General features: G+C 69.5%; 57 protein-coding genes (2 of these 57 running past the window's edge). 15 read left to right on the forward strand and 42 right to left on the reverse strand.

The features are described 5' to 3' along the window. Both MA875_RS13940 and MA875_RS13945 read left to right on the forward strand, forming a co-directional pair. On the forward strand, positions 1 to 770 hold the end of the coding sequence (locus MA875_RS13940; RefSeq protein ID WP_248242867.1) for a sodium-dependent transporter. 823 nt of this gene lie to the left of the window's left edge; 770 of the gene's 1,593 nt are visible here — the last part of the coding sequence; its start codon lies off the left edge, out of view; it ends in the stop codon at positions 768 to 770. Beyond that, on the forward strand, positions 767 to 934 hold the full coding sequence (locus tag MA875_RS13945) for a methionine/alanine import family NSS transporter small subunit (protein ID WP_248242868.1): 168 nt from the start codon (positions 767 to 769) through the stop codon (positions 932 to 934). Before MA875_RS13940 ends, MA875_RS13945 begins: the two co-directional genes overlap by 4 nt. Here MA875_RS13945 and MA875_RS13950 read toward each other — a convergent pair. From MA875_RS13950 to MA875_RS13965, 4 genes are read right to left on the reverse strand one after another with little or no spacing between them, the layout of a single operon-like run. Then, positions 895 to 2,175: a DUF6716 putative glycosyltransferase gene (locus MA875_RS13950; protein WP_248242869.1), complete on the reverse strand. Its 1,281-nt coding sequence runs from the start codon at positions 2,173 to 2,175 to the stop codon at positions 895 to 897. The two genes, MA875_RS13945 and MA875_RS13950, sit on opposite strands and share 40 nt — an antisense overlap. Positions 2,176 to 2,182: 7 nt before the next feature. Next, positions 2,183 to 3,055, reverse strand: coding sequence for an N-acetylneuraminate synthase family protein (locus tag MA875_RS13955; RefSeq protein ID WP_248242870.1), 873 nt, complete (start codon positions 3,053 to 3,055; stop codon positions 2,183 to 2,185). Next, entirely contained in the window at positions 3,052 to 4,251 is a 1,200-nt protein-coding gene (locus MA875_RS13960) for an acylneuraminate cytidylyltransferase (RefSeq protein ID WP_248242871.1), read from the reverse strand. The genes MA875_RS13955 and MA875_RS13960 overlap by 4 nt, the downstream gene beginning before the upstream one ends. Then, on the reverse strand, positions 4,248 to 5,177 hold the full coding sequence (locus MA875_RS13965) for a hypothetical protein (RefSeq protein ID WP_248242872.1): 930 nt from the start codon (positions 5,175 to 5,177) through the stop codon (positions 4,248 to 4,250). Before MA875_RS13965 ends, MA875_RS13960 begins: the two co-directional genes overlap by 4 nt. Positions 5,178 to 5,332: 155 nt before the next feature. Here MA875_RS13965 and MA875_RS13970 point away from each other — a divergent pair, with 155 nt between their 5' ends. From MA875_RS13970 to MA875_RS13980, 3 genes are all read left to right on the forward strand, one after another. Next, on the forward strand, positions 5,333 to 5,890 hold the full coding sequence (locus tag MA875_RS13970; protein ID WP_248242873.1) for a hypothetical protein: 558 nt from the start codon (positions 5,333 to 5,335) through the stop codon (positions 5,888 to 5,890). A 92-nt stretch (positions 5,891 to 5,982) separates the two neighbouring features. Further along, positions 5,983 to 6,645, forward strand: coding sequence for a hypothetical protein (locus MA875_RS13975; protein ID WP_248242874.1), 663 nt, complete (start codon positions 5,983 to 5,985; stop codon positions 6,643 to 6,645). Positions 6,646 to 6,676: 31 nt separating this feature from the next. Further along, positions 6,677 to 7,606: a 5'-3' exonuclease gene (locus MA875_RS13980; protein WP_248242875.1), complete on the forward strand. Its 930-nt coding sequence runs from the start codon at positions 6,677 to 6,679 to the stop codon at positions 7,604 to 7,606. On the opposite strand, the gene MA875_RS13985 is transcribed toward MA875_RS13980, so the two are convergent. From MA875_RS13985 to trpD, 7 genes are all read right to left on the reverse strand, one after another. Beyond that, complete coding sequence (locus tag MA875_RS13985; RefSeq protein ID WP_248242876.1) at positions 7,603 to 7,968, reverse strand: DUF6226 family protein; 366 nt, start codon at positions 7,966 to 7,968, stop codon at positions 7,603 to 7,605. The two genes, MA875_RS13980 and MA875_RS13985, sit on opposite strands and share 4 nt — an antisense overlap. Beyond that, positions 7,904 to 8,338, reverse strand: coding sequence for a hypothetical protein (locus tag MA875_RS13990; protein WP_248242877.1), 435 nt, complete (start codon positions 8,336 to 8,338; stop codon positions 7,904 to 7,906). Before MA875_RS13990 ends, MA875_RS13985 begins: the two co-directional genes overlap by 65 nt. 28 nt (positions 8,339 to 8,366) lie before the next feature. After that, positions 8,367 to 9,770, reverse strand: a complete 1,404-nt coding sequence (locus MA875_RS13995) for a DUF222 domain-containing protein (protein WP_248242878.1) — start codon at positions 9,768 to 9,770, stop codon at positions 8,367 to 8,369. A gap of 123 nt (positions 9,771 to 9,893) precedes the next feature. Beyond that, the gene (locus MA875_RS14000; RefSeq protein WP_248242879.1) at positions 9,894 to 10,418 is read right to left on the reverse strand and encodes a hypothetical protein; all 525 of its coding nucleotides are present in this window, start codon (positions 10,416 to 10,418) and stop codon (positions 9,894 to 9,896) included. Beyond that, a complete protein-coding gene (locus MA875_RS14005) occupies positions 10,415 to 11,752 on the reverse strand; it encodes an MFS transporter (RefSeq protein ID WP_248242880.1) in 1,338 nt (445 codons plus the stop codon). Before MA875_RS14005 ends, MA875_RS14000 begins: the two co-directional genes overlap by 4 nt. Next, a complete protein-coding gene (locus MA875_RS14010) occupies positions 11,707 to 12,702 on the reverse strand; it encodes a PHP domain-containing protein (protein ID WP_248242950.1) in 996 nt (331 codons plus the stop codon). Before MA875_RS14010 ends, MA875_RS14005 begins: the two co-directional genes overlap by 46 nt. Beyond that, positions 12,699 to 13,763: an anthranilate phosphoribosyltransferase gene (trpD, locus tag MA875_RS14015; protein WP_248242881.1), complete on the reverse strand. Its 1,065-nt coding sequence runs from the start codon at positions 13,761 to 13,763 to the stop codon at positions 12,699 to 12,701. The genes MA875_RS14010 and trpD overlap by 4 nt, the downstream gene beginning before the upstream one ends. Before the next feature lie 146 nt (positions 13,764 to 13,909). Here trpD and ctaE point away from each other — a divergent pair, with 146 nt between their 5' ends. The 5 genes from ctaE (at position 13,910) to MA875_RS14040 (ending at position 18,891) form a co-directional block, all read left to right on the forward strand. After that, positions 13,910 to 14,554 (forward strand): aa3-type cytochrome oxidase subunit III, encoded by a 645-nt coding sequence (gene ctaE, locus MA875_RS14020; protein ID WP_248242882.1) that lies wholly within the window; start codon positions 13,910 to 13,912, stop codon positions 14,552 to 14,554. A gap of 20 nt (positions 14,555 to 14,574) precedes the next feature. Further along, positions 14,575 to 15,375 carry a cytochrome bc1 complex diheme cytochrome c subunit gene (gene qcrC, locus MA875_RS14025; protein WP_248242951.1) on the forward strand — a complete coding sequence of 267 codons (801 nt, stop codon included), beginning with the start codon at positions 14,575 to 14,577 and terminating at the stop codon, positions 15,373 to 15,375. A gap of 29 nt (positions 15,376 to 15,404) precedes the next feature. After that, positions 15,405 to 16,484, forward strand: coding sequence for a cytochrome bc1 complex Rieske iron-sulfur subunit (qcrA, locus tag MA875_RS14030; RefSeq protein ID WP_179559394.1), 1,080 nt, complete (start codon positions 15,405 to 15,407; stop codon positions 16,482 to 16,484). A gap of 44 nt (positions 16,485 to 16,528) precedes the next feature. Further along, the gene (gene qcrB / locus MA875_RS14035; protein ID WP_248242952.1) at positions 16,529 to 18,325 is read left to right on the forward strand and encodes a cytochrome bc1 complex cytochrome b subunit; all 1,797 of its coding nucleotides are present in this window, start codon (positions 16,529 to 16,531) and stop codon (positions 18,323 to 18,325) included. A 140-nt stretch (positions 18,326 to 18,465) separates the two neighbouring features. Beyond that, on the forward strand, positions 18,466 to 18,891 hold the full coding sequence (locus MA875_RS14040; protein ID WP_248242883.1) for a rhodanese-like domain-containing protein: 426 nt from the start codon (positions 18,466 to 18,468) through the stop codon (positions 18,889 to 18,891). A gap of 27 nt (positions 18,892 to 18,918) precedes the next feature. On the opposite strand, the gene MA875_RS14045 is transcribed toward MA875_RS14040, so the two are convergent. The 6 genes from MA875_RS14045 to MA875_RS14070 form a co-directional block, all read right to left on the reverse strand. Then, entirely contained in the window at positions 18,919 to 19,719 is an 801-nt protein-coding gene (locus MA875_RS14045) for a PP2C family protein-serine/threonine phosphatase (RefSeq protein WP_248242884.1), read from the reverse strand. A 2-nt stretch (positions 19,720 to 19,721) separates the two neighbouring features. Beyond that, a complete protein-coding gene (gene ctaF / locus MA875_RS14050; RefSeq protein WP_248242885.1) occupies positions 19,722 to 20,162 on the reverse strand; it encodes an aa3-type cytochrome oxidase subunit IV in 441 nt (146 codons plus the stop codon). After that, a complete protein-coding gene (gene ctaD / locus MA875_RS14055) occupies positions 20,163 to 21,926 on the reverse strand; it encodes an aa3-type cytochrome oxidase subunit I (RefSeq protein ID WP_248242886.1) in 1,764 nt (587 codons plus the stop codon). It abuts the gene before it with no gap. Positions 21,927 to 21,928: 2 nt separating this feature from the next. Continuing rightward, positions 21,929 to 22,858 (reverse strand): aa3-type cytochrome oxidase subunit II, encoded by a 930-nt coding sequence (ctaC, locus tag MA875_RS14060; RefSeq protein ID WP_248242887.1) that lies wholly within the window; start codon positions 22,856 to 22,858, stop codon positions 21,929 to 21,931. A 156-nt stretch (positions 22,859 to 23,014) separates the two neighbouring features. Beyond that, positions 23,015 to 23,377 carry an iron-sulfur cluster insertion protein ErpA gene (gene erpA / locus MA875_RS14065; RefSeq protein ID WP_124293033.1) on the reverse strand — a complete coding sequence of 121 codons (363 nt, stop codon included), beginning with the start codon at positions 23,375 to 23,377 and terminating at the stop codon, positions 23,015 to 23,017. Positions 23,378 to 23,468: 91 nt separating this feature from the next. Next, complete coding sequence (locus tag MA875_RS14070) at positions 23,469 to 24,863, reverse strand: dipeptidase (RefSeq protein WP_248242888.1); 1,395 nt, start codon at positions 24,861 to 24,863, stop codon at positions 23,469 to 23,471. Positions 24,864 to 24,912: 49 nt separating this feature from the next. Between MA875_RS14070 and MA875_RS14075 the strand changes: the two genes are divergently transcribed. After that, complete coding sequence (locus MA875_RS14075; RefSeq protein ID WP_248242889.1) at positions 24,913 to 25,509, forward strand: DUF3043 domain-containing protein; 597 nt, start codon at positions 24,913 to 24,915, stop codon at positions 25,507 to 25,509. A 1-nt stretch (position 25,510) separates the two neighbouring features. On the opposite strand, the gene MA875_RS14080 is transcribed toward MA875_RS14075, so the two are convergent. The 5 genes from MA875_RS14080 to dnaE form a co-directional block, all read right to left on the reverse strand. Then, entirely contained in the window at positions 25,511 to 26,554 is a 1,044-nt protein-coding gene (locus MA875_RS14080; RefSeq protein ID WP_248242890.1) for a quinone-dependent dihydroorotate dehydrogenase, read from the reverse strand. 10 nt (positions 26,555 to 26,564) lie between these two features. Beyond that, positions 26,565 to 27,050: a transcriptional regulator NrdR gene (nrdR, locus tag MA875_RS14085; protein ID WP_248242891.1), complete on the reverse strand. Its 486-nt coding sequence runs from the start codon at positions 27,048 to 27,050 to the stop codon at positions 26,565 to 26,567. Positions 27,051 to 27,062: 12 nt separating this feature from the next. Then, complete coding sequence (hisD, locus tag MA875_RS14090) at positions 27,063 to 28,361, reverse strand: histidinol dehydrogenase (RefSeq protein ID WP_248242892.1); 1,299 nt, start codon at positions 28,359 to 28,361, stop codon at positions 27,063 to 27,065. A 16-nt stretch (positions 28,362 to 28,377) separates the two neighbouring features. Further along, positions 28,378 to 29,619, reverse strand: a complete 1,242-nt coding sequence (locus MA875_RS14095) for a hypothetical protein (protein ID WP_372492588.1) — start codon at positions 29,617 to 29,619, stop codon at positions 28,378 to 28,380. A gap of 186 nt (positions 29,620 to 29,805) precedes the next feature. Beyond that, the gene (gene dnaE, locus MA875_RS14100) at positions 29,806 to 33,270 is read right to left on the reverse strand and encodes a DNA polymerase III subunit alpha (protein WP_248242953.1); all 3,465 of its coding nucleotides are present in this window, start codon (positions 33,268 to 33,270) and stop codon (positions 29,806 to 29,808) included. A gap of 123 nt (positions 33,271 to 33,393) precedes the next feature. On the opposite strand from dnaE, the gene MA875_RS14105 reads away from it, so the two are divergent. Continuing rightward, positions 33,394 to 33,867: an NUDIX hydrolase gene (locus MA875_RS14105; RefSeq protein WP_248242894.1), complete on the forward strand. Its 474-nt coding sequence runs from the start codon at positions 33,394 to 33,396 to the stop codon at positions 33,865 to 33,867. A 186-nt stretch (positions 33,868 to 34,053) separates the two neighbouring features. On the opposite strand, the gene MA875_RS14110 is transcribed toward MA875_RS14105, so the two are convergent. The 19 genes from MA875_RS14110 to MA875_RS14200 all read right to left on the reverse strand — a co-directional run bounded on the left by MA875_RS14110 (position 34,054) and on the right by MA875_RS14200 (position 52,553). Next, entirely contained in the window at positions 34,054 to 34,974 is a 921-nt protein-coding gene (locus MA875_RS14110) for an RluA family pseudouridine synthase (RefSeq protein ID WP_248242895.1), read from the reverse strand. A gap of 1 nt (position 34,975) precedes the next feature. Continuing rightward, on the reverse strand, positions 34,976 to 35,557 hold the full coding sequence (gene lspA, locus MA875_RS14115; RefSeq protein ID WP_248242896.1) for a signal peptidase II: 582 nt from the start codon (positions 35,555 to 35,557) through the stop codon (positions 34,976 to 34,978). A 3-nt stretch (positions 35,558 to 35,560) separates the two neighbouring features. Then, positions 35,561 to 36,154 carry a DivIVA domain-containing protein gene (locus MA875_RS14120; RefSeq protein WP_248242897.1) on the reverse strand — a complete coding sequence of 198 codons (594 nt, stop codon included), beginning with the start codon at positions 36,152 to 36,154 and terminating at the stop codon, positions 35,561 to 35,563. Positions 36,155 to 36,274: 120 nt separating this feature from the next. Then, positions 36,275 to 36,577: a YggT family protein gene (locus tag MA875_RS14125; protein ID WP_124293021.1), complete on the reverse strand. Its 303-nt coding sequence runs from the start codon at positions 36,575 to 36,577 to the stop codon at positions 36,275 to 36,277. A gap of 9 nt (positions 36,578 to 36,586) precedes the next feature. Further along, the gene (locus MA875_RS14130) at positions 36,587 to 37,042 is read right to left on the reverse strand and encodes a cell division protein SepF (RefSeq protein ID WP_179559412.1); all 456 of its coding nucleotides are present in this window, start codon (positions 37,040 to 37,042) and stop codon (positions 36,587 to 36,589) included. 33 nt (positions 37,043 to 37,075) lie between these two features. Then, positions 37,076 to 37,798, reverse strand: a complete 723-nt coding sequence (locus MA875_RS14135; RefSeq protein ID WP_248242898.1) for a YggS family pyridoxal phosphate-dependent enzyme — start codon at positions 37,796 to 37,798, stop codon at positions 37,076 to 37,078. 16 nt (positions 37,799 to 37,814) lie between these two features. Next, positions 37,815 to 38,975 (reverse strand): cell division protein FtsZ, encoded by a 1,161-nt coding sequence (ftsZ, locus tag MA875_RS14140; protein ID WP_248242899.1) that lies wholly within the window; start codon positions 38,973 to 38,975, stop codon positions 37,815 to 37,817. A gap of 152 nt (positions 38,976 to 39,127) precedes the next feature. Then, complete coding sequence (locus tag MA875_RS14145) at positions 39,128 to 40,018, reverse strand: cell division protein FtsQ/DivIB (protein ID WP_248242900.1); 891 nt, start codon at positions 40,016 to 40,018, stop codon at positions 39,128 to 39,130. A 102-nt stretch (positions 40,019 to 40,120) separates the two neighbouring features. Continuing rightward, positions 40,121 to 41,539 (reverse strand): UDP-N-acetylmuramate--L-alanine ligase, encoded by a 1,419-nt coding sequence (gene murC, locus MA875_RS14150; protein WP_248242901.1) that lies wholly within the window; start codon positions 41,537 to 41,539, stop codon positions 40,121 to 40,123. A 54-nt stretch (positions 41,540 to 41,593) separates the two neighbouring features. Then, the gene (locus MA875_RS14155) at positions 41,594 to 42,685 is read right to left on the reverse strand and encodes a UDP-N-acetylglucosamine--N-acetylmuramyl-(pentapeptide) pyrophosphoryl-undecaprenol N-acetylglucosamine transferase (protein WP_248242902.1); all 1,092 of its coding nucleotides are present in this window, start codon (positions 42,683 to 42,685) and stop codon (positions 41,594 to 41,596) included. Then, on the reverse strand, positions 42,682 to 43,911 hold the full coding sequence (gene ftsW / locus MA875_RS14160; protein ID WP_248242903.1) for a putative lipid II flippase FtsW: 1,230 nt from the start codon (positions 43,909 to 43,911) through the stop codon (positions 42,682 to 42,684). The genes MA875_RS14155 and ftsW overlap by 4 nt, the downstream gene beginning before the upstream one ends. After that, positions 43,856 to 45,418: a UDP-N-acetylmuramoyl-L-alanine--D-glutamate ligase gene (murD, locus tag MA875_RS14165; RefSeq protein WP_248242904.1), complete on the reverse strand. Its 1,563-nt coding sequence runs from the start codon at positions 45,416 to 45,418 to the stop codon at positions 43,856 to 43,858. The genes ftsW and murD overlap by 56 nt, the downstream gene beginning before the upstream one ends. Beyond that, entirely contained in the window at positions 45,400 to 46,512 is a 1,113-nt protein-coding gene (mraY, locus tag MA875_RS14170; protein ID WP_248242905.1) for a phospho-N-acetylmuramoyl-pentapeptide-transferase, read from the reverse strand. The genes murD and mraY overlap by 19 nt, the downstream gene beginning before the upstream one ends. Continuing rightward, a complete protein-coding gene (locus MA875_RS14175) occupies positions 46,509 to 47,921 on the reverse strand; it encodes a UDP-N-acetylmuramoyl-tripeptide--D-alanyl-D-alanine ligase (protein ID WP_248242906.1) in 1,413 nt (470 codons plus the stop codon). Before MA875_RS14175 ends, mraY begins: the two co-directional genes overlap by 4 nt. Positions 47,922 to 47,937: 16 nt before the next feature. Next, entirely contained in the window at positions 47,938 to 49,725 is a 1,788-nt protein-coding gene (locus MA875_RS14180) for a peptidoglycan D,D-transpeptidase FtsI family protein (protein ID WP_248242907.1), read from the reverse strand. Between the two features lie 5 nt (positions 49,726 to 49,730). Further along, positions 49,731 to 50,339 carry a cell division protein FtsL gene (ftsL, locus tag MA875_RS14185; protein ID WP_248242908.1) on the reverse strand — a complete coding sequence of 203 codons (609 nt, stop codon included), beginning with the start codon at positions 50,337 to 50,339 and terminating at the stop codon, positions 49,731 to 49,733. Then, positions 50,336 to 51,292 (reverse strand): 16S rRNA (cytosine(1402)-N(4))-methyltransferase RsmH, encoded by a 957-nt coding sequence (gene rsmH / locus MA875_RS14190; protein WP_248242909.1) that lies wholly within the window; start codon positions 51,290 to 51,292, stop codon positions 50,336 to 50,338. The genes ftsL and rsmH overlap by 4 nt, the downstream gene beginning before the upstream one ends. A gap of 99 nt (positions 51,293 to 51,391) precedes the next feature. Beyond that, positions 51,392 to 51,823: a division/cell wall cluster transcriptional repressor MraZ gene (gene mraZ, locus MA875_RS14195; protein ID WP_248242910.1), complete on the reverse strand. Its 432-nt coding sequence runs from the start codon at positions 51,821 to 51,823 to the stop codon at positions 51,392 to 51,394. A 361-nt stretch (positions 51,824 to 52,184) separates the two neighbouring features. Further along, positions 52,185 to 52,553 (reverse strand): SCO2097 family morphological protein, encoded by a 369-nt coding sequence (locus MA875_RS14200; protein WP_248242911.1) that lies wholly within the window; start codon positions 52,551 to 52,553, stop codon positions 52,185 to 52,187. 62 nt (positions 52,554 to 52,615) lie between these two features. On the opposite strand from MA875_RS14200, the gene MA875_RS14205 reads away from it, so the two are divergent. Next, the gene (locus MA875_RS14205) at positions 52,616 to 53,719 is read left to right on the forward strand and encodes a polyprenyl synthetase family protein (RefSeq protein ID WP_248242912.1); all 1,104 of its coding nucleotides are present in this window, start codon (positions 52,616 to 52,618) and stop codon (positions 53,717 to 53,719) included. Positions 53,720 to 53,731: 12 nt separating this feature from the next. Here the strand turns inward: MA875_RS14205 and MA875_RS14210 are convergent, their stop codons facing one another. Next, on the reverse strand, positions 53,732 to 54,079 hold the full coding sequence (locus tag MA875_RS14210; RefSeq protein WP_248242913.1) for an Rv2175c family DNA-binding protein: 348 nt from the start codon (positions 54,077 to 54,079) through the stop codon (positions 53,732 to 53,734). 162 nt (positions 54,080 to 54,241) lie between these two features. Here MA875_RS14210 and MA875_RS14215 point away from each other — a divergent pair, with 162 nt between their 5' ends. Continuing rightward, complete coding sequence (locus MA875_RS14215) at positions 54,242 to 55,267, forward strand: lytic transglycosylase (RefSeq protein WP_248242914.1); 1,026 nt, start codon at positions 54,242 to 54,244, stop codon at positions 55,265 to 55,267. Between the two features lie 64 nt (positions 55,268 to 55,331). After that, a protein-coding gene (gene pknB, locus MA875_RS14220) for a Stk1 family PASTA domain-containing Ser/Thr kinase (RefSeq protein ID WP_248242915.1) crosses the window boundary here: on the forward strand, positions 55,332 to 56,067 show its start. It continues 1,205 nt past the right edge of the window; only the first 736 of its 1,941 coding nucleotides appear in the window; its start codon is at positions 55,332 to 55,334; its stop codon lies beyond the right edge, outside the window.

Consider the following 56,067-nt stretch of genomic DNA (forward strand, 5'->3'; position numbering starts at 1 on the left):
TCGCCAACTCGTCGTTCGAGATCCTCGCCGGGATCGGCGTCTTCGCCACGCTCGGGTTCTTCGCCTTCCAGCAGGGCATCCAGGTCGCCGAACTCGAGGGCTTGACCGGCGTGGGACTGTCGTTCATCACGTTCCCGGCGATCGTGTCGCAGATGCCCGGCGGACCGCTGTTCGGAGCTCTGTTCTTCGGCTCGCTCACGCTTGCGGGCTTCACCTCTCTCATCTCTGTGCTCCAGGTGGTGTCGGCGGCGTTCCAGGAGAAGTTCCGGCTGACCCCGCGCGTGGCGGCCGCGATCGTCGGCTCGGTCTCGGCCGTGCTGTCGATCCTGCTGTTCTCGACCACGACCGGGCTCCTCGCCCTCGACGTCACCGACCAGTACGCCAACAACGTCGGGATCGTCGCCTCGGCGGTGCTGACCACCATCGTGGTCATCTGGGTGCTGCGCGGGGGTCCCGAACTGCGGTACCACCTGAACGCCGTTTCCACCTTCCAGGTCGGGCGCGTCTGGGTGGTGCTCGTGGGCGTACTGGCGCCGATCGTCCTCGCCTACATGCTCATCCAGCGCATCGTGGTGCTGATCGTCGAGGGGTACGGCGGGCTCCCGGAGTGGTACCTGCTGGTGTTCGGCTGGGGCACCATCGCCTTCATCGTCGTCGCCGCCGTGGTGATGTCGGCGCTGAAGTGGCGAGACTCGCCGGATGATTTCCGGGCATGGCCGCCGTTCCCGCCGGAAGGTGCGTCCGCGACGCGGAAGGAGGATGCGCGATGACCGGTCTCGCCATCACGTTCCTGATCCTGTCGATCGTGATCGTCTGGGGCGGGCTGCTCGTGAGCATCCTGTTCCTGCGCGCGCGGCCCGAGCCGGCCGACTACCCGCCGGGCGGGACCGACGATCACCGCGAGGACGACGCGCTGGCCGAGCGCGACACCTGACGCCGGCCGCGGACACGCTGCGCGGCGCGGACCACGGTGCGCGCGGGCACCCCGACGGCCAGCGCCCACCAACCGGCCCGTGAGCGGTCGAGGGGGCCGAGCACGGTCTTCCGCTCCCACGCCATCCTCAGGCGACCCCCGCGTCCGGTCGGCAGCGCGGGCTTGACCAACAGCCCCCGCCGGCGAAGGCCCATCGATCGCTCGACGGCCGCGGTCCAGTCATCCTCCTCGGGGTCGTGAAGGTAGTTCTCCCGCCGCCAGGATTCGTGAGGGAGCCGGAACCGACCCGCGAGCAGGTCATCCTCCCCGCCGAGGACGCCGCTTCCTTCAAAGACGACGTTGATGAGCGCGGGTGACACGCCGAACGTGTCGAGGGCGAGGACCGGGATGCCGCGGGCGATGGCCTCGATCGCCGCCGTCGAGCTGATGGTGACCAGGCCCGCAGCCCGGTCCAGAGCGGCCTGCATGGGCTCGGTCGAGAGCACGAGGTTCTCCGGCAGCCGACCGAGCGCGTGCAGGAGTTCGGGATAGGAGTCGCGCTCGAGGTGGGTCTGATGCTCGCCCGCGGCGGCGCGGAGCTTCACCACGACGCGTCGCTCGGGGTCGACGAGCGCCAGGCGACGGAGGATGCCGGCCACCCGCGCGCGTTCGACCCGTTCGCGGGGGACGACGGCCTGGGCGGCGAAGACGATGTCGCTCGCGCCGGGCGCGGGACCGCGATGACCCGTCCGCGCGGCAGCCGCCGCGAACGGAAGGCTGGCCAGGGCGAAGCGGTGACCGATGCCGGTGGCCGCCGCGAGCGCGGCGAAGTCCGCACGCTCACGATGGGAATGCACGACGAAGAGGTCGGCGCCCTGGCGGTAGAACAGTGCCTTCCGGGTGGCGGGGATCGAGATGCCGGGAAGGCCCGTTACGATCACCGGCCGATCCCGCAGACCCGCGAGCTGCCTGATGAGCACCCGGGCCAGCGGACCGCGCGCGCCGACGACCACGACGTCGGGTGGATCGTCGCTGAGGCTCCGGCCCAGTTCGGAGAGCGTGACCCGGGCGACCGCCCGCTCCGGGAGACCACTTGTCGCCAGGGCCGCGCCCAGCTGCTCATCCGACACCGCCAGGGGTGTCTGAAGGACCCGCATCGCGCGATCCCACGCGGTCGGAGCGGTTCCCACGAGCGCCGCGGTCCACTTCACGTACGAATCGGTGTCGGCGATGCCGACGATCCGGATGGTCCTCGCCGTCACGGCGCCGTCACGTCGTGACGCGGCGGAGCTTGGCCAGTGGCCCCTGCTCGCTGTCGTAGACGCGCTTGACGCCGTCGCCGAGGGCGGCCTCGATGATCCGGATGTCGCGCACGAGGTGCTGCAGACCCGCGGGTTCGAGCGAGGCGGCGTGGTCGGAGCCCCACATGGTGCGGTCGAGCGTGATGTGGCGTTCGACCGCGACGGCGCCGAGGGCGACCGCGGCGAGGGAGACCTGAAGGCCCCGTTCGTGGCCGGAGTAGCCCACCGGGACCCCCGGGAAGCGATCGCGCAGAGCGGGGATCATCCGCAGGTTGGCCTCCTCGGGTTCCATCGGGTACGTCGAAGTGGCATGCAGCAGAACGAGGTCGTCCGTGCCGAGGATCTCGACGGCGGAGGTGATCTGCGCCATCGTCGACATCCCCGTTGAGAGGATCACCGGCTTGCCGGTGTCGCGGAGCGCCCCGAGCAGTGCTCGGTCGGTCAGGCACGCCGAGGCGACCTTGTGCGCGGCGACGCCGAGGTCTTCCAGGAACGCCACGCTCGGCACGTCCCAGGGCGAGGCGAACCACTCCAGCCCCCGCAGGATGGCGTGGTCGGAGATCTCGATGTACTGGTCTCGGTCGAACTCGACGCGGCGGCGGTAGTCGAGGTAGCTCATGGTGCCCCAGGGCGTTTCGCGCGGGATGTCGCGCATGTGCTCGGGAGTGGAGATCTCGGGCGTGCGCTTCTGGAACTTCACCGCGTCGACGCCCGCATCCGCGGCGACGTCGATGAGGCGCTTGGCGATCTCGACGTCGCCGTTGTGGTTCAGACCGATCTCGCCGATGAGGTAGGCGGGGTGTCCGCCGCCGATGACGCGGGAGCCGATGGTGACGGTCATGGGGTGGTCCTGTTCTCGTGGAGGGAGGGAAGCGGTCTCGGACCGCGACGTGCGCGGAGCACGCGCTCAGCCAGTTCGCGCACGGCCCCGTCGCCGCCGTGGCGATCCAGGACGACACGTGCGGCGCTCAGGACGACCGGGTCGGCGTCGCCGACGGCGACTGGCCAGCCCACGATGTCCATCGCCGCGACGTCGTTGACGTCGTTGCCGAGATAGGCGATCCGCGACAGGGAAATGCACGCGGCATCCGCCCACGCCCGAAGCGTCGCGGCCTTGTCGTCGACCCCCTGGAGGACCTCGACGCGGAGCTTCTGCCCCCGGACGCCCACCACCGGATTCCGCTCCGTCGAGAGGATCAGGACGGGGATGTCGGCGGCGCGCAGACGTGCGACACCCATGCCGTCGGAGCGGCTCACCCGGACGGCTTCCACTCCGGTCTCGGTGACGGTGACGGTGTCGTCGGTGTGCACCCCGTCGAAGTCGGTGACGACGGCGTCGACGTCGATCGGCTCGGGAACGTCGATGAGCGGAGCGAGCGCGCGGGCGACCTCGAGTTCGGCGAACGAGTCGATCTCGATGGCGGTGCGCTCGGGGACCGCGGCGATACCGATGCTGCCGAAGAATCGGTGCCCGAGGGCGCGGAAGCCGGTGGCGCGGAGCACGTAGAACGCGCCTGTTTCGAGGTAGTGCGGTTCGCGGTCCTGCCGCCGCGGGCGGTGGTCTGCGCGATGGTTGATGGCCTCCGCACATCCGCCGGTGCCCTTGCGCCAGAGGAACCCGTACGTCTCGATTGCGGAGAACACGCTGTCTCGTCGACGCTGCTGCACGACCCGTATCGCTCCGGCGAGCGCGTCGCTGTCGATGAACGGCGAGGTGGCCTGGAGGAACGCCACGACGCCGACGGCGATCTCGCGCGCCTCGAGGTCGTCCAGAGCGTGAAGGAGCGCCGATTCCGAGCTCGCGGTGTCGCCCGAGAGGTGGTCGGGACGACGGATGACCTCGGCTCCCCACTCGGCGGCGACCGCGGCGATCTCGTCGTCGTCAGTGGAGACGCAGACACGGTCGATCAGATCGCACCGTCGCGCCGCCTGGATCGCGCGGCCGATGAGCGGGATGCCGCCGACGCGGCGGAGATTCTTCCGCGGCACCCCCTTCGAGCCGCCGCGCGCGGGGATGATCGCGACCACCTCGCTCATCGCTCGGCTCCCGTCCGGGTGTGGGCAGTCGGCACCGGCTCGCCGTTGATGGTCGACCCGCTGCCGGCGAGGACGAGGCGGAGTGTGGTGGAGGTCGTGGAGGGAAGGGTGTGCAGCGCGAGGGGGCGGGTCGAGCCGGCGAGCACCAGCTCGACCGGGACGGATGCTGCGGCGACCGTGATGCCCGGAAGGCGGCGGACGGCGCCGAGCTGTTCGGCGGTCTCACGCCGATGCGGGAGGTAGGTCGTCCGCGCGCCGCCGGGGTGACCGGCGACGTCGGCGACCCACGCGAGGTAGGCGTCACGCGTCATCCGTCCATCGATCGGGCGGGCGCTTCCGAGGATGACGCGGGTGCCCAGGTCGGCGGGCGCGGGGGCGGTCGCACGCGTCCAGGCGAACCGGTGCTGCTCGACGGCGAATCCCCGGGCGGAGAGCGCGAGCATCCGGTCCTCGCCGAGATCGAATGCCGTGAAGAGGTGCGCAGAGCCGGAGCGGGCGCGGCGCGCGATCGCTTCCGCAGCGAACGGCGCGAGGGTCTTCGAAAGGCCCTTCTCCGTCACGTGCGGACGCGCGTACGGGCGGCGCTGGAGGAGAGTGTCGGCGAAGGGCACGGCTATCGCGCCGTCATCGAGGAAGGTGAGGGTGCGCGGGCGCAGGATGGCGGCGGCCAGCCGGAACTGTCCGGAGAATCCGTCGCCGACGAGCCAGTGCGGATGCTGCGCCAGCAGCGTCCACGGGATGCCGAGGTAGGGCGCCATCTCGCCGAAACGGGCGCCGCGTGCGAGGAGAAGATCGGCCGTCTCCGACATCTGCGGCGTCAGGCGGCCGGCGACGGGGACGGTGGTGCGGTGTGCGGCGGCCCACTCGGCAGCGCCGAGGAGTTGCAGGGGCGACTCCACCCATGCCAGCACCGCGTCCCGGTCCATGTCGCCTCCCCGAGCGTCCAGCGTCCGGCGGTCGGGTGAACGGCGAGGACCCCGTCGGGAGTCGGCCGGGCGACCGGGGGGTGAACGTCCGGTGCCGATCCCGGGGGTGTGGATAACTCGCGGAGGCGGTCGGGGTCGCCGTTACCGTGGTGAGCGTGAGAAGTCGGTTCGGATCAGCGGTGCACCGCGGGCTGCTGTGCGCCGCCGGTGCAGTGTTCACGGTGGCCCTCGTGGCGGGGTGCACACCCCAGCCCGAGCCGGATGCGTCTCAGCAGCCTTTCGCGACAGAGGAGGAGGCGTTCGCCGCCGCCGAAGAGACGTATCGCAACTACGTCGATGCCCTCAACGATGTCGATTTGAGCGACCCCGAGACCTTCGAGCCGGTGTACGAGTGGACGACCGGCGACCTGAATGCGAGCGATCGCGAAGGCCTAAGTCAGTACCACGCGACAGGCGCGCAGGTGAGCGGTGAATCCACGCCAGTCTTGATCGAGCCGGCTGATGTGAATGCATCTGAGGGACGTGTGGACCTAGCCGTCTGCTTGGACGTGTCGGCTGTCAACGTTCAAAGCACCGATGGATCGTCTCTGGTAGACCCGAACCGCGTGCCTATCCAAAGCCTCGCGGTGAGCCTTACCTCCGCTTCGGACTCGGAAACCGGGCTCAAGGTGGCATCTATCTCCGGTCGAGATGGTGAACCCACGTGTCGATAGTCCTGTCGACTGCGGTCGCCGCGTCCCTACTCTTCGTCGCAGCCCCGACTATCAGCCAATGCAACGATGTCGGGACCTGGACATCCACATGCGTGGAGAACACGGGAACCGAGGTCAACGTCGGCGCGAGCACGGGCTCGGGCGGGGGCGGGTCGCAGAACACCGGGGGCGCGCGCGGCGGATCCGAGTCCGCCGGCCCGACGGCGCCGGCCGAACCCCAGTGCGTCGTCGAGCTGCGTCGCTGCGACATCGATTACCAGGTCGAGGCGCCGCCCGAGGTGACGATCGAGGATCTCGCCTCATTCCGGCCCGCGGTGCCGCAGCTGGGCGGCGAACCCGCCGGTTTCGGCGTGGTCGGGATGCCGACGAACGTCTATGCCGCAGCGTCAGCGCAGGAGATCCCCGGACAGATCCTCGGCTGGGATGTGATGGTCCGGTTCGAGCCCGCGACCTACGTGTTCTCCTACGGAGACGGCACCACCGTGCGATCGCCGTCGGGCGGATCGTCCTGGTCCGCGCTCGGTCAGCCGCAGTTCACCCCGACCGCGACCAGTCACGTCTATTCCGAGCGCGGGATCTACCCCGTCTCGGTGACCGTGGAGTACACCGCCGCCGTCACGTTCGGATCGATCTGGCGCGACGTTCCCGGAGTCGTCACGGCGTCGGCCGGCGGATACGCGGTCGACGTCCGCGAGGTCCGAACGGCTCTCGTCGATCGCACCTGCGCGGAAGACCCCGCCGGCCCGGGCTGCTGATCCGATGCGGTGAGCGTGACAGGATGTGCCCATGCCGGATCGCCTGATGCTGCTCGACTCCGCGTCCCTGTACTTCCGGGCGTTCTACGGGGTACCCGACACGGTGAAGGCTGCCGATGGCACACCGGTGAACGCGGTGCGCGGATTCCTCGACATCATCGCGAAGCTCGTGACGACCTATGAACCGTCGCGACTGATCGCCTGCTGGGACGACGATTGGCGGCCTCAGTGGCGGGTTGACCTCATCCCCTCCTACAAGGCGCATCGCGTGGCGGAGATCGTCGCCGGCGGACTCGACGTCGAGGTGGTGCCCGATCCTCTCGAGGTGCAGGTGCCCATGATCCGGGAGACCCTCGACGCACTGCGGATTCCGATCGCCGGGGCGACCGACTACGAAGCGGATGACGTCATCGGCACTCTCGCCACGACGGCGACCGCCCCGGTGGACATCGTCACCGGTGACCGGGATCTGTTCCAGCTGGTGGACGATGAGCGGGACGTGCGGGTCATCTACACGGCGCGGGGCATGAGCAACCTCGAGGTGATCACCGGCGACGTCGTGGTGAAGAAGTACGGCGTGCGGCCCGATCAGTACGCGGATTTCGCGACCCTGCGCGGCGACACCTCGGACGGTCTCCCCGGTGTCAGTGGCGTCGGGGAGAAGACCGCGGCCAGTCTGCTGTCGCAGCACGACGACCTCGCGGGCATCATTGCGGCCGCCGAGGCCGGCGAGGGCATGTCGGCGGGCCTGCGATCGAAGATCCTTGCAGCTCTCCCCTACCTCGAGGTGGCGCCGCGTGTCGTCGGCGTGGCGCGCGATCTCGATCTCACTGTGACCGGTGACGACCTGACTCCCCTCGATCCGCCTGCGACCGAGGCCGCGCGCGAACTCGCCGAGCGCTGGGCGCTGGGGGGCTCGATGGATCGAATTCTCACCGCGATCGGCGTCGCGGGCCCCTAGCTCACCGTTACACCACCGTCGAGGCGGTCGGCCAGGTAAACCACGGTCCGGAGAGGTTCTCGAGGGCGGCCAGGGCCATCTGAACGTCTTCTCGTGACATACCCTGCGCTCGGACTCCCCCCGGATGAACGGCCGTCCGGCGACTCGAGCGCGAAAGCGAGCCAGGGGTCTTTCTCCCGAAAAGAGATCGCTTCCCGGTAGTGACCCGTCACCACCGCATGCACCAGGCGTTCGAGTCCATCGGCCTCGTGTTCCCACGTCGAGTCGCAGGCATCACAGCCACACACCGGGTACGCATCACCCGGGAGTCCTGTCCTCCGGTGCGGCCGCGCCGAGGATGGACCTCGTGATCCCTCGCTCATCGAGATGGCCGAGGATGCGCGCAACGAAGTCGCCGACGTGCGGTGATCCCGACGCCGTCAGGCCCTCACCGCTCACCAGCGCAGCGGTGAGTGCGTTCCTCACCTCGGTCCGGCCGACGTCGCGAGGCACTGCGAACGCGAGGACATCGAAGTCCCGCTCGTCATAACCCGGGATGCTCGCGCGGATTCGGCCGACATCGGGCTCGTCGCTGGTGAGGTGCAGGTATGCCCGCAGCTCGGGATCGAACGCCGTGCCACCGACGTATGCCACTGCTTCCGCGACGACGTCGACCCAGACGTATATCCAGGAGCCGGACGGTTGCACGCTTCCCGCGCGGACGCGGATCTCGCGTGCGCCGTCAATGCTCATCGGCTCACGCTACCGAACGCGACGGTTGTCAGAAGGGCGCGGGGGTGTCGTCGGATGGTCGAAACGAGACCATGACGGTCGGCGGCGGCGGCGTGTCGGTGTAGACGCGTCCGAGGGGAGAGGTCCACTCCAGGATTCCGCCGTGAAGCTGGCGGACTTCCCATCTCGTGTGATGCTTCAGGCTGTGGTGGCGTCTGCAGAGGTGCGCCTGGTTGCAGGTGCTGGTCTCGCCGCCGTGGTGGTGGTCGTCGGTGTGGTCGCAGTCGCATCTGATGGCGGGCATGATGCATCCCGGAAAACGGCAGGTGCGGTCTCGGGCCTTCAAGAGCCGGTCCATCGGTTTGGGCCGTCGGTAGGTGTCCACGGCCACGACGGCTCCGGTGACGGGGTGGGTGAGAACCCGTTCCCACTCGTTCGCCGGCGATCCCGCCATCTCGCGGGCGGTCTCGGGGTCGACGGGGCTCTTGCCGACCAGATCGGCGGCGTCGTCATCGGCCCCGAGCAGCGTGGTGGCCGCGACGACGACCTGCACGCGCCCGCGGATCCCGCCGAGGATTCCGGGGCCGTCGCCAGCGGCGGTCGGGTCGCCGTCCGGGACCCCCGACACGAGAAGCTGCCCCAGGATGTCGGCACGGATCTGATCGAGGGTTCGCGTGTCGGATGCGATCAGCTCCAGCTCCTCCCGGCGTTCCCGCACCTCGTCGGGCATGCCGCGAATCTCCTGGCCGAGTCCGTCGCCCCATTCCTTCCGCAGCGTCTTCAGTTCCCGTTTCGACGCCTCACGGTGGTCGATGATGGTGCGCGCCATCTCGGTGATCCGGTCGAGGCTCCCCGCGGCGACCACGGTGGGGAGGATCGAGACCATCTCGCTCATCCCGTCCGGCAGCGGCAGGAGCCGCACCGTCCGGGCCTCGCGGGCGCGCCGGTGCCGGGTTCCCATCGACTCCGGCATCGCCTTCTCGGCCAGCAGTTGCAGGGCCTGTCGGGCCCGCCCGGGGGTGGTCGCCTCGCACTCGACCAGCGCGGTCTCCTCGAATCGTGCGCGCGCCTCCGGCGGCAACCCCGCCCCGAGATCCGTGATCACCGTGACATGCCCCGGGCCGATACGGCCCGCCTCCCACGCCTCCAATGTCGCGGGATAGTCCTCCGCCACCACCCTCGCCCGGCCGATCCGGGCCTGCACGGTGCGGTCGGAGACGCGCAGCACCCCGCCGATCTCGGCCGCGTACGAACGGAGCAGCATGTCGTGATCCCGCACATTCTGGGGCGATGACGCCGTCAGTCGCTGCGCCAGCTGCCCGACCCCCGCGAGATACCGCGACTGTTCCGCCTGCGCCGCAGCGATCAGCTTCGTCGTGCGCTCGATACCGGCGACGAGGGCGACGAGTTCGTCATCACCTTCGAATACTTCGGGTGTCACTGTCGAAGACATGTTCCCATGATGTCAGTGGCCTCCGACATCGCTCCCTTGTCTTCACTCGGCACCACAAACCGGTGACCCGTCGTGTGGAGGCCCACCTGTGCAGGAAACGACGCGCCTCACGAACTTCGCCACCTACTGCGCCGGCAGACAGCCCCCGTCGAGAATGAGCCCGCCGACCTCGATCTGCACCGTCTGCAGGGAGATCTCTCCGTAGAAGCATCCACCGGCCACGCCCATCGCCCCGAAGAGCAGACCGCTCGCGTCGCCGCGGGTCTGCACGTCCGTCAACCCCGCCTCCCTCAGCGTCGCGACGACCGACTCCGGTGTGACGGCACCGTCGCTTCGCAGCGAGTCCAGCGCCACGACGACCTCGGGAAGAAGCTCGCGGTTCGCCGCGACCGCGTCGTCCGAGAGCGGCATCCGCTCCCGGTAGCCGTCGTTGGCGGCCATGGCGGCGTCGGGATCGTACGGAGCGCACTCGGGCGGCAGCTCGACTCCGGGCACGGCAGGACATGCCGCCGTCGGTGTCGGACTCCCCTCCCCGGATCGGCCCGCGACATCCTCTCCCCCGCCGGCGCACCCGGCGACGGCGGTCATCACGCACCCCAGGACGACCGCGAGCACGGCGGCGTCAGCCGAACGTCGATGCCGCGTCATCCCCGCCCGCCCCTCGCCCCTCCCCGACCGCTCCGCATGGAGGCGACGCTAGCCCCGATCAGCGCCGCGGAATAGACCCCGACCAGGGCGAGGACGAGCACGAGCGCCGGCGTCCAGCTGCCGGTGACGTCGTGCAGCAGTCCGAACAGCGGCCCGCCGGTCGCGGCCACGACGTACCCGCCGCCCTGCACGAGGGCGGACAGGCCCGCCGCCTCGCTGTCGCTGCGCGCCACGGCGACGAGGACGGAGAAGATCACGACGAACCCTCCGGCGTGGCCGATCGCGCCGATGGCCAGCCACAGCCCCATCAGCTCGGGCGCGGCGAGCAACCCGATGCCGAGCACGACCCACGACACGCAGATGACCACCGGAGGAACCAGCCGCGGAGTCCACCGGGCCAGGAACGGCACCACGAACGCGCCGGCGATCCCGGCCCCCTGGTAGATGGAGGCGAGCACACCGGCCGTCCCCTGCCCGACACCGAGCTCGTCCGAGGCGATGGCCGGCATCCACGTGGACAGGCCGTAGTAGAGGAAGCTCTGCAGACCGAAAGACGCCACGAGCAGCCATGTCACCGGCCGACGCATCATCGACCGTTCCTCGCGGCGCGACGCCACGACCGGCAGCGGACCGGTGATGGTTGCGGGGTCGATGTCGAGAGCGGATGCCGCGCCGGCGCCCTCACGCGGAGGCGCGCCGTCTCCCGAGTACCGCTCCGCGTCCTCGCCGCGGCGGCGCGACCGCGCCAGATGCGCTCCCCACAGCACGATCCCGGCGATCGTGATGAACGACCAGGCAAGCAGCGCCAGGGGCCAGCCGATGAGCGACGCCAGCGGCGCGGTCAAGGAGGAGGTCAGGAGCGAACCGACGTTCATGGTCGCCGCATAGGCGGCCGTGACCACCGCGACCCGTGCGGGCGGGACATCGCGACGGATGATCACGGGGATCACGACGTTCCCGATGGTGATGGACGCCCCGATCACCACCATCCCGGCGAGCATGAACCCGAAGTCGGGGATCGAGCGGATCACGGTGCCCAGGAGCACGCCCGACAGCGAGACGAGCAGCGCCATCTCGGCACCCGTCCGACGGACGAAGATCGCCGCGAGCGGGGTGAGGAGCGCGAACATCAGCACCGGCGCGGTGGTGAGGAGCCCGGCGGTCGCGCCGGTGATGCCGAGGTCCGCCTCGATGTCGCGCAGCACCGGCGTCGGCGAGACGATGGGGCCGCGCAGGCTCAGCGCGGCGGTGAGGACGCCGGCGATGACGAACCAGGGGAACGCGCGTTTCACCGCCGCGAGCCCGTCCACTCCCGGAGCTTCTCCAACGGCCACGTGGTCACGATCCGCTCGGCGGGCACCCCGGCCTTCTCCGCACGCTCCGCGCCGTAGTCCAGCAGCGACAGCTGTCCCGGCGCGTGGGCGTCGGAGTCGATCGAGAACAGGCAGCCGGCATCGAGAGCGAGCGCGATGAGGTCATCGGGCGGATCCTGGCGCTCGGGGCGGGAGTTGATCTCCACCGCGACCCGGTGCTGCGCGCAGGCGTCGAACACGGCGCGCGGGTCGAACTCCGACGGCGGACGCGTTCCCCGCGATCCCTCGACCAGCCGTCCGGTGACGTGTCCGAGCACGTCCACCCGGCCGCTGGAGACGGCCGCGACCATGCGCCGGGTCATCGGCCCGCGGTCCATCCGCAGATGGGAATGCACCGATGCGACGACCACGTCGAGCTCGCGGAGCAGGTCGGTCTCCTGATCTAGTCCCCCGTCGTCGAGGATGTCGACCTCGATGCCGGTGAGGACGGTGACACCCTCCGGCGGGAGGGCACGGACGACGGCGAGCTGTTCGCGCAGCCGCTGCGCCGACAGCCCGTTCGCCACCCGCAGGCGCGGGGAGTGATCGGTCAGCGCGAAGTATTCGTGCCCGAGGTCGTTCGCGGCGGCGACCATCAGATCGATCGAGGTCAACCCGTCCGACCACTCGCTGTGGGCGTGGAGATCGCCCCGCAGGAGCGGTCGGAGCAGCGACGCCCGCTCTCCCCCGGCCTTGGCGCGAAGGTCGGTCAAGTACTGCGGAACCTTCCCGGCGAGAGCCTCCTGGATCACCGCGAAGGTGGAGTCGCCGATCCCCTTCCGGCGTTTCAGCGCGGCCGTGTCGCGCAGCTGGGCCTCATCGAGATCGGCGATGGCGTCGGCCGCGGCGCGAAAGGCCTTGGACTTATAACGCGACGACCGCTCCCGCTCGAGAAGTCGCGCGATCTCCGTCAGCGCCTCGTGGGGGTTCATGCCCCCGCGAGCGCCTGGGAGGTCGTGACCCATTCGTCGAGCTTGCGGGCGGCCGCACCGTCGTCGATCGTCGCGGCAGCGACATCCCGGGCCTCGGCCAGCCGCTCCAGGATCGGCCGCCCCGCCTGTCCCGGGTCGCGGAAGAGCCGGTAGGCGACGATGCCCGCGGCGGCGTTGAGCTCCACGATGTCGCGGACCGGTCCGCTCTCGCCGTCGAAGACGCGGCGCACGATGGCGGCGTTGTGCTCGGGTTCCCCTCCAAGCAGATCGTCGATGTCGGCGAGCGGGATGCCGAGATCGCGGGGATCGAGGTCATGCTCGTGGATGTCGCCGAGACTGATCTCCCACAGTCGACTGTGGCCGGTGGTGGTTAGCTCGTCCAGCCCGTCGTCCCCGCGGAAGACCAGGGCCGTCGCGCCCCTGGTGCGGAAGACGCCGGTGATGAGGGGCACGCGGTCGAGGGATGCCACCCCCACCGCGTTCGCCTCGGCGCGGGCGGGGTTGCACAGCGGCCCGAGGAAGTTGAACACCGTGGGAACGCCCAGCTCCCGTCGCACGGGGCCGGCGTGCCGGAACCCGGGGTGGAACGCCGTCGCGAACGCGAAGGTGATGCCCGCCCGCGAGAGGCTCTCCGCCACGGCGGCCGGGTCGAGGGTCAGATCGATCCCGAGAGCCGAGAGCACGTCCGACGAGCCCGAGGACGAGCTCGCCGCCTTGTTGCCGTGCTTCACGACCGGGATCCCGGATGCCGCGGCGACGACGGCCGCCATGGTGGAGACGTTCACGGTGCCGAACCTGTCGCCGCCCGTGCCGACGATGTCGAGCACGTCGGCGGGGACCGGAAGGGGCACGGCGGCCTCGAGGATCGCGTCGCGGAACCCGACGATCTCGTCGACCGTCTCGCCCTTCGCACGCAGGGCGGTGAGGAACCCGCCGATCTGCGCGGGGGTCGCTTCGCCCCGCATGATCCGACGCATCGCCCACGTGGATTCGGACACACTGAGGTCACGTCGATCCAACAGGCTCGTCAGCACGCCCGGCCACGAAAAGAGCTCCGCCATGGCCCTCAGCCTACTGTCGAGCCCCGCCCGGGCATTTCGTTGGCTTTTGTGAGGTTAACCTCAGCGATCCTGAAGCCGACGGATTGGTTCGACGGTGAGAAATCGACCTCATCTGTTGGGCGATCGACGGCCCGATCTCAGACATAATGGGGAGCGTGACGACCACCCCTGCCACCCACTCCCAGGCCATGCGGTCCGTCAAGCGACCCGATCCGGTCGCCGTCGGAACGATCGTATGGCTCGGTTCGGAGGTGATGTTCTTCGCGGGACTGTTCGCGATCTACTTCACCCTCCGCAGCACCTCGCCCGAGCTCTGGGCCGAGCGCACCGAGCTGCTGAACGTCCCGTATGCGACCGTCAACACGATCATCCTGGTGCTGTCATCGGTGACATGCCAGATGGGCGTCTTCGCCGCCGAGCGCGCGCAGCCCTACACGGTGAAGTCGAACCGCTTCTGGAACCGCTGGGGCATGGTCGAGTGGTTCTGGCTCACCTTCGCGCTGGGCGCGATCTTCGTGTCGGGCCAGGTGTGGGAGTACGCCCAGCTCGTCTACGAAGGCATGTCGATCGACGCTGATTCCTATGCGTCGGCCTTCTACCTCACGACCGGGTTCCACGCCCTGCACGTCACGGGTGGTCTCATCGCCTTCCTCCTCGTCATCGGGCGCGCGTACGCGGTCCGCAACTTCGGACGCAAGGAAGAGACGTCGGCGATCGTGGTGTCGTACTACTGGCACTTCGTCGACGTCGTGTGGATCGCCCTCTTCCTCGTCATCTACTTCCTCAAGTGAGAGCGGAGCTGAACCCCGACATGGCACGCAAGAAATCCCGCCGCGCGACCGGTCGCCGCAGCCCCTGGGCCGCCGCAGCCCTCATCGGCATCGGCCTGCTGATCACCGGCGGCGTCTACGCCGGCGCCTCCGCAGCCGTCGCCGCCACCGACGACGGTGGCACGACCCAGGAGCTCACGGTCGAGGACGGCGAGGTGCTGTTCCAGGCGAACTGCGCGACCTGCCACGGCCTCAACCTGCAGGGCTCCGAGGCCGGCCCGTCGCTCTACGGTGTGGGCGAGCTGTCGGTCCACTTCCAGGTCAGCACCGGACGCATGCCGCTGCAGGCGCAGGGCCCGCAGGCTCCGCGGAAGCCGGTGCAGTTCACCGAGGCGCAGACCCAGGCTCTCGCCGAGTACGTGCAGTCGGTCGCCCCCGGCCCGGAGTTCCCGGCGGATGAGGTTCTCGACGGCGAGGGCGACGCGTCTCGCGGCGGGGAGCTCTTCCGCATCAACTGCGCGATGTGCCACAACGTGGCCGGCGCCGGTGGTGCGCTGACCGAGGGCAAGTACGCTCCGGCTCTGGACGGAACGTCTCCTCTGAATATCTACGCCGCGATGGTGACCGGCCCGCAGAACATGCCGGTGTTCAACAACATGAACCTCTCCCTCGAGGAGAAGCGGGACATCATCACCTACCTGCTCTACATACAGGAAAACCGGTCCCCCGGTGGGTTCGAGCTCGGTTCGCTGGGCCCGGTCTCCGAGGGTCTGTTCATCTGGATCTTCGGCATCGGTTCGCTGATCGCCATCACCGTGTGGGTCACGGCGAAATCCAACTGACCCGTCACGACACAGCAACGAGGAGCACCATGGCACACGAGGACGACGCGCTCGCCCACGAGAGGGCTTCCTGGCAGCCCTCGAGCGGTCTCGCCGTGGCCGTCAAGGATCCGGTGAAGGCACCGGCTCTGCCGCCCCACCGCGAGCGGATGACGGACAAGGACCCCGCCGCGATGAAGCGGGCGGTCCGCACGGTCTACACCCTTTTCTACCTGTCGGTCGCCGGCAGCATCGCAGCGATCGTGGCGTACTTCGCGTTCCCGATCGAGAGCGGTCGCCTCACCGACATCCGGTACAACAACCTCTTCATCGGTCTCGGGATCGCGCTGGCGCTCCTGGCCATCGGCATCGCCGCGATCCACTGGTCCAAGGCGATCATGGCCGACAAGGAGCACATCGAGCCCCGGCACGCCACCCGCGGCAAGGACACCACGCGCGCCGCAGTCGTGGAGTCGTTCCGTACCGCGAACGAGGAGTCCGGTTTCGGTCGCCGCGCGCTGATCCGCAACGGTCTGTTCGCCGCGCTGGTCGCCTCGATCCTCCCCGGCATCACGCTGTTCCGCGGCCTCGCCCCGTTCAACTCGACTGAGAACCCCATTGCCGGAAACCCCGTCGCGCTCCTCGAGCACACGATGTGGGAGGAGGGCATGCGCCTGGCGCTCGACCCCACCGGGGAGCCCATCCGCGCCGCCGACGTCACCCTCGGCTCCGCCTTCCACGTCATCCCCGAGCCGCTCGCCGAGCTCTCCCACGAGGAGGGCTACCTCGAGGAGAAGGCCAAGGCGATCGTCCTCCTCATGCGCCTGCGCCCCGAGGACCTCCCGGCCGAGACCAACCGCCTGGACTGGACCTACGACGGAATCGTCGCATACTCCAAGGTCTGCACGCACGTCGGCTGCCCCGTGGCTCTCTACGAGCAGCTGACCCACCACCTGCTGTGCCCCTGCCACCAGTCGCAGTTCGACGTGGCCAACGGCGCTCGGGTGATCTTCGGCCCGGCCGCACGGCCGCTGCCGCAGCTACCGATCACGGTGGACGACGAGGGCTATCTCGTGGCCCAGAGTGACTTCACCGAACCCGTTGGCCCGAGCTTCTGGGAGCGCCGATGAGCACCGGGAACCACCCCACAGAGAACGTGACCCTCGAGCCGGCCATGACGGACGGAACGCAGGGCACGACAGACGGCAAGCCGCTCGGAGGCCGATTCGTCGGCTGGGCGGCCAACTACGTCGATGAGCGCACGAGCGTCTCCGGCCTCGTCAAGGAGCTCGGTCGCAAGATCTTCCCCGACCACTGGTCGTTCATGCTCGGCGAGATCGCGCTGTGGAGCTTCGTCGTCGTCCTCATCTCGGGGACGTTCCTGACGTTCTTCTTCGACGCGTCCATGGTCGAGACCCACTACACCGGGTCGTGGCTGCCGATGCGCGGCATCGAGATGTCGGCGGCCATGGCCTCGACCCTCGAGATCTCGTTCGACATCCGCGGCGGCCTCCTGGTCCGCCAGATCCACCACTGGGCGGCGCTGGTGTTCATCGCGGGCATCGGTGTGCACATGCTCCGGGTGTTCTTCACCGGCGCGTTCCGCAAGCCCCGTGAGCTGAACTGGGTCATCGGCTTCGTGCTGTTCGTCCTGGCGATGGGTGAGGGCTTCACCGGCTACTCGCTCCCCGACGACGTGCTCTCCGGCAATGGCCTCCGCATCATCGACGGCATGATCAAGGGCATCCCCCTGATCGGCACGTGGACCTCGTTCCTGCTGTTCGGCGGAGAGTTCCCGGGCACCGCCATCGTGGGCCGCCTCTACGCGCTGCACATCCTGCTGCTGCCCGCGATCCTTGTGGCCCTGCTCGTGGCGCACCTGATGCTCATGATCATCAACAAGCACACGCAGTTCGCCGGCCCCGGCCGCACGAACGACAACGTCGTGGGCTACCCGATGATGCCGGTCTACATGTCCAAGATGGGCGGCTTCTTCTTCATCACCTTCGGTGTGATCGTGCTCGTCGCGTCGCTGTTCACGATCAACCCGATCTGGAACTACGGCCCCTACGACCCGTCACCGGTGTCGGCGGGTACGCAGCCCGACTGGTACATCGGCTTCGCCGACGGGATGCTGCGACTGATCCCGCCGCACCTGGAGACGGTCTTCCTCGACCGCACCTGGTCGTGGAACATCATCATCCCGATCACGATCCTCGGCCTCTTCCTCGTCGTCGTCGCGCTCTACCCCTTCATCGAGGCGTGGATCACCGGCGACAAGCGCGAGCACCACATCGCCCAGCGTCCCCGCAACGCCGCCACCCGCACCGCCATCGGCGCGGCCGGCGTGACGTTCTACGCGGTGATGTGGGCGGCGGCGTCGTCCGACCTGATCGCGACCCACTTCTGGCTGACCATGGAGGGTGTCATCCACACCCTGCAGGTGGCACTGATCCTCGGGCCGATCATCGCCTACTTCGTCACCAAGCGCATCTGCATCGCACTGCAGAAGAAGGACCGCGAGATCCTGCTGCACGGCTACGAGTCGGGCCGCATCGTGCGCCTCCCCGGTGGCGAGTACATCGAGGTTCACCAGCCGGTCGACGAGTACGAGCGCTGGAAGCTCATCGAGACGGACGTGTACGAGCCCCTGGTCGTGCGACCGAACGCGAAGGGCCGCATCCCGTGGCACCAGAACGTCCGCGCGTCGATCTCGCGGTGGTTCTTCGAGGACCGCCTCACTCCGCTCACGCAGACGGAACTGGATGCGGCGCTGGAGCACCAGCACCACACCCTCGACCACGTCGCCAGCGAGAAGGACGCCGAGCTCCAGGGCGCCCACGAGCGCGCGGGCGTCCCGGACGCGCCGCACGTGCCGATCGACGACGGCAGCCGCTCCGAGACGGCCGTCCGTCCCTCCAACGTCATCGTCGCCGAGGAGACCCGACCGCCCCAGGGCCATAAGGACTGATCGGTTCTCGTAGGAAGGGTCCTGCACTCCCCGGGGGTGCAGGGCCCTTCTCGTTGCCACCGGTATGAACGGCAGGAATCCATCCGTCGCTGGCCGTCCCGCAGATCGTCAGAGCGCCGTACGGCCCGTACCGTGGACTCATGATCGACGCTGCCTCGTACTTCGCCGCCAAGCTCGCCTACGAGACCGACGCCTCCGACGTCTACGCCGCCCAACGCGCCGGAGAGGACGTCATCCTCCTCGACGTCCGCAGCGACGAGGCGTGGCGGCAGGGCCGGATCACCGGTGCCCGGCACCTCCCCTATCGCGACATCCCCACGCGCGCGCCTCGAGAGCTCGCCGGAGCCGCGGAGGTCGTCGTCTACTGCTGGAGCCCCGGCTGCAACGCGGGAACGAAGGCCGCAGCCGCGTTGGCCGAGCTCGGGTTCGCGGTGCGGGAGATGATCGGCGGCTACGAGTACTGGGTGAGAGAGGGACAGCCCACGGAGAACGACGAGGGCCCGCTCCCACGCACCTTCGACCCCCAGGTCATGGTCGTGCGGTCGAAGACCGATCACGCCGTCTGACGGGCGCTGAGCGCGCCGCAGGCAGGATCAGCCGGCCGCCAGGTCGCCGAGCGGACCGTCGAGGGCGAAACGGCGTGCTGCCGCCCCCACGAAGATCGGTGCCTGGCGTGCCGACGCCTCACCGACGACGACGTCCGTGACGACCACGGTCACGTTGTCGGCGGCGCCGGCGTCCAGGGCGAGGCTGACGAGCTGCGACGCCGCACCCTCGCGATCCTCCTGCCGGAGGGCCTCCCGCACCGCCTCATCGTCGACGTAGTCCGTGAGGCCGTCGCTGCACAGCAGCCACCGGTCGTCGCGGTGCGGCTCGACCCACGTCACCAACGGCAGGTCTTCGGGACCGCCCGACATCGAGGCGGTGATCAGGTTGCGGTGCGGGTGGGTCATGACATCCTCGGCCCGCACGTGGCCACCGTCGACGAGCGCCTGAACGAACGAGTCGTCGCGCGTCATGCGGGTCATCGTCCCCGATCGCAGGGAGTAGGCGCGCGAGTCGCCGATGTGCGCGAGGAGGAGCCGATCGCGATGACCGAGGAAGAGGCCGGTGAACGTCGTCGCCATACCCGCCAGGCGGGGATCGCGGTGCGCGTGCGCTGCGATGTCCCAGTTGGCCAGCAGCGTCCGCTCCGTGAGCATTTCCGCGTCGGGTGACTGGTGCCACCCGGCGACGAGGCGGTGGACGAAGGCGGCGGAGGCCAGATCACCCGCCGGGCCGCCCCCGACGCCGTCGGCGACCCCCGCTCCCCAGGGCGCGGCGAACGCCGAATCCTGGTTGCTCGGACGCGGCCCCGATGCCGAGGCAGCTGCCGACTCCAGTCGGAACGCCACTGTCAGCGGGCGAAGTATCCGCGGTAGTACTCGTAGACCCAGCCGACGATCGCGACGGCGAAGACCCCGAGGCCGATGGGCACCATCCACGCTCCGACGGCGAGTCCGATGAACGCGAGCCCGGCGGAGAAGGCGAGGACGATCGGCCACCACGACCACGGGCTGAACTCGCCCATCTCGGGATCGCCGTCATCGATGTCGGCCGTCAGCACGTCTTCAGGGAGTTCGCCGCCCTGCGCGACATGGACCCGCTGGATGTAGAACGCGATGAGGGCGGCCATGAACGCGGTGAACAGCAGCGCGACGGAGCCGACCCATTCGATGGCCGAGAACCACGGAACCTCGGCGGTCGTGTACGCGATGATGTTCCACACCGTGTAGAACGCGAAGACCAGCAAGAAGAAGCCGCTGAGCAGCCACCAGAGTCCGACGTTGGTACGCACTTACTTGACCTCTCCCTGTGCCAGGTCGACCACGGGCGTGTCCGGGGCGTCCTTGGCCGGCCCCACACCGACGGGCAGGCCCGCCTCCGGGTGGTTCAGGTCGAACGCCGGACGCTCGCTGCGAATCCGCGGGATCGAGGTGAAGTTGTGTCGCGGCGGCGGGCAGGACGTCGCCCACTCGAGCGAGGCGCCGTAGCCCCACGGGTCGTTGACGGTGACCTTCGGCGCCTTGCGCGCGGTGATCCAGACGTTGAACAGGAACGGGATCATCGACGCGCCGAGGATCATCGCACCCACGGTGGAGACCTGGTTCTGCCAGGTCCACCCGTCAGCGGCGGAGTAGTCGGCGTAGCGGCGGACCATGCCGTCCACGCCCAGCCAGTGCTGGATGAGGAAGGTCATGTGGAAGCCGATGAACAGAAGCCAGAAGTGGATCATGCCCAGGCGCTCGTTCAACATGCGTCCCGTCCACTTCGGCCACCAGAAGTAGAAGCCCGCGAACATCGCGAAGACGACGGTTCCGAAGACCACGTAGTGGAAGTGGGCCACGACGAAGTAGGAGTCGGAGAGGGCGAAGTCCAGGGGCGGCGACGAGAGGATGACGCCGGTCAGACCGCCGAAGACGAACGAGACCAGGAAGCCCAGCGCGAACACCATCGGCGTCTCGAAGGTGACCGACCCGCGCCACATGGTGCCGATCCAGTTGAAGATCTTCACGCCCGTGGGGACGGCGATCAGCATCGTCATCAGCGCGAAGAACGGTAGGAGCACGCCGCCGGTGACGTACATGTGGTGCGCCCACACCGCCACCGAAAGCGCCGCGATGGCGATGGTCGCGTAGACGAGCGTCTTGTAACCGAAGATCGGCTTCCGGCTGAAGACCGGGAACACCTCGGAGACGATGCCGAAGAACGGCAGCGCGATGATGTAGACCTCGGGGTGGCCGAAGAACCAGAACAGGTGCTGCCACAGCAGCACGCCGCCGTTCTCGGGATCGTAGATGTGCGAGCCGAAGATGCGATCCGATCCGGCGGCGAGGATCGCCGCGGCGAGGACCGGGAAGGCCATCAGGATGAGGATGCTGGTGACGAGGGTGTTCCAGGTGAAGATCGGCATGCGCCACATCGTCATGCCCGGGGCGCGCATGGTGATGATGGTCGTGATGAAGTTCACCGCACCCAGGATCGTGCCGAAACCGCTCATACCGAGGCCGAGCATCCACAGGTTCCCGCCGACACCTGGTGAGAAGGTCTCACTCGCCAACGGCTGATAGGCGAACCAGCCGAACGAGGCCGCACCGGCCGGCGTCAGGAAGCCCGAGACCGCGATCAGCGAACCGAACAGGAACAGCCAGAACGCGAAGGCGTTCAGGCGAGGGAAGGCGACGTCAGGGGCGCCGATCTGCAGGGGCAGGATGGCGTTGGCGAAGCCGGCGAAAAGCGGCGTCGCGAACATCAGGAGCATCACGGTGCCGTGCATCGTGAACAGCTGGTTGTACTGCTCCTTGGTCGGGACGACCTGCATGCCGGGCTCGAACAGCTCGGCGCGAATGATGAGGGCCATCACGCCGGCGAACATGAAGAACACCACCGATGCGATCAGGTACATGTACCCGATCGTCTTGTGGTCAGTGGAGGTGATCCACTTGACGACGATGTTGCCCTTCTGCTCGACGCGGGACGAGCTCAGCAGGGCGGCCTGCCGCGGCGGCAGCGTCGAGGAGCGGCCGGGTGTGGATTCCTGCGGTGGCAGTGTCGTCGCCATGATCAGCCCTGATTCTCCGTGATGGGTCCCCCGCCGGGGGTTGTTTCGTCATCCGGGCTCACCCCGGTGCCCGGCAGGTTTTGCAGCCGGTCGTAAGCGTCGGTGATGTCACCGGTCTGGCCGCGGTCGCGGAGCGAGTCCAGGTACTGCTCGTACTCGGCTTCGCTGACCACCTCCACGTTGAACAGCATCGCCGAGTGGTACTCGCCGCAGAGTTCGGCGCACTTGCCCGCGTATGTGCCCTCGCGGGTCGGCGTGAAGGACCATTCGTTGTCCTTGCCGATGTACATGTCCTTCTTGTAGAGGAAGTCGATGATCCAGAAGCTGTGGATGACGTCGCGGGCCTCGAGATCGATCTTCACGGTCTGGTTCACGGGGAGGTACAGAGTGGGCAGCGCGGCCTGGTCGTAGTCGCCGCGGGCGTCGGGCTCGGCCTGCACGCCCATGCTCCACACGGCGTCGGAGTTGTCCTCCTCCTCGCCGTTGTACTGGAAGTCCCACGCCCACTGCTTGCCGATCGCGGTGATCGAGACGTCGGGGTCTTCGTACTGGGTCTCGATGATCGCCTGGTCGCGGGCCGTGAAGGCGAAGAATCCGACGACGAGGATCAGCGGCACGATCGTGTAGAAGATCTCGATCGGCATGTTGTAACGCAGCTGCACCGGAAGACCGGTCTGGCCCTTGCGTCGACGGTAGGCGATCGCCGCCCACCCCATGAGACCCCAGGTCACGACACCCACCGCGAGGAGGACGATCCAGGAGTTGACCCACAGACCCGAGACGAGTTCGGTCCGGTTGGTGGCCGGCGTACCCTCCTCGACGAAGCCGGGCAGGTACCCGTTCAACTCGGTCGGAGTGCATCCCGCGAGCACGAGGGCCGCGGCGATCCCGACCGGGACGAACGCCCAGCGGAGACGGCGTTTCGAGGGCACGTGCGCACCTTTCCGTTCAGTGTGTTTCCGTGGCCAGTCTAGGGCAACCTCTGGGCGCGTTCTGGCCTGACGCCCAGGTTGTTCGACCGTTCGGACACGCCCGCCGTCGACCTCGACGGCGAGGCGTCGAGGTCGGGCGCAGCGGTCACGATCGGGTCAGTGGAAGCTGTCGCCGCAGGCGCAGCTGCCGGCGGCGTTCGGATTGTCGATCGTGAAGCCCTGCTCGGAGATCGTGTCCTTGAAGTCGATCGTGGCGCCGTCGAGATACGGGACGCTCATGTCGTCGACGATGACCTCGACGCCGTCGAAGTCGACGGTCTTGTCACCCTCGAGAAGACGCTCGTCGAAATAGAGCTGGTAGATCAGGCCGCTGCATCCGCCCGGCTGGACGGCGACGCGCAGCCGAAGGTCGTCACGACCTTCCTGGTCGAGCAGGTTCTTCACCTTCAGCGCGGCGGCATCGGTGAGAAGCACGCCGTGTGCGCGCGCGGTGTCGGTGGACAGAGCGGTGTCGGTCATTACAGATCCTCCGGGTGCGGTGCGCGAGACAGGGCTCGGTGCAACCGATTCTACGCCCCGACCCCCTGGCCGGGACGGGATAGCACGCCCATCAAGAGACTCTGCGATCCAGTTCCTCCAGAAGCAGCGCCTCGGAGACGACCGCGTTGCGGAAGGTGTCCAGGTGCAGCGACTCGTTGGGGGCGTGCGCACGGGCGTGAGGGTCTTCCACGCCGGTGACGAGGATCTGCGCGGTCGGGAACTCACGGACGAGATCGGCGATGAACGGGATCGAACCGCCGACACCCAGGTCGACCGGGTCGACGCCGTAGCCCTCGGCGAACGCGGTCCGGACCGATTCGACCGCCCAGCCGCTGGTGTCCACGAGGAAGCCGTCACCGAGATCGACGTCACCGAAGGACAGTCGCGCGCCGAACGGCGCGTGCCGCTCGAGATGGGAGCGGAGGGCCTCGAAGGCCTCCGCCGCCGCCTGACCGGGTGCGATGCGCGCACTGACGACGACCGACACTTCGGGGCTGAGCGTGTTGGAGGCGTTCTTCACGCTCGGCGCGTCGATTCCCGTCACCGTCACCGACGGCTGATTCCAGATGCGACTGAGGATCGTTCCCGATCCGATCGGGCTGACGCCCCCGAGCAGCCCCGCCTCATCGCGCAACGTCGCCTCGGTGTACTCGGGGGTCGCCGCCTCCCGGCGGAGCAGCCCCTCGACCGCGACGGAGCCCTCGGCATCCCACAGGGTGGACAGCAGGCGGATCGTCGCGAGCATGGCGTCGGGAACGGCACCGCCGAACATTCCGGAATGAGACGCGTGGCCCAGGGTCCGCACCGTCAGGGTGAACCGCACGTTCCCACGCAGCGAGACCGTCAGCGCCGGCGTGCGCGCGTCCCAGTTGCCCGAGTCGGCCACGACGATCACGTCGGCGCGCAGGGTTTCGGCGTTGTCGGAGAGGAACTGCGCGAACGAGCGCGAACCGGCCTCCTCCTCCCCCTCGATGAACAGGGCGATGCCGAGTCCGAGGTCGTCGCCGGCGGCGTCGCGCAGTGCCCGCACCGCGGCGATGTGCGCCATCACACCGGCCTTGTCGTCGGCGGCACCCCGCCCGTAGAGGCGCCCGGCGCGCACCGTCGGCTCGAACGGCGGCGACTCCCACAGCGACTCATCGCCGACCGGCTGGACGTCGTGGTGCGCGTACAGCAGGATGGTCGGCCGCCCCGGCGCCGCGGCACGCGTGGCCAGCACCGCCGGCATCCCGCGCTCGTCGCTGTCGGGGATGGCGGCGTCGACGATCCGGACGTCGTCGAAGACCTCCGTCTCCCGTGCGAGGGTCGCCACCGCCTCCGCCGAACGACGCACCTCGGCGTGGTCGAAGCCGGGGAAGGCCACCGAGGGGATGCGCACGAGCGCCCCCAGATCGGCCAGTGCGGTGGGGATGCCGGAGAGCGCGGCGTCGCGGACGGCATCGCGCCGGGTGGGGGTGGAGGTCATGCGGGTAATCTTAAGCGGACACCCGTCCTCCGCTTCCAAGGATCTCCCCGTGGCCAAGACTCCCGGCGCACCCACCCCCGCAGCCCCCACTCCGAAGGACGCGCCCGAGAGCGCCGCATCCGCCACCGGCAAGGGCCGTGCGACGCCGACCCGCGCTGAGCGCGAGGCCGCCCGCAAGCGCCCCCTGGTCCCCGACACCAAGGAGGCCAAGGCCCGAGCCCGCGCCGACCTCGCCGCACAGCGCGAGAAGGCGCGCGCAGGCATGGCCGCAGGCGACGAGCGCTACCTCCCGGTTCGCGACAAGGGTCCGCAGCGCCGCTGGGTGCGCGACTTCGTCGATTCGGGTTTCCACCTCGGCGAGGCGGTCATGCCGGCCATGGTCCTGGTCATCGTGGCGACCTTCGTCCCGGTGCTGGCCGTGCAGTACTGGTCGTTCGTGGTGCTGTGGATCTTCATCCTCTTCGTCATCGGCGACATGATCATCACCTCCATCCGCGTCAAGCGGGCCGCGAGGGAGAAATTCGGGGCCGACAAGATGGAGAAGGGCCTGGGATGGTACGCCGCGATGCGCAGCATCCAGATGCGGTTCCTCCGCCTCCCCAAGCCGCAGGTCAAGCGCCGCGGATTCCGCGGCGGCGTCGCCTGACTCAGCCGCGAGCGCGCGGCGCCGAGCGGGCGAGCGACCGGTTGATCTGACGCGCCCACAGCGGGCCGCGGTAAAGGAAGCCGGTGTAGCCCTGCACCAGGGTGGCACCGGCGTCCAGTCGTTCGCGCACGTCCTCCCCCGTTTCCACCCCGCCCACGGAGATCACCGCGAACGACGTGGGGACGCTTCGGCGGAGCAGTCGCAGCACGGCGAGCGAACGGTCACGGAGGGGCGCTCCGGACAGGCCGCCGGCGCCCGCGGCGGCGACCGTCGCGGGATCGGTGCGAAGGCCTTCCCGGCCGATGGTGGTGTTCGTCGCGATGATGCCCGCGAGACCGCCCTCCACGGCGAGACGGGCGACCTCGACGATGTCGTCGTCGGCGAGATCGGGCGCGATCTTGACCAGGAGCGGGGTGGTGCCCGCGGCATTCTTCACCGCCTCCAGCAGCGGCCGGAGACTGGCGACGGCCTGCAGGTCGCGGAGGCCGGGGGTGTTGGGTGAGGACACATTCACGACGAGGTAGTCGGCGAGGGGGGCGAGCAGACGCGTGCTGTGGACGTAGTCGGCGGTCGCGTCGGCCACCTCCACGATCCGGCTCTTGCCGATGTTCACCCCGATGACGGGCCGCCGCCGACGTCGTCGTCGGAGAACCCTGAGCCTCGCGGCCGCCGCCTCGGCACCGGCGTTGTTGAACCCCATGCGGTTGATCACGGCGCGGTCGGGGATCAGCCGGAACAGGCGCGGACGCGGATTCCCCGGCTGCGCGTGGGCGGTGATCGTGCCCACCTCGATGTGACCGAATCCGAGCGCGAACAGTCCCCGCGTGGCGCGGACGTCCTTGTCGAAGCCTGCGGCCACCCCGAACGGCGTCGGGAAGGTCAGGCCGAGCGCGGAGGTCTCCAGCGTCGGCGCCGGCCGGGTCAGACGCGCGGTGAGGGCCGCCAGGGGCGGCACACCGAGCACCCGGATGACGGCCACCGCCGCGTGGTGGGCGGTCTCGGGGTCCATGCGCGCGAGCAGCGTGCGGAAGAGGAGGGGGTACATCCCCTCCAGGCTATCGAGTCGCGTCCGTGGTGCCCGCGCGCACACGATCACCGTGGTCGGCGCGGAGCCCGGCAATAGCCGATTCGAAGTCCTCGAGCGAATCGAACGCCTGGTAGACACTGGCGAAACGGAGGAAGGCGACCTCATCGAGCTCGCGCAGCGGCCCCAGGATCGCCAAGCCGATCTCGTTCGTGTCGATCTGCGACGCGCCGGTCTGGCGCACCGCCTCCTCGACCGACTGGGCGAGCACCGCGAGGTCGCCCTCGGTGACAGGGCGCCCCTGACAGGCTTTCCGCACGCCGGACATGACCTTCTCGCGGCTGAACGGCTCGATCACCCCGGATCGCTTGATCACGTTGAGACTCGCCGTCTCGATGGTCGAGAATCGTCCGCCGCACTGCGGGCACTGCCGGCGGCGTTTGATGCTCAGCCCGTCGTCGCTCGTACGCGAGTCGATGACGCGGGAGTCGGGGTGGCGGCAAAAGGGACAATGCATGGCGAGAACAGGTTACGCCGAGAAGCGGGCTGTCACCGCTTCACCGTGCGCCGGCAGATCTTCGGCCTCGGCGAGCGTCACGACGGCGTCACGCACCTCCGCCAGCGCGTCGTGGTCGTACGTCACCACCTGCTGCGGGCGGAGGAACGTCGACGCCGACAACCCGGCGGCATAGCGGGCCTGCCCCCCGGTGGGAAGCACGTGGTTGCTCCCGGCGAGGTAGTCGCCGAGACTCACCGGTGTGTGCCGACCGACGAAGACCGCACCGGCGTGGACGAAGTCCTGCGGCCGAGGGTCGGCCAGGTGCAGCTCGAGGTGCTCGGGAGCGTAGGCATTGCTGAACGCGGTCGCGGCGTGCCGATCGTCCACGAGGACGATGGCCGACTGCGCGCCGGCCAACGCCGTCTGCACCCGCGTCGCGTGCCGGGTGACGGCCGACCGCCGGGCGACGGCGGTGGCGACCGCGCCGGCCAGCGCCGGCGAGTCGGTGACGAGGACGGCGGATGCCTGCTCGTCGTGCTCGGCCTGGCTGATGAGGTCGGCGGCGACGATGTCGGCGTCGGCGGTGTCGTCCGCGACGATGAGGATCTCGGTGGCGCCGGCCTCGGAATCCGTTCCGACGAGCCCCGCCACCGCGCGCTTCGCAGCGGCGACGAAGTTGTTTCCCGGACCGGTCACCACATCGACCGGCGCGAGCCCTATCGACGACACGCCGTGCGCGAAGGCTCCGATGGCCCCCGCACCTCCCATGGCGTAGACCTCTTCGACGCCCAGAAGCCGCGCGGCGGCGAGGATCACGGGGTGGACCCGTCCCCCGTGCTCGCGCTGCGGGGGCGAGGCGAGCGCGATCTCGGCGACGCCGGCGATCTGAGCGGGAACGACGTTCATCACCACGCTCGAGGGGTAGACCGCCTTCCCCCCGGGCACGTAGAGCCCCACCCGTCGCACCGGCTGCCAGCGCTGCACGATGCGGGCGCCCGGACGGAGGTCGGTGACGATCTCTGCGGGCACCTGCGCGGCGGAGCCGACGCGGACGCGGGCGATCGCTTCCTCCAGCGCGCTGCGGATGTCGGGGGCGAGGGCGGCCAGCGCCTCGTCGAGGTGCGCCGCCGGAACCCGGATGTCATGCCCGGTGACCCCGTCGAACCGCTCCGCCTGGTCGCGCAACGACGCCTCGCCGCGCGCGGCGACGTCGGCGACGATGTCGGTGGCCGCGGCGAAGGCCGCCTCCCGCGTACCGGCCGCACGCGGGACGGCGGCCAGCAGGTCGGCGGGCGTGAGGGCGCGCCCGCGCAGGTCGATCGTGCGCATGTCGACGGGGTTCTCCTCAGCCGCGGGTGACGCCGGAGACGTCGTGAAGGTACCCGGTGCGACCGTCCTCGTGGCGGACGACGAAGTGGGTCTGACGATCTTCGATCACGAGGGCCCACGCCGTCGGACCGATGCGGAACAGCGTGCTGCCGCTCTCATCGACGATGTCGCGCTCTTCGGGAACGAGGGCCCAGAACGCCTGGTAACGGGTCTCGGGTTGGATCACCGTCGTCGCGGTCTGGTCGGCCGAATCAGCGGCGGTGTCGGCGGTGTCGGCAGAGTCGGCCGAAGTCCCGGAGGACACGGTGTCGGCGGACACGGTGTCGGCGGACACGGTGTCGGCAGACACGGTGTCGGCGACCGCCGTTCGCGGCTGGGCGTCGTCGGTCTCGAGACGCTCGGTGCGGGTGGGCCCGAACATCGACTCCAGCGCGCCCGTCTCGCTGTCGTCGCCGGCACGTCGGTCGTCGGTTCCGCCCATGGTGTCGGGGCCGACGGGCACACCTGCCGAGGCGTGCGCTCCGGCTGAGGCGGGCGCGTAGGGGTTCACACCGTACGCATCGGTGTCGTACGCCCCGGTGTCCGCTCCTCCGGTGCCCTGCGCGGACACCGGCGCCGGTGAGGCGGCGGGAGCGGGCTTCGGCGGACGCGGCGCCCGCGGGCGCGGTGCGACCGGGCGTGCCGGGCGGGCGAAGCGGTGCGCGACGATCTCACGACGGTCCTGGAAGTCCTCGGCCAGCGCGGGGATGAGGGGCGCGAAGACGGTGAGCACGACACCCGCCAGCATGAGGAAGAACTCCACCCAGATCACCCAGCCGCGCAGCCAGGGGCCGCCGGCGATGACGATGGCGACGGTCTCCCAGATCAGGTGCAGCCAGATGACCGCCGAGACGGTGAAGGCCACCGAGGCGAACTGATCGATGCCGAGCGAGCCGACACGTCTGATGCCCTCGGGTGAGAGGCGGCGCAGCGCCAGCAGGAAGACCGCGGCCGTCGGCGTGCCGATGGTGAGGATCCACCACAGACCCGTGGTCCACACCGAGCTGAACTGCACCGTACTGAACGAGAAGAACGACACGATGAAGGCCACGAGCCAGACGCCGCCGATGATCACCTCGCGCAGGGAGAACGGGCCCACGCCGTACTGCACGCCGGTGTCGGGGCGGCCGGCGACGGCGGGTGCGTCATCCTCCGCAGGCGTCGTCGCGGGGGCTTCCACGGTCGGTTCGTCGTTGCTGATTCCGTCGGTCACAGTCATCCTTCCCGGGGGCCACGCGGTCCGCGCGGCGACTCCCGATCTTACCCGCGCCGCCTCCGCCGCTCGCGGGGTTGCCGCGGCGCGACGAGGTCGCTCACCTTCGAAAGGCTCAGCCACCCTGAGCAGGTGCGGCGACCTCGAGGGCGGCGGCTCCCCGAGACGCTCCGTCGATGGACGACGCCGGTGCTACCCCAGGCACTGGGGCCCGAGGAGACCCTTCAGCTCGCCGTACAGGTCGGCGGTCACCGTCACCGGCAACGGCACCTCGAAGACCTTGGCCACACCGCCCTTGTGCAGGCGCAGGGTGACCTCGGTGTCGCCGCGGTGACGTGTCAGCACCTGGGCGAGCTCGCTCACCACCGTCTCGGTCGCCCGGTGCTCGGGGACGAGCAGGACCAGCGGTCCCGTGGCATCCACCGCCCCCAGATCGGGGACGAACGCCGACACCGCGTGCAGGTTCATCCCGTCATCGCGTCGCGACACCCGCCCGCGCACCACGAGGATCGAGTCGGCCTGCAGCATCGACTGGAACTCGATGTACGTCTTGCCCATGAACATCACGGTCACTTCTCCATCGAAGTCCTCGACGGTGATCATGCCGTAGGGATTGCCGCTGGACTTGGCGACCCGATGCTGCACGCTCGTGACGAGCCCGGCCACCGTGACCTGTTCGCCGTCGGCGATGTCCTCTGAGGCCAGAAGGTCGTGGATCGACAGCGAGGCGTGCTTGGCCAGGGGGATCTCCAGCCCCGCGAGCGGGTGGTCGGAGACGTACAGCCCGAGCATCTCGCGCTCGAAGGCCAGCTTGTCCTTCTTGGTCCACTCCGGTCGGTCGGGCACCTTCTGCACCTGCTGCGGTTCATCCCACAGCGAATCGAAGTCGAAACCGACCTCGCCGTTGGCCTCACGACGCTTGTCCAGGACGGCCTGCTCGGTGGCATCCTCATGGATCTCCATCAGCGCCCGGCGAGTCGATCCGAGCGAGTCGAAGGCGCCGGCCTTGATCAGCGACTCCACCGTCCTCTTGTTGGCGACGTGGACGGGCACCTTGCCGAGGAAGTCGTGGAAGGAGGTGAAGGGTGCCTCCTGCCGCGCGGTGACGATGGCGTCGACGACGTTGGCCCCGACGTTGCGCACAGCGCCGAGACCGAAGCGGATGTCTTCGCCGACGGCGGCGAAGTAGCGGATGGACTCCCCCACATCCGGCGGCAGCACCTTGATGCCCATCCGGCGGCACTCGTTGAGGTAGACGGCCATCTTGTCCTTCGAGTCGCCGACGCTCGTGAGGAGCGCGGCCATGTACTCGGCGGGATAGTGGGCCTTCAGGTACGCCGTCCAGTAGGAGACGAGACCGTAGGCGGCGGAGTGCGCTTTGTTGAAGGCGTAGTCCGAGAAGGGGAGCAGGATGTCCCACAGGGCCTTGATCGCGGCCTCGCCGTAGCCCCTCTCCTTCATTCCGCCGGAGAAGCCCTCGTACTGCTTGTCGAGCTCGGACTTCTTCTTCTTGCCCATCGCGCGACGGAGGATGTCGGCCTGTCCGAGCGAGAACCCCGCCACCTTCTGCGCGATCGCCATGACCTGCTCCTGATAGATGATCAGGCCGTAGCTGATGTCGAGGATGTCCCGCAGCGGCTCTTCGAGCTCCGGGTGGATCGGGGTGACCTCCTGCTGCCCGTTCTTGCGGAGCGCGTAGTTGATGTGCGAGTTCGCCCCCATGGGACCGGGACGGTACAGGGCGATGACGGCCGAGACGTCCTCGAAGTTGTCGGGCTTCATCAGACGCAGGAGAGAGCGCATCGGCCCCCCGTCGAGCTGGAAGACGCCGAGGGTGTCGCCGCGGGTGAGCAGCTCGTACGCCGCCGCGTCGTCGAGTGCGAGGTGCTCGAGGTCGAGCTCCTCGCCCCGGTTCATGCGGATGTTGTCCAGCGCGTCGGAGATGATGGTGAGGTTGCGCAGCCCCAGGAAGTCCATCTTGATGAGACCGAGTGCCTCACAGGACGGGTAGTCGAACTGGGTGACGATCTGCCCGTCCTGCTCGCGCCGCATGATCGGGATGATGTCGAGCAGCGGCTCCGAGGACATGATGACGCCGGCGGCATGGACGCCCCACTGGCGCTTCAGCCCCTCGAGTCCGAGCGCGCGGTCGAACACCGTCTTGGCCTCGGGATCGGTGTCGATGAGGGCCCGGAACTCGCTGGCCTCCTTGTAGCGCGGATGCTGGGGGTCGTACATGCCGCTCAGCGGCATGTCCTTGCCCATGACCGCGGGGGGCATCGCCTTGGTCAGACGCTCCCCCATGCTGAAGGGGAACCCCAGGACCCGTCCGGCGTCCTTCAGCGCCTGCTTGGACTTGATCGTGCCGTACGTCACGATCTGCGCGACCCGCTCCGAGCCGTACTTCGCGGTGACGTAGTCGATCACCTCGCCGCGGCGGCGGTCGTCGAAGTCCACGTCGAAGTCGGGCATCGACACGCGGTCGGGGTTGAGGAAGCGCTCGAAGATGAGTCCGTGCTCGAGCGGGTCGAGGTCGGTGATGCGCATCGCGTAGGCCACCATGGACCCCGCGCCCGATCCGCGCCCGGGGCCGACCCGGATGCCGTTGTCCTTGGCCCAGTTGATGAAGTCGGCGACGACGAGGAAGTAGCCCGGGAAACCCATCTGCAGGATGATGCCGGTCTCGTACTCCGCCTGCCGGCGCACCCTGTCGGGGATCCCGCCGGGGTATCGGTAGTGCAGGCCCTTCTCGACCTCCTTCACCAGCCAGCTGTCCTCGGTCTCTCCGTCGGGGACGGGGAAGCGGGGCATGTAGTTGGCGCTGGTGTTGAACTCGACCTCGCAGCGCTCGGCGATGAGGAGGGTGTTGTCGCAGGCCTCGGGGTGCTCGCGGAAGATCTGCCGCATCTCCTGCGCGGTCTTGACGTAGTACCCGTCGCCGTCGAACTTGAACCGGTTGGGGTCGTCGAGGGTCGATCCGGACTGCACGCACAGCAGCGCCGCGTGGGCGTCCGCCTCGTGCTGGTGGGTGTAGTGGGAGTCGTTGGTCGCCACCAGCGGGATGCCCAGATCCTTGGAGATGCGGATCAGATCGGTCATGACCCGCCGCTCGATGGCGAGTCCGTGATCCATGATCTCGGCGAAGTAGTTCTCCTTGCCGAGGATGTCCTGGAACTCGGCGGCCGCCGCCCGCGCCGCGTCGTACTGGCCGAGGCGCAGACGCGTCTGCACCTCGCCCGACGGGCATCCCGTCGTGGCGATGAGGCCCTTGCCGTAGGTCTCGAGCAGCTCGCGGTCCATGCGGGGCTTGAAGTAGTACCCCTCCATGCTCGACAGCGAGCTGAGGCGGAAGAGGTTGTGCATGCCCTCCGTGCTCTGGCTCCACATCGTCATATGGGTGTACGCCCCCGAGCCCGAGACGTCGTCGCTGCGCTGCTCGGGAGTGCCCCACTGCACCCGCGACTTGTCGCTGCGATGCGTGCCGGGCGTGACGTAGGCCTCGAGCCCGATGATCGGCTTGATTCCCGCCGCCTTCGCGGCGTTGTAGAACTCGAACGCGGCGAAGGTGTTGCCGTGGTCGGTGACGGCGATGGCAGGCATGCCGTAGTCGGCCGCGGCCTGGGTCATCGCACCGATCTTGGCGGCGCCGTCGAGCATCGAGTACTCGCTGTGCACGTGCAGGTGAACGAAGGAGTCGGATGCCACGGATCCAGCGTACGCGGCGGGTCGGACACCGACGGCGTGTCGGATAGCGTGGCAGCCGGACAGAGGGAGAACGCCATGCCGACACCTGATTTCGTGCGAGAGCTCCGCCGTTTCATCGGCACCCTCCCCCTCCCCCTCGTCGGGGTGACGGCAGTGATCGAGCGCGACGGCGAGGTCCTGCTGGGTCGCCGCAGCGACAACGGACGACTCACTCCGATGACGGGCATCGTCGATCCCGGCGAGGAGCCCGCCGACGCCGCCTGCCGGGAGACGGAGGAGGAGGCGGGGGTGGTCGTGCGCGCACTGAGGCTGGCCCTCGTGCACCAGATCCCGCGGATCACGTACGACAACGGCGACCAGAGCGACTACCTCGACCTGACCTTCCGGTGCGCGTGGATCTCCGGCTCCCCCGAGCCCGTCGACGGGGAGATGACCGAGGTCGGCTGGTACCCCGCCGATGCGATCGAGGAGATCCTCGACGACGACATGGCCGAGCGCGTCCGTCATGCCCTCCAGGACGGACCGGCGATCTTCAGTCAGGCGCGCTGAGCGGTCGCCCGCTCAGGTCAGGTCGCGTCTCATGAGGACGCGCGGAAACCCGTTCAGCACACCAGCAGACATTCGAGGTCGGCTTCTTCGGACCGACCATCGTGCGGATGTCGTCGAACTCCGCGGCCGGTCTCACCTGAATCACCATGACGCCACCCTGCCGCCGGCCGCCGACATCGTCGCGTGTCATTCGCCGCGGAGAATCTCCAGCGCGGCAGCGAGATCGGGGGGATAGTCCGAGGCGAACTCCGTCCACTCCCCGGTGCCGGGGTGGGTGAAGGCAAGGCGGTGAGCATGCAGCCACTGCCGGGACAGCCCCAGCCGCGCACTGAGGTTCGGATCGGCGCCGTAGAGAGGGTCGCCGACGCAGGGATGCCGGTGGGCGGCCATGTGCACGCGGATCTGGTGCGTCCGCCCCGTCTCCAGGTGGATCTCCAGCAGTGAGGCGCCGGGAAAGGCCTCGAGGGTCTCGTAGTGGGTGACCGAGTCCTTCCCCGCGGGCGTCACCGCGAACCTCCAGGAGTGGGTGGGGTGCCGTCCGATCGGCGCATCGATCGTGCCCGCCAGCGGGTCGGGGTGCCCCTGGACGACGGCGTGGTAGACCTTCTCGACCTCGCGCTCTTTGAAGGCGTGCTTGAGTGCGGTGTACGCCGCCTCCGTCTTCGCGACGACCATGAGGCCGCTCGTCCCGACGTCGAGGCGGTGGACGATGCCCTGACGCTCGGCCGCGCCGGTCGTGGCGACGCGTACGCCCGCCGCCGCGAGGGCACCGAGGACCGTGGGGCCCTCCCATCCGACCGACGGATGTGCGGCGACGCCGGCCGGCTTGTCCACGACGATGAGGTCGTCATCCTGGTGCACCACGCCGAGGTCGGGCACGGCCACGGGGATCACGCGGGGCTCTTCCTTGGCCGCCCACTCGACATCGAGCCAGGCACCCCCGCGGAGGCGATCCGACTTCACCAGGGCGCGCCCGTCCATCCGCGCCCCACCGGCTTCGAGCACCTCGCCGGCGAACGTGCGGGAGAAGCCCAGCATCTTCGCCAGGGCCGCGTCGGCGCGGGTGCCGTCGAGGCCGTCCGGGACGAGGAGATGTCGTGACTCCACGTCAGTCGGCCGCCCGCTCGGAGCGCGGTGCGGAGTCGGCCGGGGCGGGTTCACCCTTGCGCGCGGAGCGCTCCTGAGGGGTGCCGTCGAGGTGCGGACCGAACAGCACGAGGGCGGCGACGGAGATCATCATCGTCACGATGAAGATGTCGGCCACGTTGTAGATCGCAGGCATCATCCACGGGGTGTTGATGAAGTCCACCACGTGACCGACCGGGAACCCGGGTTCGCGGAGGAGCCGGTCGGTGAGGTTGCCCAGGACCCCGCCGAGGAGCAGACCGAGGACGACCGCCCAGAGGCGGGAGCGCAGCCGCGTCAGTGCCAGGAAGACGATGACGACGGCGACCACCGCGAGGGCGATGGTGAAGATCCAGGTGACGTCCTCACCGAGGGAGAAGGCGGCACCGGGATTGCGGGTGAGGTAGAAGATCAGGAAATCGCCGAGGATGCGGACCGGCTCCTGATAGGGCAGGTTCTCGAGGGCGAGGTACTTCGTGAACTGGTCGGCGGCCAGCACGATCGTCGCGAGGATCACGACGATGATGCTGGCCGCCGCCCGGTGAAGCGGGGTTCGACCGGTCAACGACTACAGGCCGACGGCCGGCACGGGGGCAGACCCCGTCGCGGTCGAGGATGCGTCCAGATCGCGCAGGTGCCCCTCGATGTAGCTGCGCAGCTGCGTGCGGTAGTCGCGCTCGAACTGGCGCAGCTCGCTGATGCGGCCCTCCAGGGTGGCGCGCTCCTTCTCGAGGCGGGCGATCTCGTCGCGGCCCCGGGCCTCGGCCTCGGAAACGATCGAGGCGGCCTGGGCCTGCGCGTCGGAGATGAGCTGGTCGCGCTTGGCGCGGCCCTCGGCGACGTGCTCGTCGTGCAGACGCTGCGCGAGCTCGATGATCCCCGCGCTCGCGGCACTCGGCGAGCCGGCGTCGGCGGCGGGCGCGGCCTCGGGGGCGGCTGCCGGAACCTCGGCGACGGGGGCGGCGACGGGCGCCGGGGCGGCGGACTCGCCCGACTCGAGCGCGGCGAGCTTGGCCTTCAGCTCCTCGTTCTCGGCGATGGTCTTGCGCCACTCGACGACGATCTCGTCGAGGAAGTCATCGACCTCGTCCGGGTCGAAACCCTCCTTGAAGCGGACGTGCTGGAACTGCTTGGTGACGACGTCATCGGGGGTCAATGCCATGGTGATTCCTCTTTCGAGCTGGTCGTTGGCCGACGTCGCGGCCCTCCCACCGTCCTGCGGCGGTCGTATCCAGCCAAGCATAGCCCCGGGCCCCGGAGGTGTCGAAGGCGCCGGAGGGGGTCAGACCATCGTGAGCGAGCGGGTGACGGCGAGCAGGATGAAGCAGAGCAGCATCGTCAGCGCGAAGCCGAAATCCAGTGCGACCGGCCCCACCCGCAGGGGCGGGATGAAACGCCGGAACATCTTGATCGGCGGATCGGTGACGGTGTAGACGACCTCGGCGAGCACCAGGCCTACGCCCTTCGGCCGCCATTCGCGGTTGAAGAAGGGGATCCACTCGAGCACCAGGCGCCCGAGCAGGACGAAGACGTAGATGAAGAGGATCGCGTTGAGGATGGAAGCGATGAACGCGATGACGGGCACGTACTAAGGCTACGAGAAGGGCACGGCTTCCGGGTCCGCGTGCGCGATCGCACCGTCTCCGGACACGGCGACATTCTCGGGCGAGAGCAGGAACACCTTGCTGGTGACACGCTCAATACGCCCGTAGAGTCCGAGCGAAAGACCGCTGGCGAAGTCGATGAGGCGTCGCGCATCGGCATCGGACATCTGCGACAGGTTGATGATCACCGGGATACCGTCCCGGAAGTTCTCGGCGATGACCTGGGCGTCCCGATACTGCTTGGGGTGCACGGTCAGGATCTCGCTCACCGCCGTGGGCGCCGGCTGACGGACCACCGCAGGACGGTGGATCGGGGTGATGGGGGCCGCCTTCTCGACCGCCTGCGGCTTCTGCCGAGCTGCCGGCTGGGACGCGGGCTCTTCGTAGACCTCTTCCTCATCGGCGAGGCCCAGGTACACCATGGTCTTCTTGAGCGGGTTCGACATCGGATCCTCCGTTTGCTCGTGTCGTTTCCGAGGTTAACCGCGCTCGGGCCGCGGGCCGGTGATTGCCGTGCCGATACGTAGGTGTGTCGCGCCGACGGCGATCGCCTCGGCGAAGTCTCCGGTCATCCCCGCCGACAACCAGGTCGCATCGGGGACGACGGTCCGCACCGCCTCCGCGTACCGCGCGAGGCGCTCGAAGGCAGCCGCAGGGGCCTCGTCGAGGGGAGCGACGGCCATGACGCCGCGGACGCGCAGCGTGTCGCAGCCTGCCGCGTGGACCGCGAGGGCCGTCAACTCGCCGGGCGCCACGCCGCCTCGCCCGGGGTCGTCGGTGAGATTGACCTGGAGGAGGACATCCAGCGGAGGCTCGGACTCTTTCGCGGCCCGATCGAGGGCGTCGGCGATCTTCGGACGATCCACCGAGTGCACGACGGAAGCGGCCGAGCGGATCGCCCGGGCTTTGTTGGTCTGCGCCTGCCCGATGAAGTGCCAGCGGAGACCTGCCAGTGAGCCGACGGCCTCGTGCTTGGCCGAGAGCTCCTGCTGACGGTTCTCACCCACGTCGCGGACGTCCAGCTCGTACAGCCGCCCCACGAGACGGGCGGGGTGGAATTTCGTCACCACGATCCGGGTGATCTCCTCGGGCCTGCGACCCGACGAGCGCGCCGCGTCGGCGATGCGCGCATCCACGGCGGCGAGCCGCCGGGCGAGGTCGTCCTCGTCCGGCGGCTCGCCGTGTGTCGCGGGGATGCTCATCGCGCGGCGATGTGAATCACTTCAGGAAGTCGGGGATGTCGAGGTCGTCATCACCGAACGCCGAGTCGTACCCGGTGTCGGGCACGGACGCACCCACCGAGACGGACTCCTTCTTCGGCTCGACCCGCTCGGGCTCGACGTCGCGCGCGGCGTCGACAGCGGGCATCGCGGGCACGACCGGCACGGTGGCCGGGCGGGCCGCGGCGACCGGATCGATCCGCAGCGACGGCTCGCCGCCGTCGAATCCGGCTGCGATGACCGTCACACGGACCTCGTCACCGAGGGTGTCGTCGATCACCGTGCCGAAGATGATGTTGGCCTCGGGGTGCGCGGCCTCCTTCACCAGCTGTGCGGCGTCGTTGATCTCGAAGATGCCGAGGTTGGAACCACCCTGGATCGACAGCAGCACGCCGTGCGCACCCTCGATCGACGCCTCCAGCAGGGGCGACTCCACTGCGAGCTCGGCGGCCTTGATGGCCCGGTCGGCCCCGCGCGCGGAGCCGATGCCCATCAGCGCCGATCCGGCGCCCTGCATGACCGACTTGACGTCGGCGAAGTCGAGGTTGATCAGACCGGGAGTCGTGATCAGGTCGGTGATGCCCTGCACACCGGCGAGCAGCACCTGATCGGCGGTGGCGAAGGCCTCCACCATCGAGATGCCGCGATCGCTGATCTCGAGCAGGCGGTCGTTCGGCACGACGATGAGGGTGTCGACCTCTTCCTTCAGCCGCGCGACGCCGGCCTCGGCCTGGCTCTGCCGGCGACGGCCTTCGAAGGAGAAGGGCTTGGTGACCACACCGATGGTGAGGGCGCCGATGGACTTGGCGATCTTCGCGACCACCGGGGCGCCGCCGGTGCCGGTGCCGCCGCCTTCGCCCGCCGTGACGAAGACCATGTCGGCGCCGCGCAGGGCCTCTTCGATCTCCTCCGCGTGATCCTCCGCCGCACGACGTCCCACCTCGGGGTCGGCGCCTGCGCCCAGACCGCGCGTGAGCTCTCGGCCGACGTCGAGTTTGACGTCGGCGTCGCTCATGAGCAGCGCCTGGGCGTCGGTGTTGATCGCGATGAACTCCACGCCGCGCAACCCGAGTTCGATCATGCGGTTGACGGCGTTCACGCCGCCGCCACCCACACCGACCACCTTGATCACGGCGAGGTAGTTCTGGTTCTGGCTCATGCCGGCCTCCGTCTTCCCGAACCTTCAACCTCTACTAGAGGTATAAAGAATTGCTCGGTATGCAATTCCTGTTCTTGAAGGTAGGCGGCCGATGCGGCTCGGCGCGGAGGGACGCGGCGTGTCGCGACATCCTGATTTCTCGCCGTCGAGGATCACCGGATGACGGCGGCATCGGGCGAGGAGACGTCGTACTCGGTGACGGTGTCGGCCGGGCGCGCGAGCATGACGGCCTCGAGCACCCGCGCCTTGTATGCGGACTGCTCCGCGCTCCCCCAGACGACCCGGGCGGAGGAGGTCAAGGTCAGCGTCACATCGAAGGCCGAGGTCGCGCTCACCCCCGTCACCTGGTCGGCGATCGACGGCGGAAGGGCGCGCATCACCCTGCCGACCGCGGCGAACGCGTCGCCGTCGACTCCGCCGCGGACATCGAGGATCGGTTCGCCGGGCGGCGCCTCGGCGGCAGCGGAGAGGACGACCCCGGCCGCATCGACCACGGAGTATCCCGCCGCCGATTCGATCGCGCCGATGGGTGTGCGCTCCACGATCCGCACGACGAGCTCGTGCGGCGGACGCGCCTCGAGGGTGTAGCTCTGCACGAAGGGGAAATCCGACAGCGTGTCCTGCACGGCCGCGTCGTCCACGAGCGGGAGCGGGGTGCCGAGCTGCGACGCGAGCGCCGCTTCGACACCGGCGGCATCGAGCTGGACGGCACCGATCACGCGGATGCGCTCGACCGCGAAGAGCGGGCTGTAGGCCACCGCGGCCGTGACCCCGGCGACCACGACGACAGCACCGAGCGCCGACACCCACAGCGCCCGCCGACGGCGCTGACGGACGGTGAAGCGCCGCACCTCGGCGCGCAGCGCCTTCCGGCGCGCCCGCGAGGCACGCCACACCGCCAGCAGCCCGACCGGCGTCGGGGCGTGCTCGCCGTCCTCGGCGAGGTCGTCGCGCGGATCCGGCCCGGCCGCTGTCGCGGCGGTCGGAAGCGACAGGATGACGCCGGCGCCGTCGTCGTCGCCGGCGGCCACGTCGTCCGCCACGTCGTGCCCTACACCGCCCGCCTCACGATCCGACGGCGCAGCTGGCGCACGCCGGATCGGCGCGGCCGGCGGCGGGAGCGGTGACGGCCGACGGACCACGGTTCAGCCTTCGACGGCGGCGGTGTCGGGCCGGATGCGTGTGAGCGCTTCGAGGATCTGCGGGACAAGGAGGTTGACGTTTCCGCAGCCGAGGGTGATGACGTAGTCACCCGGGCGCGCGACGGCGGCGGCGTGATCGGCGGCGCGCTGCCAGTCGGCGACGAAACGCACCCGGTCGGGGTCGGTGAACGCGTGGGCGACGAGGTCCCCCGTCACGCCCGGTACGGGATCCTCCCGCGCACCGTAGACGTCGAGGACGACGGTGTGGTCGGCGTGGCTCTCGAGGACCTCTGCGAACTCGCGGTACATGTGCTGGGTGCGGGAGTAGGTGTGCGGCTGGTGGACCGCGATGATGCGGCCGTCGCCGATGACGCTGCGGGCACCGGCGAGGGCGGCGGCCACCTCCGTCGGGTGGTGGGCGTAGTCGTCGTAGACGCTCACGCCCCGCTCGATCCCGTGCAGCTCGAACCGTCGATCCGTACCGGCGAAGCCCGCGATCGCCTCCGCGGCCGACGCGAGCTCGAACCCGAGGGCGATCAGCACCGCGACCGCCCCGGCGGCGTTGACGGCGTTGTGCACTCCGGGGATGCGCAGGCGGACCGAGACGGTCTCATCCCCGTATGCCAGCCGGAAGCCGACCGGTCCGTGCGCGTCGATGTCGCTCAGCCGCACGTCGGCTGCCGCGTCCAGACCGAACGTGATCACGCGCGGGTGATCCAGCAGCGCCGCCACGTCCTTCGCGCCCGGATCGTCGGCCGAGATCACCACCGCCTCCCGTGCCTCGCGGCCGAATCGGGCGAAGGCCTCGACGAAGGCATCCGCCGACCCGTAGTGATCCAGGTGGTCGGGGTCGACGTTGGTGATGAGGGCGACCGAGGTGTCGTAGAGCAGGAACGTGCCGTCGGACTCGTCGGCCTCGATCACGAACAGATCGTCCGCGCCGGTGCCGCTGGACACGCCGAGCTGCGCGATCACGCCGCCGTTGACGAACGTCGGGTCCGCACCCAGCGCCTGCAGCGAGGTGACGATCATGCCCGTGGAGGTGGTCTTGCCGTGCGCGCCCGCGACCGAGACCAGGCGCCGCCCCCCGATCAGCCAGTACAGCGCCTGCGACCGGTGGATGACCGCGAGCCCCCGCTCCTTGGCCACGACGTACTCGGGGTTCTCCGGCCAGATCGCGCCCGTGTGCACGACGGTGTCGGCGTCGCCGAGGTGGGCGGCGTCGTGACCGACGTGCACGGTGGCGCCCGATGCCGCCAGTGCGCGCAGCGACGGACTGTCCGCGCGGTCCGAACCCGAGACCTTGATCCCCCGGGCGAGGAACATCCGGGCAAGGCCCGACATCCCCGATCCTCCGATGCCGATGAAGTGGGCGGCCCGGATGTCATCCGGGATCGGCAGGGACAGGTCAGGTCTGATCATGGCCCGTCAATCCTAAGTCGGCCTCCTGCGCGCCCCTTCCCCGGCGCGCTGAGGTCACCGAGCCCGACCGCGTGCCTCGTCGATGAGGGCGACGACCGCCTCACTGCCCGAACGGGTGCCGACCGATGCGGCAGCGCGGCGCATCGCCTGCAGACGTCCGGGATCGGTGAGGAGGGGGATGACGTCGCGGCGCACCCGCTCGGCGGTGAAGTCGGCGTCGAGGATCAGGGAGGCCGCTCCGGCTGCGACCGCGGATGCGGCGTTGAGAGCCTGCTCCCCGTTGCCGACCGCATACGGCACGTAGACGGCGGGGATGCCGAGCGCGCTGATCTCGCTGACGGTCGCCGCACCGGCGCGGGAGACCACCGCGTCGGCCAGCGCGAAGGCGAGATCCATCCGATCGACATAGCGGCGCAGCGCGTATCCGGCCACGCCCGGGTCGGGGGTGGTGCTGCGCTCCCCCGTGACGTGCAGCAGCTGCCAGCCGGCGTCGAGCACGTCGCGCCAGGCTGCTCCGCCGTCCTCACCGAAGGCCTCGTTCAGGCGCTGCGCACCGAGAGAGCCACCGAACACCAGCAGCACGGGGCGCGCCGCATCCAGACCGAAGGCCGAGGCGGCCTCATCGCGGAGGGCTGCGGCGTCGAGGTCGACGATCTCGCGGCGAAGCGGCATCCCCACCACCCGTGCACCCCTCAGCCGTGTGCCGGCGAACGCGACGCCGACCGTCGCGGCCCGTCGTGCCCCCAGGACATTGGCGAGCCCCGGGCGGGCGTTGGCCTCGTGGACGACCGTCGGGATGCGCTCCCGCCGCGCGGCGACGTAGGCGGGCGCCGCGGCGTATCCGCCGAAGCCGACGACCACCTCGACCCCGCGGTCGCGGAGATGACGTCGGACCTGGGCGACAGCCCGCCCGAATCGCTGCGGGAACATCGCCGCGGCTCGATCAGGTCGCCGGGGGAAGGGCACCTTGTCGACGAACAGCAGCTCGTAGCCGCGCTCCGGTACGAGCCGGGCCTCCAGACCCTCCCGCGTCCCGAGGACGAGAACCTCGGCGTCCGGCTCACGCGCGCGCAGCGCGTCGGCGACCGCCAGCAGCGGGTTGACGTGCCCGGCGGTGCCGCCGCCGGCGAGGAGGTAGGTCGTCACCCGACGACACTAACCGCCCGCCTGGGCGGCAGCGAACGGGCGAAGGACAGCAGCACCCCCGACGCCACGAGCACCGAGACGAGGGAGGTGCCGCCCTGGGACATGAACGGCAGCGGAACGCCGAGGACCGGGAACACCCGCAGGACCACACCGATGTTGATGAGGGCCTGACCGACCACCCAGACCGTGATGCCGCCGGCGACGATGCGCACGAACGGGTCGTCCGTCCATCGGATCACATGGAACGCACCGACCGCGTAGAGCGCGACGAGGCCGAGCACGACGGCGCAGCCGATGAGTCCGAGCTCCTCGCCGACGATGGCGAAGATGTAGTCGTTGGCGGCCGCGGGGAGCCAGTCGTACTTCTCCTTGGAGTTCCCGAGGCCCAGCCCGAAGACGCCGCCTCCGGCCAGACCCCACATCCCGTGGAGGGGCTGGTAGCAGTCGTTGAAATAGTCCTCGAGGCAGTTGGGGTTGAGGAAGCTGAGGAAGCGGCGCATGCGGTCGGGGCTCGTGACGGCCAGGACCGCGACGGCCGCGGCGGCGGCGATCGCGGGGAGGATGAAGATGCGAAGCCGCACCCCGGAGAAGAACAGGGCCCCGAGGACGAGCAGCACCAGGATCATCGCCGTCCCGAGGTCGCGCCCGGCGAGCACCGTCGCGATCGCGAGACCCGCGACCGGCACGAGCGGGATGTAGACGTGCCGCCACATCGCCAGCAGCGTCCGCTTGCGGTACAGCACGTACCCCACCCACAGGGCGAGGGCGAGCTTCAGGAACTCCGACGGCTGCGCCTGGAAGCCGGCGATGGTGATCCAGTTCCGGTTGCCGTCCGCGCCGTGGCCGAGAGGAGTGAACACCAGCAGCTGGAAGGCCACGGCTCCGATGAGCGCCGGCCACGCGATGCGCTTCCAGAACCTGATGGGCAGACGGCTGGCGATGAACATCAGCGGAACACCGATGACGGCGAACACCGCCTGCTTCATCGCCGCATCCCACGGCGCCTGCCCCGCCGCCGTGGAGGTGGCGGAGGTGGCCGAGAGCACCATCACCAATCCGAAGATCGTCAGCAGCAGGGCCGTGGAGGCGATGAGCAGGAACTCGCTCGGGACCGGCGCGAAGACCCGGCCGAGCGACACGCGGGCCGCGAGCCCCCGACGACTCGCAGACTCAGCCGGCGGAGTCGGGATGCGGGGGGTGCGGGTCTGCGTCGTCGTCACCGTCATCCCCCATCTCGATCCATCGCTGCACGGCGGCGGCGAACTTCCTTCCGCGGTCGGCGTAGGAGGAGAACTGGTCGAAGGACGCCGCGGCGGGGGCGAGGAGCACCACATCCCCGTCACGGGCGACCTGCGCGGCCAGTTCGACCGCCTGCGTCATGACGTCCCCAGTCTCGCCGGGGGTCACCTCGTACACGGGGACGTCCGGCGCGTGTCGCGAGAACGCCGCCGTGACCGCGGTCCGGTCCTCCCCGATGACGACGGCGGCGCGCACCTTTGTTGCGACCTCAGCCACGAGCGGGGAGATCTCCACGCCCTTGAGCAGTCCCCCGACGATCCAGATCGCGCCAGGAAAGGCCGACAGGGATGAGGCCGCCGCGTGCGGATTGGTCGCCTTGGAGTCATCCACCCAGACGATTCCGCGGCGCGTGGCCACCACCTCGATGCGATGAGGGTCGAGCCGGAACACACGGAGCGCATCGCGGATCGCCGCGGGGGGCACGTCGAGTGCGCGCGCGAGCGCGGCGGCGGCGAGGATGTTCGCGACCATGTGCGGAGCTGCGAGCCCGCGCTCGGCGAGCTCGGCGACCGTAGTGAGCTCGAGGGCGCTGGTGCGCCGATCGTCGAGGAAGGCGCGGTCGACGAGGATGCCGTCCACCACGCCGAGATCGCTCGGCCCCGGCACGCCCAGGTCGAACCCGATGGCGCGGGCGCCTTCGATGACCTCGGCATCCTCCACCATGCGCCGGGTTTGGAGGTCTGATTTGCTGTAGACGCACGCGACCCGGGTGTTGTCGTACACGTGGGCCTTCGCGTCGCGATAGTCCTCGAACGAGCCGTGCCACTCCAGGTGGTCTTCGGCGAGGTTCAGGCACACGCTGCCGTGCGGGGAGAGGGGCGCGGGGCCGCTCTGGCGCCCCAGATACCAGAGCTGGTGACTGGAGAGCTCGACGACGAGGACGTCGAATCCACTCGGGTCGCGGACGGCGTCGAGGACGGGGGTACCGATGTTGCCGACCGGTGCGGCGCGCAGACCACCCGCGACGAGCATCTCCGCCACCAGCCGAGTGGTCGTCGTCTTGCCGTTCGTGCCGGTCACCAGCACCCAGTCGGCGGGGCTGCCGTCCTCGCGGACCACCTTGTCGCGCACGCGCCACGCGAGTTCGATGTCGCCCCACAGCGCGATGCCGTCCTGGACGCACCACGCGATGACGGGGTGGCGGGGTGAGAAGCCCGGCGAGGCGATGACGACCTCGGGCGTGAAGGCGCGCAGCGCATCGGGAACCGTGTCGAGCGGTCCGATGACGGCGTCGACGCCGATCACCGGCAGAAGCTTCTCGTACTCCGGCTCGGCCGCCTCGGAGAAGACCTGGACGCGCGCACCGAGTTCTGCGAGGGTGTCGGCCGCGGCGAAGCCCGTGACCGAAAGCCCGAGCACGGCGACCCGCAGTCCCGACCAGTCCGCATGCCAGCTGGTGAGTCCGTCCAGGCGGGTCATGTCTGCGACAGCCATTCGACGTAGAAGAAGCCGACGCCCGAGACCGCGAGGAGGCCCGCGATGATCCACATGCGCACCACGATCGTGATCTCCGACCACCCGCGCATCTCGAGGTGGTGGTGCAGCGGGCTCATGAGGAACAGCCGCTTCCCGCGGGTGAGCTTGAAGTACACCCGCTGGAGGATCACCGACCCCGACGCGATCACGTAGACACCGGCCACGAGCACCATGAGCAGTTCGGTGCGGGTGAGGATCGCCATCGCGGCCACGACGCCGCCGATCGCCATCGACCCCACGTCACCCATGAAGACCTGCGCCTTCGGCGCATTCCACCAGAGGAATCCGACGAGCGCGCCCACGAACGCGGCGGAGACGATCGCGAGATCGAACGGATCCCTCGTGGCGTAACAGGCGGACAGACCACCGGGACTGAGCTCCCCACCCCCGAAGCACGCCTGGTTGAACTGCCAGAAGGCGATGAGGCTGTAGGCGCCCACGACGAAGATGCCGGCACCGGCGGCGAGGCCGTCGAGCCCGTCGCTGACGTTGACGGAGTTGGAGGCGGCCACGCCGATGAAGGAGATCCAGGCAAGGTACAGCAGCCAGCCGAGGATCGGTCCGAGCGCGAAGAACCACAGCACCTGCACATCGCGGAACACCGAGATGTAGGGCGACGCGGGGGTCTCGTTGTAGATGTTGGGGAAGTTCAGCGCGACGATGCCGAACGGCACGGCGACGATCACCTGCCCCACGATCTTCCGCCAGCCGCTGAGTCCGAGGCTTCGCTGGCTTCGGACCTTCATGAAGTCGTCGATGAAGCCGACGGTGCCGAATCCGACCATCATCCACAGCACCAGCAGCCCCGACACCGTGGGCGGGTTGTTCCCCGCCACACCGCCGACGAGGTAGCCGATGATGGTTCCGGCGATGAAGATCGTCCCGCCCATCGTCGGCGTCCCGCGCTTCTCGCCGTGGCTCGGATTGCGGATGTCGTCGGGGGTGCGGATGACCTGACCCCAGCCCCACCGACGGAACAGCCGGAGGAACACCGGGGTGAGGAAGAGGGTGAAGGCCAGCGAGATCGCCGCCGCGGTCAGCAGGGATCTCACGAGAAGAATTCTCCCAGTCGGTCGCCGAGGAACCGCAGGCCCGCCGAGTTGGATGACTTCACCAGCACGCGGTCTCCGTCGCGAAGCTCGCCCGTGAGGTAGTCGTAGGCCTCGTCGGCCGTGGCGAAGAACACCGCCTCCCCGTCCCACGATCCCTCACCGACGGCGGCGAGGAACAGGCGACGGGCCTCGGGTCCGATCACGACGATGCGTTGGATGCCCAGACGCACGGCCTGGAGGCCGATCCGGTCGTGCTCTTCGCCGGCGTACTCCCCCAGCTCGCTCATCGCACCGAGGACCGCGACCATGCGTTCGCCGGGCCCGGTGATCTGAGCGAGGGTCCGAAGCGCCGCCGACATGGAGTCGGGGCTGGCGTTGTAGGCGTCGTTGATGATGCGCACGCGCGGGGAGCCCAGCGGCTGCATGCGCCACCGCTCGGCGAGTTCGACCGTCTCCAGGCGCGCGACGGCGTCTGCGGGCGTCACGCCGAGGGCGGTGGCGGCGGCGATCGCGGCGAGGGCGTTCATAACATGGTGCTCGCCGAGAACGCGCAGGCGGAGCGGAGCGGAGACACCGTCAACGAAGACCGTGCACGAGGTGCCGTCCGCGGTCACCTCGACGTCTTCCGCCCTCACCTCGGCGGTGCTGCCGCGACCGAACCACCGCACCGAGGCGGGCTTGTCCTGTGCGGTCGGAGCCATCTGGGCCACACGCGGGTCGTCGGCGTTCAGCACCGCCACCCCGCCCGGGCGGAGGGCGTGGACGAGCTCGCTCTTGGCGCGGAAGGTTCCCTCGATACCGCCGAAGCCTCCGGCGTGGGCCATGCCGACCATGAGGACGACCGAGATGTCGGGGTGGACGAGACCGGCGAGTGCCGCGATCGCGCCAGGGCCGCTCGCCCCGAACTCGCTCACCAGGTAGCGGGTCTCCTCCGTGACGCGGAGCATCGTCAGCGGCGCTCCGACCTCGTTGTTGTAGGAGGCGCGGGGAGCGACGGTCTCACCCTCGTCCTCGAGGATGCGCGCCAGCAGGTTCTTCGTGGTGGTCTTGCCGTTGGAGCCGGTGATCCCGACCACCTTCAGCGCGCCACCCGTGCGCACCCGCGCGACGACCTCGCGGGCGAGGTCGGCCAGGGCCTGCACCACGTCGCGCACGACGATCTGAGTGATCGGCTCGTCCACGGGCCGCTCGACGAGCGCCAGCACCGCTCCGGCCTGGTGCGCCGCCGGGACGAACAGGTGGCCGTCGGTGGTCTCGCCGGGCTTGGCGACGAAGATGTCGCCGGGGCCGATCGCACGAGAGTCGGTGTCGACGGTTCCCGACACCACGGTGTCGGGGGTGTCGTCGCCGGCGAGGAGGAGGTCTCCGCCGACGGTCAGGGCGATGTGATGCAGGGGAAGGGAGATCATGTGTCCGAGGGGGTCGTCAGCCGAACTTCGGCAGGACAGGCGGTTGCGTCGTCGACGGCATGACCCGGTAGGTCTTGAGCACCTGGGTCATCGCCTGCTGGAATGCCGCGGCGTTGGCCACAGACGACTTTACCTTGGTGGGCTCGTCCAGCGTCACGGCGACGACGTACTGCGGGTCGTCGGCGGGAGCGAATCCGATCATCGTGGTGAAGTAGGCACCGCTCTTGTATCCGCCTGTGACGGGGTCGGACTTCTCACCGGTGCCGGTCTTGACCGCGATGCGGTAGCCCGGCACCGCGATCTCGTCGGCGTAGTTGGCCTGGAGCGCCACGTTCTCCAGGATCTGCTGCACCTGGGTCGCGGTGTCTTCGCTGATCACGCGGACGGGGTCGGGCGTGTCGGGACCGGTCACGGTGCCGTCGGCGGCGGTGCAGCTCTCCACGAGCGTCAGCGGAACGCGCTCCCCGTCGTTGGCGATGGCTCCGTAGGCGCCGACCAGCTCCGGGAGGGTCGTGGTCAGGCCCTGCCCGTAGGTGGTGTTGTAGACCGTCTGGTTGTCCCAGTCCGAGGCCGGTCGGAGAAGGCCCGTCTGCTCGCCGGGGAAGTCCACGGCGCTCCCCTCCCCCACGCCGAAGCGCTGGAGGTACTCGTAGCGGGTCTGCGGATCGACCGTCTCGCTGATGCGGGAGATCGCGGCGTTGGAGGAGTCGATGAGGACGCCCGTGAGGGTGTAGGTGTACGCAGGGTGGACGAACGAGTCGCGCACGCGCGCGCCGTTGGCGAAGGTCTCGGTGCTCGCGGCGACCACGGTCGACTGGGCGTTCTGCCCCCCGGCGTCGATCACGGTGGCGGCTGTCAGCGCCTTGAATGTCGACCCGGGTTCGAACCAGTCAGTGAACATCCGGCTCCTGCGGTCGTCGTCCGGCGAGGCGGCGACGTTGTTGGGGTCGACGGCGGGGAACTCCGCGGCCGCTCGGATCTTCCCGGTGGCGACCTCGGTGACCATGATCGATCCGCTGAGCGCCCCCATGTCCTGCACCTGCTCGGCGATGAGCTGCATGAGGTACCACTGCAGATCCCGGTCGATGGTCAACTGCAGCGTGCCGCCGTCCACGGCGGGATCTTCGACCTCGGTGCCCGGGATGATGACGCCGTCCTTGCCGCGCTGGAAGCGGAGCTGCCCGTCCGTCGCCGTGAGACAGCCGTCCTGGCTCAGCTCGAGCCCCGCCAGGGGCACCTCGTCGGTGCCCATGAACCCGATGAGGTTGCCCGCGACGGCACCATCCGGGTACGTGCGGGCGGGATGCTGCTCGAAGGTCAGGTACGGGAGCTTCAGGTCGGCCAGCGCCCGGTACTGCTCGGTCGAGATCCCGCGCTGGACGAACTCGTACTGGTCCGCGGGATCCGCGGCGAGCGCCGAGGCGACGATCCGCTGGATCTCGTCGGCCTGCTGCCCGGTGATCGAGCCGATCAGCCCCGACGCCTCCGGCCACGTCAGCGTGGTCTCGACGTCGTCCTCTCCGGCCCGGGTGATGTCGCCGGTGTTCTTGGGATCGATCACCACGTCGTAGCGCAGGATGCTCCCGGCGAGGGTGTTGCCGGCGGCGTCGATGATGGCTCCCCGCGATCCGTCGAGATCCCGCGAACCGCTGAAGGCCCACTCCAGCGAATCCTCGATGTGCTCATCGGCGTTGACCACCTGGATGTCGACGAGGCGGACGATGAAGCCCACGAGGACCGCCAGCACGACAGCCAGCGCGACCACCGTGCGGCGGCGGGGACTGCGGCTTGCTCGGGTGGTCATTGCTCTCAGTGTGTGGCGGGTGTCGGCAGGGAGTCTGCTACCGGGGGCGGCGTGTCGGAGACCCCGGCACCGGTCGTGTCCACCGGCGCCCCCTGGATCGTCGCGTCGGGCTCGGTCACGAGCGGCCGATCGGCGATGAGGTCGTTGGCGACCGAACCGCGCCCCAGGGCGTCGATGGAGGCGCCGCCCTCCGCAGCGATCCCCGCGCCCAGCACCGCCCCGTCGCTCAGCCGGAGGTAGTTGGGCGATTCCTCGATCACCATCCCGAGAGCAGCGGCGTTGGCGGCGAGGTACTGCGGCGAGCTGAGGCCGGCGACATCGTCGGAGAGCATCTGCCGCTGCCACTGCAGCTCGCTCTGCTGCTGCGTGAGCGAGGAGATCTCGTAGGAGCTCTGGGTGGTCAGGATCGAGAGCATCATCTGCACGCCCGCGATCGCGAGGGCAGCCACCACCGCGACGACGCCATAGGCGAGCCGCGGCCGACGGCGGGCCACGGGGGCGGCATGCTCGACCGGCCGCAGCCGGCGATCGGGTCCGCGACGGGGAGAGCCCGGGCGACCGGGGCGCGCTTCGGCGGGAGAGCTCAGCGGAGCAGCGATCAGGGGTGCGCTCATGCCGCGGCCTCTCTCACTCGTTCGACGGCACGCAGCCGCACGGGGGTGGCGCGGGGGTTGCGCGCCTTCTCCGCGGCATCCGCCTGTTCGGCACCGCGGACCAGCAACCGGAAGCGGGGGGCGTGCTCGGGCAGCTCCACCGGCAGGCCCGGCGGAGAGGTGGATGCCACGGCGTCGGCGAAGACGCGCTTGACCAGGCGGTCTTCGAGCGACTGGTAGGACAGCACCACCATCCGTCCGCCGACCGCCAGCGCATCGAGGGCTGCGGGGATCGCCGTCTCGAGCGCCGCCAGCTCGGCGTTGACCTCGATGCGCAGCGCTTGGAACACCCGCTTCGCGGGATGTCCTGTCCGCTGTGCGGCGTACGGGGTGGCGCGCGTGAGGATGTCGACGAGTTGACCGGACCGCTCGATCGGGGCTTCCGTGCGCGCCGCCACGATGGCCCGCGCATAGCGTCCGGCGAGCTTCTCCTCGCCGTAGCGCTCGAAGATCCGGCGGAGCTGGCCCTCGCTGAAGGTCGCGATCACATCGGCGGCCGTGACGCCGGAGGACTGATCCATCCGCATGTCCAGGGGCGCGTCGCGGGAGTAGGCGAATCCGCGGTCGACCTCGTCCAGCTGCAGGGAGGAGACGCCGAGGTCGAACAGGATGCCCTGGACGGCGTCGACCCCGACGCCCTCGAGCGCCGCCGCGATGTCGTCGTAGACCGTGTGGACGAGATCGACCCGGCCGCCGAAGGGTGCCAGCCTCTCCCCCGCGATGCGCAGAGCGTCGCGATCCCGGTCGAGTCCGACGAGATGCAGCTCGGGAAACCGCTCGAGGAACGCCTCGCTGTGGCCGCCCATCCCCAGGGTGGCGTCGACGAAGACCGCTCCGGGGGCGTCGAGGGCGGGAGCGAGGAGCTCGAGACAGCGCTCGAGCAGGACGGGGGTGTGGATGTCGCGGAGGTTCATGATCGGGACCCGGTCCCCCGGCTCTGATCCCCATCCGCTCGACCTGGCGCCGGGGAAGTGCGTCAGGGCGGGAGCGGCTGGGAGTCACAGCCGGGGGCGTCAGAACAGGCCGGGGATCACCTCCTGCTCCATCTCGGAGTAGCTGTCTTCGTTGGCCAGGGCGTAGGCGTTCCACGCCTCGGCGTCCCAGATCTCGGCGTGCGCGCCGACGCCGGTCACGACGAGGTCCTTCTCGAGCCCCGCGTAGGCGCGCAGCGGCGGCGGGATGGTGATGCGGTTCTGGCCGTCGGGCTTTTCGGCGCTCGCTCCCGAGAGGAACATCCGGAGGAAGTCGCGCGCCTGCTTGTTGCTCAGCGGCGCCTCGCGGATGCGGTCGTGGACGCGCTCGAACTCGCTCTCACTGAAGACGTAGAGGCAGCGTTCCTGCCCGCGGGTGATGACGATGCCCCCGCCGAGGTCGTCGCGGAACTTGGCCGGCAGGATGACCCGGCCCTTGTCGTCGAGCTTGGGAGTGTGCGTACCCAGCAGCATCGGCACACCACCCCCTTCTTCGTCCGGCCTTCGAAGATGGTCGCCACTTTACTCCACTTTCCTCCACTTCGATACCCCGAGGGCCTGTTCAGCCGCGATTTTCTGCGGCACGCGGCCGCATGGGCGAGCCGCCCCACACGCGGCCGATGTGCGCGTGGTTCGCCGCACACGGGAGGAGATCCGGCTCAGGGCGGGGGAATCGCGGCATCCCGCCCTCCCGTGGATCGATCTCCTCCCGTGTGCGGGGAGCGAAGTGGAGGCCGGGAGGAAAGTGGGAAACCAGTGAGGGGCGCACGCACAAAAAAGAGCACCGACCCGAAGGTCGGTGCTCTGGAAGTGGATGCGGGGGGTCAGCCGCGGATCATCGTTCGCCCTGCCGGCGGTCCCAGCGATCGTTCATGCGATCCATGAACGATCCGCCCGCCGTGGCGCGCCCGGGTGATGTCGCCGTCGGTCGAGGGGCCGCCTTCGGTGCGCCGCGCGCCGGGGTCACCGCCAGGATGACACCGCCCAGCATGACGACGAACGCGATCACTCCGACGACGATGAGCTTCAACGCCACCCCGGCGATCAGGCCGCCCAGGCCCAGCAGCACGAGGATCGTGCCGTACACGATGTTGCGATAGCTGAGGGCGCGCCCTTCACGCGCGCTGACCACGTCGGCGTCGTTGCGCATGAGATGACGTTCCATCTCATCGAGCAGACGCTGCTCCTGTTCGGAGAGTGGCATGGGTCCCCCTCTGGATCCGGTTGGACGATTCTACGCGTCCCGCTGATTACTAGGCTAGGGCCGTGTCATCTTCCGCGGGCGCCGTAGAGGCTGTTTCTCAGCGACTGAACAACTTCCTCGCACGTCAGCGTGCCGAGGCGAAGGAGCTCGGCGACGAGGCGGCGATGATCATCGACGCCGCGGCCGACGCTCTGACCGGCGGCAAGCGCTTGCGGGGCCGGTTCCTCATCGCCGGATGGCGCGCGGTCCACGAGGCCCGCTCCCGGGCCGGCGAGCCGCCCGCCGCCGTGATCGGGGCGGCGGCGGCCCTGGAGATCTTCCACGCCGCCGCGCTCGTGCACGACGACGTCATCGACAACTCCGACACGCGACGCGGTCGTCCCTCCGCCCATCGCGCGCTCGAGTCGAGGCACCGCGCGTCGAACTGGCGCGGCGATGCCGCGGCGTTCGGCCGCTCCGGCGCCATCCTGCTCGGCGATCTCCTCGTCGCCTGGAGCGACGACCTCTTCGAGGAATCCCTGGCCGAGATGGGCCCGGGTCAGGATGCCGCGGCCGCGACCGCGCGCGAGGAGTACGCGCGGATGCGGCGCGAGGTCACGGTCGGACAGTTCCTCGACATCGCGGAGGAGTCCGCCTTCCGCGTGGCCCCTGACGAGGAGCACGCCGAGCGCGCCCTCCGGGTGGCGTCGTTCAAGTCGGCGCGCTACAGCATCCAGCAGCCCCTGGTCATCGGTGCCGCCCTCGCGGGAGGGTCCGAGGGTCAGCGCGCCGCCCTGGCGGCCTTCGGCCACCCCCTGGGAATGGCCTTCCAACTGCGCGACGACGTCCTCGGCGTCTTCGGCGACTCCGCCGAGACCGGCAAGCCGGCCGGCGACGACCTCCGCGAGGGGAAGCGGACCGTCCTCGTCGCCTACGCCCGCGAAGGCATCGGCGTCTCTGCGCGCCAGATCGTCGACGAGCTCATCGGCGATCCCGGCCTGGATGACGACCAGATCGCCTCCCTGCAGCGGACCATCGTCGACAGCGGGGCCCTGGGGCGGGTGGAGACGCTCATCGAGGAGTACTCGCAGGAGGCCGGCCGAGCGCTGTCGGGCGCAGACCTCGGTCACGCGGCGGTCAACGACCTGCGAGAGCTGGCGCGCGCGGCGACCGTGCGCGTCGCCTGAGCGTCGGGGGCCTCAGGCCAGGGTCTGCGCGACCCGACGCACCTCGCTCTTCCGCCCGGCGCGCAGCGCCTCGATGGGGGCGATGCCGATCGACTCCTCCGGGCTCAGCAGCCAGTCGATGGCCTCATCATCGGTGAAGCCGGCGTCACCGAGGACGATCACCGTCCCACGCAGGGACGCGAGCGGCTTGCCGTCGACGAGGAACACGGCGGGCACCGACAGTGCGCCGTGGCGCCTCGAGCCGATGAGGGCGCGATCGTCGAGAAGGCGGCGAACCCGCCCGAGCGGGAGGTCTAGGGCCGCCACGAGTTCGGGAAGGGTGAGCCACTCGGTGGGTACAGGTGCGTCGTTCTCCGCCACGAAGCCACTATCTCATTCCTCCGCGCACTCATCCCTGCGCGCGGCGGCGGGATCGGGCGACATGAGGACATCCTCATGTTTCACATCCGTCACTTTCGTTGACAGTGGTTTACACGCGTGACACCGTAGCTGGCGGGGAGGATCCCCGCAGGGAGGACCACCATGTCTCGCTCACGAACCGCCCGGCTGACGACGGCCCGCCTCGGCCTTCCCGCGACCGCGCTGGGCGCCCTGGCGGTGGCGATGCTCCCCTCGCCCGCCGCCGCGCAGGAGGCTGCTCCCGTCGCCCGCGAGGGCGTCGAGCGGGTCTCCCTCGGTGCCGCCGCGTCCTCGACCGGTCGCGCACCGGTGACGGTCCCCGCGCACAGTGCGGCACCCGAGAGCGTCGTGGTGCAGCCCGGCGACACCATCAGCGCGATCGCAGCCCGACACGGGCTGCGCACGACCGATGTCCTGGCCCTGAACGGACTGGGCTGGAGCAGTGTCATCCATCCCGGACAGGTGATCCGGCTGAGCGGTGCGTCCGCCGCCCCGGCAGCGCCGGCGCCGGCGGCGCCCGCGACGACCACGGGCTACACCGTCGTCGCGGGGGACACGATCAGTGCGATCGCGCGTCGTCACGGGGTCTCCACCCAGGCCGTGCTCGACGCGAACGGACTGCAGTCCTCATCGATCATCTACCCCGGTCAGACGATCGCGATCCCGGCGGCGACGGCGCCCGCCCCCGCCGCCCCCGCCGCGCCGGCCGCGCCGGCGCCGGTCCTCGCGGCGGAGACGGTGACGCTCGATGACGAGCAGATCGGCAATGTCCGCACGATCATCGCCGTGGGCCGAGAGCTCGGCGTCTCCGACCGGGGCATCGCCGTCGCGCTGGGGACGGCGATGGTGGAGTCGTGGCTGCGGAACCTCGACTGGGGCGACCGCGACTCCCTGGGGCTGTTCCAACAGCGACCCAGCACCGGATGGGGAAGCACCGACGAGGTCCGCGATCCCGTTCGGGCGACCAAGGCCTTCTTCGGCGGCCCGTCCGATCCCAACGGCTCGCGCACCCGCGGTCTCCTCGACATCCCCGGGTGGGAGTCGATGTCGTTCGCCGGCGCCGCGCAGAGCGTTCAGATCTCGGCGTTCCCGGATCGTTATGCGACGTGGGAGGCCCCGGCCTTCGGGTGGCTCGCGACCTACGGCTGATCGGTGTGGACGCCGGGGTGAGCCGCTGCCCGGGCTGCCACCCCGCCGTCCGTAGACTCTGACCGTGAGCACGAGTCAGCAGGCCGACCCGCTGATCGGACGTCTCGTCGACGGCCGATACCGGGTCCGTGCGCGCATCGCGCGCGGTGGCATGGCGACCGTGTACGTGGCCACCGACCTGAGGCTCGAGCGGCGCATCGCGCTGAAGGTGATGCACGGCCACCTCAGCGACGACTCCGTCTTCCAGAGCCGCTTCATCCAGGAGGCACGTGCCGCCGCACGGCTCGCCGACCCGCACGTGGTCAACGTCTTCGACCAGGGGCAGGACGGCGACATGGCGTATCTCGTCATGGAGTACCTCCCGGGGATCACCCTGCGCGAGCTGATGCGAGAGCAGCGACGGCTCACCATCCCGCAGACCATCACGATCATGGATGCCGTGCTGTCGGGCCTGTCCGCAGCGCACCGCGCCGGCATCATCCACCGCGACGTCAAGCCCGAGAACGTGCTTCTGGCCGAGGACGGCCGCATCAAGATCGGCGATTTCGGACTCGCCCGCGCGGCGACGGCGAACACCGCCAGCGGCGCCCAGCTCCTCGGAACGATCGCCTACCTCGCCCCCGAGCTCGTGACACGCGGGGTCGCAGACGCACGCTCGGACATCTACGCACTCGGGATCATGCTCTACGAGATGCTCGTGGGCGAGCAGCCCTACAAGGGCGAGCAGCCGATGCAGATCGCCTTCCAGCACGCGACCGATTCGGTGCCGCGCCCGAGCGCGAAGAACCCGGGTGTCCCCG

It is taken from the genome of Microbacterium kunmingense (assembly GCF_023155745.1).
Taxonomy (GTDB): Bacteria; Actinomycetota; Actinomycetes; order Actinomycetales; family Microbacteriaceae; genus Microbacterium; species Microbacterium kunmingense.

What these genes read in the sequence shown, in the direction of transcription:
- MA875_RS13945 (WP_248242868.1), top strand. Translation starts at nt 767, where the DNA reads ATGACCGGTCTCGCCATCACGTTCCTGATCCTGTCGATCGTGATCGTC.
- rsmH (WP_248242909.1), bottom strand. Translation starts at nt 51,292, where the DNA reads ATGAACCTCCGCGACATCCACACCCCCGTCCTGCTCGAGCGCTGTCTC.
- MA875_RS14130 (WP_179559412.1), bottom strand. Translation starts at nt 37,042, where the DNA reads ATGTCGAACCCGCTCAAGAAGACCATGGTGTACCTGGGCCTCGCCGAT.
- MA875_RS14175 (WP_248242906.1), bottom strand. Translation starts at nt 47,921, where the DNA reads ATGATCTCCCTTCCCCTGCATCACATCGCCCTGACCGTCGGCGGAGAC.
- MA875_RS13985 (WP_248242876.1), bottom strand. Translation starts at nt 7,968, where the DNA reads ATGAGCGAGGGATCACGAGGTCCATCCTCGGCGCGGCCGCACCGGAGG.
- MA875_RS14010 (WP_248242950.1), bottom strand. Translation starts at nt 12,702, where the DNA reads ATGAACCCCCACGAGGCGCTGACGGAGATCGCGCGACTTCTCGAGCGG.
- ctaD (WP_248242886.1), bottom strand. Translation starts at nt 21,926, where the DNA reads ATGGCGACGACACTGCCACCGCAGGAATCCACACCCGGCCGCTCCTCG.
- hisD (WP_248242892.1), bottom strand. Translation starts at nt 28,361, where the DNA reads ATGCGCACGATCGACCTGCGCGGGCGCGCCCTCACGCCCGCCGACCTG.
- MA875_RS14070 (WP_248242888.1), bottom strand. Translation starts at nt 24,863, where the DNA reads ATGACCTCCACCCCCACCCGGCGCGATGCCGTCCGCGACGCCGCGCTC.
- MA875_RS14180 (WP_248242907.1), bottom strand. Translation starts at nt 49,725, where the DNA reads ATGACCACCCGAGCAAGCCGCAGTCCCCGCCGCCGCACGGTGGTCGCG.
- MA875_RS13955 (WP_248242870.1), bottom strand. Translation starts at nt 3,055, where the DNA reads ATGACCGTCACCATCGGCTCCCGCGTCATCGGCGGCGGACACCCCGCC.
- MA875_RS13995 (WP_248242878.1), bottom strand. Translation starts at nt 9,770, where the DNA reads ATGTCTTCGACAGTGACACCCGAAGTATTCGAAGGTGATGACGAACTC.
- MA875_RS14120 (WP_248242897.1), bottom strand. Translation starts at nt 36,154, where the DNA reads ATGGCATTGACCCCCGATGACGTCGTCACCAAGCAGTTCCAGCACGTC.
- ftsL (WP_248242908.1), bottom strand. Translation starts at nt 50,339, where the DNA reads ATGAGCGCACCCCTGATCGCTGCTCCGCTGAGCTCTCCCGCCGAAGCG.
- MA875_RS14135 (WP_248242898.1), bottom strand. Translation starts at nt 37,798, where the DNA reads ATGAGCATCCCCGCGACACACGGCGAGCCGCCGGACGAGGACGACCTC.
- qcrC (WP_248242951.1), top strand. Translation starts at nt 14,575, where the DNA reads ATGGCACGCAAGAAATCCCGCCGCGCGACCGGTCGCCGCAGCCCCTGG.
- MA875_RS14000 (WP_248242879.1), bottom strand. Translation starts at nt 10,418, where the DNA reads ATGACGCGGCATCGACGTTCGGCTGACGCCGCCGTGCTCGCGGTCGTC.
- MA875_RS13990 (WP_248242877.1), bottom strand. Translation starts at nt 8,338, where the DNA reads ATGAGCATTGACGGCGCACGCGAGATCCGCGTCCGCGCGGGAAGCGTG.
- MA875_RS13960 (WP_248242871.1), bottom strand. Translation starts at nt 4,251, where the DNA reads ATGAGCGAGGTGGTCGCGATCATCCCCGCGCGCGGCGGCTCGAAGGGG.
- MA875_RS13980 (WP_248242875.1), top strand. Translation starts at nt 6,677, where the DNA reads ATGCCGGATCGCCTGATGCTGCTCGACTCCGCGTCCCTGTACTTCCGG.
- ftsW (WP_248242903.1), bottom strand. Translation starts at nt 43,911, where the DNA reads ATGACGGTGACGACGACGCAGACCCGCACCCCCCGCATCCCGACTCCG.
- nrdR (WP_248242891.1), bottom strand. Translation starts at nt 27,050, where the DNA reads ATGCATTGTCCCTTTTGCCGCCACCCCGACTCCCGCGTCATCGACTCG.
- mraZ (WP_248242910.1), bottom strand. Translation starts at nt 51,823, where the DNA reads ATGCTGCTGGGTACGCACACTCCCAAGCTCGACGACAAGGGCCGGGTC.
- ctaE (WP_248242882.1), top strand. Translation starts at nt 13,910, where the DNA reads ATGGGGAGCGTGACGACCACCCCTGCCACCCACTCCCAGGCCATGCGG.
- erpA (WP_124293033.1), bottom strand. Translation starts at nt 23,377, where the DNA reads ATGACCGACACCGCTCTGTCCACCGACACCGCGCGCGCACACGGCGTG.
- qcrA (WP_179559394.1), top strand. Translation starts at nt 15,405, where the DNA reads ATGGCACACGAGGACGACGCGCTCGCCCACGAGAGGGCTTCCTGGCAG.
- MA875_RS14080 (WP_248242890.1), bottom strand. Translation starts at nt 26,554, where the DNA reads ATGTACCCCCTCCTCTTCCGCACGCTGCTCGCGCGCATGGACCCCGAG.
- MA875_RS14040 (WP_248242883.1), top strand. Translation starts at nt 18,466, where the DNA reads ATGATCGACGCTGCCTCGTACTTCGCCGCCAAGCTCGCCTACGAGACC.
- MA875_RS14200 (WP_248242911.1), bottom strand. Translation starts at nt 52,553, where the DNA reads ATGCCACTCTCCGAACAGGAGCAGCGTCTGCTCGATGAGATGGAACGT.
- murD (WP_248242904.1), bottom strand. Translation starts at nt 45,418, where the DNA reads ATGGCTGTCGCAGACATGACCCGCCTGGACGGACTCACCAGCTGGCAT.
- trpD (WP_248242881.1), bottom strand. Translation starts at nt 13,763, where the DNA reads ATGGCGGAGCTCTTTTCGTGGCCGGGCGTGCTGACGAGCCTGTTGGAT.
- MA875_RS14105 (WP_248242894.1), top strand. Translation starts at nt 33,394, where the DNA reads ATGCCGACACCTGATTTCGTGCGAGAGCTCCGCCGTTTCATCGGCACC.
- dnaE (WP_248242953.1), bottom strand. Translation starts at nt 33,270, where the DNA reads ATGCTCGACGGCGCCGCCAAGATCGGTGCGATGACCCAGGCCGCGGCC.
- ftsZ (WP_248242899.1), bottom strand. Translation starts at nt 38,975, where the DNA reads ATGAGCCAGAACCAGAACTACCTCGCCGTGATCAAGGTGGTCGGTGTG.
- MA875_RS14215 (WP_248242914.1), top strand. Translation starts at nt 54,242, where the DNA reads ATGTCTCGCTCACGAACCGCCCGGCTGACGACGGCCCGCCTCGGCCTT.
- qcrB (WP_248242952.1), top strand. Translation starts at nt 16,529, where the DNA reads ATGACGGACGGAACGCAGGGCACGACAGACGGCAAGCCGCTCGGAGGC.
- MA875_RS14095 (WP_372492588.1), bottom strand. Translation starts at nt 29,619, where the DNA reads ATGACTGTGACCGACGGAATCAGCAACGACGAACCGACCGTGGAAGCC.
- murC (WP_248242901.1), bottom strand. Translation starts at nt 41,539, where the DNA reads ATGATCAGACCTGACCTGTCCCTGCCGATCCCGGATGACATCCGGGCC.
- MA875_RS13965 (WP_248242872.1), bottom strand. Translation starts at nt 5,177, where the DNA reads ATGGACCGGGACGCGGTGCTGGCATGGGTGGAGTCGCCCCTGCAACTC.